54 protein-coding genes (2 of these 54 only partly in view) are annotated in these 57,671 nt (G+C 52.0%); 38 read left to right on the top strand and 16 right to left on the bottom strand.

All coding sequences use genetic code 11. The features are described from left to right. Positions 1–22 carry the 5' end (the start) of an IclR family transcriptional regulator gene (locus CAP48_RS02170; protein WP_100694360.1) on the bottom strand. The gene continues 803 nt to the left of window position 1, outside the view, so only the first 22 of its 825 coding nucleotides appear in the window; the start codon lies at positions 20–22; its stop codon lies beyond the left edge, outside the window. A 111-nt stretch (positions 23–133) separates the two neighbouring features. On the opposite strand from CAP48_RS02170, the gene CAP48_RS02175 reads away from it, so the two are divergent. The 8 genes from CAP48_RS02175 (at position 134) to CAP48_RS02210 (ending at position 8,042) form a co-directional block, all read left to right on the top strand. Next, positions 134–805 (top strand): amino acid ABC transporter permease, encoded by a 672-nt coding sequence (locus tag CAP48_RS02175; RefSeq protein ID WP_100694361.1) that lies wholly within the window; start codon positions 134–136, stop codon positions 803–805. Further along, complete coding sequence (locus CAP48_RS02180) at positions 802–1,452, top strand: amino acid ABC transporter permease (protein WP_100694362.1); 651 nt, start codon at positions 802–804, stop codon at positions 1,450–1,452. The genes CAP48_RS02175 and CAP48_RS02180 overlap by 4 nt, the downstream gene beginning before the upstream one ends. After that, positions 1,439–2,170: an amino acid ABC transporter ATP-binding protein gene (locus CAP48_RS02185; RefSeq protein ID WP_100694363.1), complete on the top strand. Its 732-nt coding sequence runs from the start codon at positions 1,439–1,441 to the stop codon at positions 2,168–2,170. Before CAP48_RS02180 ends, CAP48_RS02185 begins: the two co-directional genes overlap by 14 nt. A 36-nt stretch (positions 2,171–2,206) precedes the next feature. Continuing rightward, positions 2,207–2,995, top strand: coding sequence for a transporter substrate-binding domain-containing protein (locus tag CAP48_RS02190; RefSeq protein WP_100694364.1), 789 nt, complete (start codon positions 2,207–2,209; stop codon positions 2,993–2,995). Between the two features lie 57 nt (positions 2,996–3,052). Further along, a complete protein-coding gene (locus CAP48_RS02195; protein WP_100694365.1) occupies positions 3,053–4,069 on the top strand; it encodes a succinylglutamate desuccinylase/aspartoacylase family protein in 1,017 nt (338 codons plus the stop codon). Continuing rightward, positions 4,066–5,010, top strand: a complete 945-nt coding sequence (locus CAP48_RS02200; RefSeq protein ID WP_100694366.1) for a threonine/serine dehydratase — start codon at positions 4,066–4,068, stop codon at positions 5,008–5,010. Before CAP48_RS02195 ends, CAP48_RS02200 begins: the two co-directional genes overlap by 4 nt. Positions 5,011–5,537: 527 nt before the next feature. Beyond that, on the top strand, positions 5,538–6,563 hold the full coding sequence (locus tag CAP48_RS02205) for a substrate-binding domain-containing protein (RefSeq protein ID WP_100694367.1): 1,026 nt from the start codon (positions 5,538–5,540) through the stop codon (positions 6,561–6,563). A 519-nt stretch (positions 6,564–7,082) separates the two neighbouring features. Next, positions 7,083–8,042: a tripartite tricarboxylate transporter substrate binding protein gene (locus CAP48_RS02210; protein ID WP_242444293.1), complete on the top strand. Its 960-nt coding sequence runs from the start codon at positions 7,083–7,085 to the stop codon at positions 8,040–8,042. Between the two features lie 82 nt (positions 8,043–8,124). Here the strand turns inward: CAP48_RS02210 and CAP48_RS02215 are convergent, their stop codons facing one another. Then, positions 8,125–8,901, bottom strand: coding sequence for an SDR family NAD(P)-dependent oxidoreductase (locus CAP48_RS02215; RefSeq protein ID WP_161495177.1), 777 nt, complete (start codon positions 8,899–8,901; stop codon positions 8,125–8,127). A gap of 29 nt (positions 8,902–8,930) precedes the next feature. Next, a complete protein-coding gene (locus CAP48_RS02220) occupies positions 8,931–9,464 on the bottom strand; it encodes a VOC family protein (protein ID WP_100694370.1) in 534 nt (177 codons plus the stop codon). Between the two features lie 249 nt (positions 9,465–9,713). Between CAP48_RS02220 and CAP48_RS02225 the strand changes: the two genes are divergently transcribed. From CAP48_RS02225 to CAP48_RS02235, 3 genes are all read left to right on the top strand, one after another. Next, positions 9,714–10,178, top strand: coding sequence for an ester cyclase (locus tag CAP48_RS02225; RefSeq protein ID WP_100694371.1), 465 nt, complete (start codon positions 9,714–9,716; stop codon positions 10,176–10,178). Between the two features lie 132 nt (positions 10,179–10,310). After that, positions 10,311–10,814 carry a 2,4'-dihydroxyacetophenone dioxygenase family protein gene (locus tag CAP48_RS02230; RefSeq protein WP_100694372.1) on the top strand — a complete coding sequence of 168 codons (504 nt, stop codon included), beginning with the start codon at positions 10,311–10,313 and terminating at the stop codon, positions 10,812–10,814. Positions 10,815–11,841: 1,027 nt separating this feature from the next. After that, positions 11,842–12,894, top strand: coding sequence for a LacI family DNA-binding transcriptional regulator (locus CAP48_RS02235; protein WP_100694373.1), 1,053 nt, complete (start codon positions 11,842–11,844; stop codon positions 12,892–12,894). Between the two features lie 13 nt (positions 12,895–12,907). Here CAP48_RS02235 and CAP48_RS02240 read toward each other — a convergent pair whose 3' ends face one another. From CAP48_RS02240 to CAP48_RS02250, 3 genes are all read right to left on the bottom strand, one after another. Continuing rightward, positions 12,908–14,071: an iron-containing alcohol dehydrogenase gene (locus tag CAP48_RS02240; protein WP_100694374.1), complete on the bottom strand. Its 1,164-nt coding sequence runs from the start codon at positions 14,069–14,071 to the stop codon at positions 12,908–12,910. A gap of 12 nt (positions 14,072–14,083) precedes the next feature. Continuing rightward, positions 14,084–15,532 carry an aldehyde dehydrogenase family protein gene (locus CAP48_RS02245; protein ID WP_100694702.1) on the bottom strand — a complete coding sequence of 483 codons (1,449 nt, stop codon included), beginning with the start codon at positions 15,530–15,532 and terminating at the stop codon, positions 14,084–14,086. A gap of 322 nt (positions 15,533–15,854) precedes the next feature. Further along, positions 15,855–16,757 (bottom strand): LysR family transcriptional regulator, encoded by a 903-nt coding sequence (locus CAP48_RS02250; RefSeq protein ID WP_100694375.1) that lies wholly within the window; start codon positions 16,755–16,757, stop codon positions 15,855–15,857. A 161-nt stretch (positions 16,758–16,918) separates the two neighbouring features. On the opposite strand from CAP48_RS02250, the gene CAP48_RS02255 reads away from it, so the two are divergent. The 12 genes from CAP48_RS02255 to CAP48_RS02310 all read left to right on the top strand — a co-directional run bounded on the left by CAP48_RS02255 (position 16,919) and on the right by CAP48_RS02310 (position 30,381). Next, the gene (locus CAP48_RS02255; RefSeq protein ID WP_100694376.1) at positions 16,919–17,890 is read left to right on the top strand and encodes a tripartite tricarboxylate transporter substrate binding protein; all 972 of its coding nucleotides are present in this window, start codon (positions 16,919–16,921) and stop codon (positions 17,888–17,890) included. Positions 17,891–17,938: 48 nt separating this feature from the next. Beyond that, a complete protein-coding gene (locus CAP48_RS02260) occupies positions 17,939–18,886 on the top strand; it encodes an NAD(P)-dependent oxidoreductase (RefSeq protein WP_100694377.1) in 948 nt (315 codons plus the stop codon). Then, positions 18,883–19,695, top strand: a complete 813-nt coding sequence (locus CAP48_RS02265) for an SDR family NAD(P)-dependent oxidoreductase (RefSeq protein WP_100694378.1) — start codon at positions 18,883–18,885, stop codon at positions 19,693–19,695. Before CAP48_RS02260 ends, CAP48_RS02265 begins: the two co-directional genes overlap by 4 nt. A gap of 122 nt (positions 19,696–19,817) precedes the next feature. Continuing rightward, positions 19,818–20,240 carry a carboxymuconolactone decarboxylase family protein gene (locus CAP48_RS02270; RefSeq protein WP_100694379.1) on the top strand — a complete coding sequence of 141 codons (423 nt, stop codon included), beginning with the start codon at positions 19,818–19,820 and terminating at the stop codon, positions 20,238–20,240. A 102-nt stretch (positions 20,241–20,342) separates the two neighbouring features. Beyond that, the gene (locus tag CAP48_RS02275; protein ID WP_100694380.1) at positions 20,343–21,341 is read left to right on the top strand and encodes a tripartite tricarboxylate transporter substrate binding protein; all 999 of its coding nucleotides are present in this window, start codon (positions 20,343–20,345) and stop codon (positions 21,339–21,341) included. Between the two features lie 51 nt (positions 21,342–21,392). After that, positions 21,393–22,193: a shikimate dehydrogenase gene (locus tag CAP48_RS02280; RefSeq protein ID WP_100694381.1), complete on the top strand. Its 801-nt coding sequence runs from the start codon at positions 21,393–21,395 to the stop codon at positions 22,191–22,193. Between the two features lie 2 nt (positions 22,194–22,195). Then, on the top strand, positions 22,196–23,869 hold the full coding sequence (locus CAP48_RS02285) for a GMC family oxidoreductase (protein ID WP_100694382.1): 1,674 nt from the start codon (positions 22,196–22,198) through the stop codon (positions 23,867–23,869). A gap of 360 nt (positions 23,870–24,229) precedes the next feature. Next, on the top strand, positions 24,230–25,576 hold the full coding sequence (locus CAP48_RS02290) for an FAD-binding oxidoreductase (RefSeq protein WP_100694383.1): 1,347 nt from the start codon (positions 24,230–24,232) through the stop codon (positions 25,574–25,576). A gap of 648 nt (positions 25,577–26,224) precedes the next feature. Beyond that, positions 26,225–27,211 (top strand): tripartite tricarboxylate transporter substrate binding protein, encoded by a 987-nt coding sequence (locus CAP48_RS02295; protein ID WP_100694384.1) that lies wholly within the window; start codon positions 26,225–26,227, stop codon positions 27,209–27,211. Beyond that, the gene (locus CAP48_RS02300; protein ID WP_161495178.1) at positions 27,208–27,699 is read left to right on the top strand and encodes a tripartite tricarboxylate transporter TctB family protein; all 492 of its coding nucleotides are present in this window, start codon (positions 27,208–27,210) and stop codon (positions 27,697–27,699) included. Before CAP48_RS02295 ends, CAP48_RS02300 begins: the two co-directional genes overlap by 4 nt. Before the next feature lie 9 nt (positions 27,700–27,708). Next, the gene (locus tag CAP48_RS02305) at positions 27,709–29,190 is read left to right on the top strand and encodes a tripartite tricarboxylate transporter permease (protein WP_100694386.1); all 1,482 of its coding nucleotides are present in this window, start codon (positions 27,709–27,711) and stop codon (positions 29,188–29,190) included. A gap of 321 nt (positions 29,191–29,511) precedes the next feature. Beyond that, positions 29,512–30,381, top strand: a complete 870-nt coding sequence (locus CAP48_RS02310) for a TrmB family transcriptional regulator (protein ID WP_100694387.1) — start codon at positions 29,512–29,514, stop codon at positions 30,379–30,381. A 172-nt stretch (positions 30,382–30,553) separates the two neighbouring features. Here CAP48_RS02310 and CAP48_RS02315 read toward each other — a convergent pair whose 3' ends face one another. Then, complete coding sequence (locus tag CAP48_RS02315; protein WP_100694388.1) at positions 30,554–31,429, bottom strand: MaoC family dehydratase N-terminal domain-containing protein; 876 nt, start codon at positions 31,427–31,429, stop codon at positions 30,554–30,556. Positions 31,430–31,567: 138 nt separating this feature from the next. Between CAP48_RS02315 and CAP48_RS02320 the strand changes: the two genes are divergently transcribed. From CAP48_RS02320 to CAP48_RS02330, 3 genes are all read left to right on the top strand, one after another. Next, positions 31,568–31,789 carry an acetyl-CoA carboxylase biotin carboxyl carrier protein subunit gene (locus CAP48_RS02320; RefSeq protein ID WP_100694389.1) on the top strand — a complete coding sequence of 74 codons (222 nt, stop codon included), beginning with the start codon at positions 31,568–31,570 and terminating at the stop codon, positions 31,787–31,789. Positions 31,790–31,799: 10 nt separating this feature from the next. Beyond that, positions 31,800–33,179, top strand: a complete 1,380-nt coding sequence (locus tag CAP48_RS02325) for an acetyl/propionyl/methylcrotonyl-CoA carboxylase subunit alpha (RefSeq protein WP_100694390.1) — start codon at positions 31,800–31,802, stop codon at positions 33,177–33,179. A gap of 155 nt (positions 33,180–33,334) precedes the next feature. After that, complete coding sequence (locus tag CAP48_RS02330) at positions 33,335–34,081, top strand: sulfite exporter TauE/SafE family protein (protein ID WP_100694391.1); 747 nt, start codon at positions 33,335–33,337, stop codon at positions 34,079–34,081. Positions 34,082–34,133: 52 nt separating this feature from the next. Here the strand turns inward: CAP48_RS02330 and CAP48_RS02335 are convergent, their stop codons facing one another. Further along, complete coding sequence (locus CAP48_RS02335) at positions 34,134–34,997, bottom strand: CoA ester lyase (RefSeq protein WP_100694392.1); 864 nt, start codon at positions 34,995–34,997, stop codon at positions 34,134–34,136. A 65-nt stretch (positions 34,998–35,062) separates the two neighbouring features. Between CAP48_RS02335 and CAP48_RS02340 the strand changes: the two genes are divergently transcribed. Genes CAP48_RS02340 through CAP48_RS02350 form a run of 3 tightly spaced genes read left to right on the top strand, consistent with a single transcriptional unit; the run spans position 35,063 to position 39,941 of the window. Then, positions 35,063–36,163 carry an enolase C-terminal domain-like protein gene (locus CAP48_RS02340; protein ID WP_100694393.1) on the top strand — a complete coding sequence of 367 codons (1,101 nt, stop codon included), beginning with the start codon at positions 35,063–35,065 and terminating at the stop codon, positions 36,161–36,163. Between the two features lie 13 nt (positions 36,164–36,176). Further along, positions 36,177–37,709: an acyl-CoA carboxylase subunit beta gene (locus CAP48_RS02345; protein ID WP_100694394.1), complete on the top strand. Its 1,533-nt coding sequence runs from the start codon at positions 36,177–36,179 to the stop codon at positions 37,707–37,709. Positions 37,710–37,745: 36 nt separating this feature from the next. Beyond that, positions 37,746–39,941, top strand: a complete 2,196-nt coding sequence (locus tag CAP48_RS02350; RefSeq protein ID WP_161495179.1) for an acetate--CoA ligase family protein — start codon at positions 37,746–37,748, stop codon at positions 39,939–39,941. Between the two features lie 346 nt (positions 39,942–40,287). Here the strand turns inward: CAP48_RS02350 and CAP48_RS02355 are convergent, their stop codons facing one another. From CAP48_RS02355 to CAP48_RS02370, 4 genes are all read right to left on the bottom strand, one after another. Further along, complete coding sequence (locus tag CAP48_RS02355) at positions 40,288–40,797, bottom strand: MaoC family dehydratase (protein WP_242444294.1); 510 nt, start codon at positions 40,795–40,797, stop codon at positions 40,288–40,290. Positions 40,798–40,915: 118 nt separating this feature from the next. Further along, positions 40,916–41,836 (bottom strand): SDR family NAD(P)-dependent oxidoreductase, encoded by a 921-nt coding sequence (locus CAP48_RS02360; protein ID WP_100694396.1) that lies wholly within the window; start codon positions 41,834–41,836, stop codon positions 40,916–40,918. Positions 41,837–41,861: 25 nt separating this feature from the next. After that, the gene (locus CAP48_RS02365) at positions 41,862–43,118 is read right to left on the bottom strand and encodes a CaiB/BaiF CoA-transferase family protein (protein ID WP_100694397.1); all 1,257 of its coding nucleotides are present in this window, start codon (positions 43,116–43,118) and stop codon (positions 41,862–41,864) included. Between the two features lie 12 nt (positions 43,119–43,130). Then, complete coding sequence (locus CAP48_RS02370; protein WP_100694398.1) at positions 43,131–44,111, bottom strand: tripartite tricarboxylate transporter substrate binding protein; 981 nt, start codon at positions 44,109–44,111, stop codon at positions 43,131–43,133. 122 nt (positions 44,112–44,233) lie between these two features. Between CAP48_RS02370 and CAP48_RS02375 the strand changes: the two genes are divergently transcribed. Next, positions 44,234–45,154 carry a LysR family transcriptional regulator gene (locus tag CAP48_RS02375; RefSeq protein WP_192871263.1) on the top strand — a complete coding sequence of 307 codons (921 nt, stop codon included), beginning with the start codon at positions 44,234–44,236 and terminating at the stop codon, positions 45,152–45,154. Between the two features lie 188 nt (positions 45,155–45,342). Here the strand turns inward: CAP48_RS02375 and CAP48_RS02380 are convergent, their stop codons facing one another. Further along, positions 45,343–46,029, bottom strand: coding sequence for a GntR family transcriptional regulator (locus CAP48_RS02380; RefSeq protein WP_100694400.1), 687 nt, complete (start codon positions 46,027–46,029; stop codon positions 45,343–45,345). A 151-nt stretch (positions 46,030–46,180) separates the two neighbouring features. Between CAP48_RS02380 and CAP48_RS02385 the strand changes: the two genes are divergently transcribed. The 5 genes from CAP48_RS02385 to CAP48_RS02405 are packed head-to-tail and all read left to right on the top strand — an operon-like array spanning position 46,181 to position 51,326. Then, on the top strand, positions 46,181–47,164 hold the full coding sequence (locus tag CAP48_RS02385; protein ID WP_100694401.1) for a tripartite tricarboxylate transporter substrate binding protein: 984 nt from the start codon (positions 46,181–46,183) through the stop codon (positions 47,162–47,164). Continuing rightward, a complete protein-coding gene (locus CAP48_RS02390; protein ID WP_100694402.1) occupies positions 47,161–48,300 on the top strand; it encodes a mandelate racemase/muconate lactonizing enzyme family protein in 1,140 nt (379 codons plus the stop codon). The genes CAP48_RS02385 and CAP48_RS02390 overlap by 4 nt, the downstream gene beginning before the upstream one ends. Before the next feature lie 5 nt (positions 48,301–48,305). Beyond that, entirely contained in the window at positions 48,306–49,211 is a 906-nt protein-coding gene (locus tag CAP48_RS02395) for a fumarylacetoacetate hydrolase family protein (protein WP_242444295.1), read from the top strand. Next, complete coding sequence (locus tag CAP48_RS02400) at positions 49,204–50,163, top strand: D-isomer specific 2-hydroxyacid dehydrogenase family protein (protein ID WP_100694403.1); 960 nt, start codon at positions 49,204–49,206, stop codon at positions 50,161–50,163. The genes CAP48_RS02395 and CAP48_RS02400 overlap by 8 nt, the downstream gene beginning before the upstream one ends. Positions 50,164–50,183: 20 nt before the next feature. After that, complete coding sequence (locus tag CAP48_RS02405) at positions 50,184–51,326, top strand: mandelate racemase/muconate lactonizing enzyme family protein (RefSeq protein WP_100694404.1); 1,143 nt, start codon at positions 50,184–50,186, stop codon at positions 51,324–51,326. On the opposite strand, the gene CAP48_RS02410 is transcribed toward CAP48_RS02405, so the two are convergent. The 3 genes from CAP48_RS02410 to CAP48_RS02420 form a co-directional block, all read right to left on the bottom strand. Continuing rightward, complete coding sequence (locus CAP48_RS02410; RefSeq protein ID WP_100694405.1) at positions 51,317–52,312, bottom strand: aldehyde dehydrogenase family protein; 996 nt, start codon at positions 52,310–52,312, stop codon at positions 51,317–51,319. The genes CAP48_RS02405 and CAP48_RS02410 overlap by 10 nt on opposite strands. A gap of 129 nt (positions 52,313–52,441) precedes the next feature. Next, positions 52,442–53,323 (bottom strand): LysR family transcriptional regulator, encoded by an 882-nt coding sequence (locus tag CAP48_RS02415; RefSeq protein ID WP_100694406.1) that lies wholly within the window; start codon positions 53,321–53,323, stop codon positions 52,442–52,444. A gap of 236 nt (positions 53,324–53,559) precedes the next feature. After that, a complete protein-coding gene (locus CAP48_RS02420; RefSeq protein WP_100694407.1) occupies positions 53,560–54,507 on the bottom strand; it encodes a LysR family transcriptional regulator in 948 nt (315 codons plus the stop codon). A 143-nt stretch (positions 54,508–54,650) separates the two neighbouring features. Here CAP48_RS02420 and CAP48_RS02425 point away from each other — a divergent pair, with 143 nt between their 5' ends. The 3 genes in view from CAP48_RS02425 to CAP48_RS02435 are tightly spaced (at most 43 nt apart) and all read left to right on the top strand, a layout consistent with a single transcriptional unit that may run on beyond the window. Next, entirely contained in the window at positions 54,651–55,811 is a 1,161-nt protein-coding gene (locus CAP48_RS02425; RefSeq protein ID WP_153045645.1) for a mandelate racemase/muconate lactonizing enzyme family protein, read from the top strand. A gap of 43 nt (positions 55,812–55,854) precedes the next feature. Next, the gene (locus tag CAP48_RS02430) at positions 55,855–56,820 is read left to right on the top strand and encodes a tripartite tricarboxylate transporter substrate binding protein (RefSeq protein WP_161495180.1); all 966 of its coding nucleotides are present in this window, start codon (positions 55,855–55,857) and stop codon (positions 56,818–56,820) included. Between the two features lie 8 nt (positions 56,821–56,828). After that, positions 56,829–57,671: the 5' portion of a 2-hydroxyacid dehydrogenase gene (locus CAP48_RS02435; protein WP_100694410.1), read on the top strand. Its footprint extends 159 nt past the window's final position; only the first 843 of its 1,002 coding nucleotides appear in the window; its start codon is at positions 56,829–56,831; its stop codon lies off the right edge, out of view.

Consider the following 57,671-nt stretch of genomic DNA (forward strand, 5'->3'; position numbering starts at 1 on the left):
GGCGAGACGTAACTTCAACCATCAAGGGTTCTCCCTAATTTGTTGTTCATTAGTGATCAATTACATTATATATGAACATCACAGAATACTTAACTCTCAAAATACTGGTAATTTCACCTAGAGGTGTTTACATATGGGAATAAGTTTTATTGACGATCTGTTTCTGCCTTATGCAGACATCATTCTGCAGGGCGTGGGCATGACCATGGTACTGTCTTTCAAAGCCATTGTTGCCGGTTCAATTCTGGCTTTGGTGGTTGCCTGGCTCAGAACTCAGGGCCCCGCTGTCTTACAGTCTCTGGCTCAATCCTATGTGGAGCTGATCCGCAATACGCCGCTGCTGGTGCAACTGCTGATTGTGTTCTTCGGGCTCCCCAGCATAGGTATCCGCCTTTCAGCGCCCGACGCAGCGTTTATCGCGCTAACCGTCAATCTGAGTGGCTATGTCGCGGAAATTCTGCGCGCCGGCATCGAATCAATACACCGCAGCCAGATCGAAGCGGGCCTTGCCCTCGGGATGCGAGAACGCCAAATATTTCGGCACGTGGTTCTTATGCCTGCACTTAAAGCGATTTATCCGGCATTGAGCAGCCAGTTCATTCTGTTGATGCTAATGACCAGCATTGTATCGACCATTGGGGTTGATGAGCTGTTTCATCAGGCGGTTTTCGTAGAGTCCAGGACGTTTCAGTCCTTTGAGGTGTATACCGGAATCACCCTGGCTTATCTCGTGCTGACGATCGCCCTGCGTGCAGTCTTCAGGGCAATTTACTGGCTGGCTTTCGAGCGAAGGAGTTCAACATGATTCGCGAATTCGGAGTCGATGAGGCCTTTTACCTGCTTCTTGCCGCCCGCTGGACCATTGGCCTGGCGCTGGCTGCGACCTTGGCAGGTGCGATATTGGGGCTTTTTGTCGCGATATTGCGAACGGTGCCGCTGCGCCCGCTGAACTGGATAGCGGGTCTTTATATTGGCGTGATACAAGGCACGCCGCTCATTGGTCAGCTCTTTGTCGCCTTTTTCGGGTTATCGGCGCTGGGACTGGAGGTCAATCCATGGATAGCAGCCGTGGTTGCATTATCCGTCTATGCCAGCGCGTTTTTTGGCGAGATCTGGAGAGGCAGTCTTCAATCGGTGCCAAGGGAGCAGTGGGAAGCGTCGGCCGGCGTCGGCATGACCTATCTGCAGCGGTTGCGGCATGTCATCGTGCCGCAGGCAGTACGCATCAGCATACCGCCCACTGTCGGCTTTCTGGTGCAGTTGGTGAAAAATACCTCCCTGGCCTCTGTCATCGGATTCGTTGAACTGACTCGTGCGGGACAAATTATGAGCAACGCCACATTTGAGCCGCTGCTTACTTATTTGGTGGTTGCCGCCATTTACTTTGTCATTTGTTTTTCATTGTCAATTGCCAGTCGCAGACTTGAACGGAGCATGCATGTCACTCGTTAAAATGGAACACGTTCATAAACAGTTTGGTCAGACGAAGGTGCTCAGAGACGTGAGTCTCACCATACAGGAAGGGGAAATCGTATCCCTCATTGGGCGATCCGGCTCTGGCAAGTCAACCCTGTTACGGTGCATCAATGGTCTTGAGCAGGTGCAGTCGGGGCGTATTGTCGTGGACGGCACCTGTCTGACCGATAGCGGCACGGATTTGAACGCGCTTCGCCGCCGGGTTGGCATGGTTTTCCAAAGCTACAACCTGTTTCCTCATCTGAATGTCGAACGCAATGTCATGCTGGCGCTCAAAGTCGTGTGCAAAATGACCGACGCGCAGGCGCGTGACATCGCGCACTCCATGATCGAAAAAGTCGGATTGGCCGAGCGGCTGCACGCCTATCCAGATGAACTATCCGGCGGCCAAAAGCAGCGCGTTGCCATTGCGCGCTCGCTGTCCATGCAACCCAAGATCATGTTGTTCGATGAAATTACCTCTGCCCTGGATCCCGAGCTGGTGGGAGAAGTGCTCAAAGTGCTGGAGTCGCTGGCGGCCGAGGGCATGACTATGGTGTTGGTGACGCACGAGATGAATTTTGCCCGCACCGTAGCCTCCAGGACAATCTTTATGCACGATGGTCGACCGCATGAAGATGGAATTGCAAGTGAAGTGCTTACCAGCCCTGCCACTCCTGAGCTGCAGGGATTTCTCAAAGCAGTGCTCCATTAAACGTTCGGTTCTGCCCTTTTAAACAGGAGACATACGATGTTCAAAAAAATATTCGCCGTGGCCATTTTACTGGCTGCCGGCTTAATGCTAACGACCACTCCGGCGCGAGCTGACCTGAAGGACATTAAACAAGCCGGGACGCTGCGCATTGGCGTACCGGTGGATGTTCCGCCTTTCGGGTTTGTCGACGAGAAAAATCAGCCGGCCGGGCTGGACATTGATGTTGCGCACATGATCGGCAAAGCGCTTGGTGTCAAGGTACAAGTGCAGCAGATTACCAGCGCAAACCGTATTCCGTATCTTAAGACAAAGCGGCTGGACCTGGTGGTCGCAGCGATGGCCGAAACGCCTGAGCGAGCCCGCTCCATCGCCTTCACAGAGCCCTATTCTGTTCTGTCAATCGGCGTTTTTGGTCCGCCTGACGCCAAGGTCTCTGATGCTGCCGGCATTGGCGATTTACGGGTCGGCGTGGCGCGCGGAACTACCCAGGATATGGAGCTGACCAAGCAGGCGCCCGACGCCACAATCATTCGCTTTGACGACGACGCCACAACAGTGGCCGCCTACCTTTCAAGCCAGGTTGATCTGCTTGCCTCAGCAAACGTGATTGCAAAATCGATTCAGGACCGCGGCAAAGGCAGGCCCATTGAGGAGAAATTCATTTTCCGCTACTCGCCCCTGGCGATGGGCTTGAGACAGGAAGACACGCAATTGCGCGAATGGCTCAACGAGTTCGTGTCTACCAATATGGATAACGGCGCTTTTTCCGAGCTATCGGAAAAATGGCTGGGTTCTCCCCTGCCGAAGCAGATCCCGAAGCAATAGCTCACCGTTTGCCATTTCGCGATTGCGACATCCTCTATACATTTTTAGTGTTTTCATATGTCAAAAAAAACGACAGCCTATACCACGATTGATTTTGAAAAAAGCGGCAAACAAATCGGTTTTGTCGATATTCCGCACTCTCCTCATGAAGACGCGTGGGGTCGGACCCGTATTCCGCTTGCCGTTATTGCCAATGGCCGCGGTCCCACCGTTATCCTTCAGGGAGGAAACCATGGTGATGAATATGAAGGTCCCATCGTCCTGGGCGAACTGGTCAGGGAGCTGACGCCCGAGAAAATCCAAGGGCGGCTCATTATCCTGCCGGCGATCAACTCACCCGCGGTCAGTGCCGGGCGCAGAACCTCTCCAGTTGATGGGTTGAATTTGAATCGCACCTTTCCCGGCGACCATAACGGGACAATTACGCAACAAATTTCCGCTTATATAAACGATGTGATCTATCCACAAGCCGACGCGTTTGTTGATCTGCATTCAGGTGGTTCATCCCTGCACATTATGCCAAGTGCCATTATTGAGCCGGCGCCGACGCCCGAAGCGCGGCGGCGCAATATCGAAGCGGTCCTGGCATTCAACGCGCCTCTGACGGTCGTGGTCGATAACAATGGCGAGTCGCGCACGGCCAGCGCGGCGTCCGTACGTGCAGGTCTGGTTACCGTCGGGACTGAGCTGGGTGGCGGCGGCACGGTTTCGCCCGAAGCGGTAGAAATATGCCGCCAGGGCGTGCACAATGTGCTTGCGCATTTCGGTGTATTGCCCCCAAGACCTGTTGCGCCTCGAAACGAAAATAGGCGCATACTGGGCATTCCCGGCCCCGAGGGCTTTGTGATTGCGCCGCAGGCAGGTGTGTTTGAGCCTCTCGTACAAGCCGGTTCGTGGGTTCATGCCGGGCAATTGGCTGGGCGCATTCATTACCTGACAAATCCGGGCCAGCCGCCGACAGATTTGTTTTTTGATGCCGATGGCCTGCTTTACGGGCGCCGCCAGCCAGGGCGTGTAGAGCCGGGCAATTGTTGCCTTGTCGTAGCTAATGAGTATAAAGGGAAATTACAATGATCAATATTGCCGATATACAGGCTGCGGCAGACCGAATTGGTGGCAAGGTCAGATACACCCCCGTGATTGCTGCCGATCAGTTCAAGGCGCCAGCCACAGACGCCCATTTGACGTTCAAGCTGGAATACCTGCAGGTGACGGGCTCCTTCAAAGCCCGAGGCGCAATGAATCGCCTGCTTGCTACTCCAACTGACCAAATGACGCGCGGTGTCGTCGCCGCCTCTGGTGGAAATCATGGACTGGCCGTCGCTCGTGCCGCTTTCCTCGCCCAAGTTCCTGCCACGATCTATGTACCGACGAATGTCTCGGAAAGCAAAATTGATAAACTGCGGCAATGGGAGGCTGAAGTCGTCGTGGTGGGAGATGTCTGGGACGAAACCAATCTTGAGGCGCTGCGGCATGTCGAGCGTACCGGCGCAGCGTACTTTCATCCATTTGCCGATCCGCTTATTGTTGCCGGCCAGGGAACAATAGGCCTGGAAGTGCTGGAGCAGTGCGCGGATATCGATACCGTTGTACTCGCTATTGGCGGGGGTGGATTAATTGCCGGCGTGTCCACGGCGATCAAGGCATTGCGGCCCGATGTCCGTGTGATCGGTGTGGAGGCGACGGGAGCGCCAACACTGCAGCGATCCCTCCAGGCAGGAAAGGTCGTAACACTGGATAAGGTGACAACATCGGTTCCAACACTGGCATGCGCGCGCACCGACGAACGGATATTTGAACTGGTTCGCGATCAGGTTGACCAATTGGTGCTGGTGGACGATGAGGCCTTGCGCAGCGCGGCAAGGTGGCTGTGGTTTGAGATGGGCATTGCGGCTGATTTGAGTGGGGTAGCGGCCCTTGCCGCTTTACATGATAAGCAATTGCAGTTTTCCAGGAATGAGCGGGTTTGCGTGGTGTTGTGCGGTGCCGGTCCGGACCCTATCTTGATGGGCTGAGTTGGAGCTAGCGTTGATGCGTTCGTTATGATTCCGATGTCTACATTGTTCTTTAAAATAATTCATAGAGGGTCTGTAATTCCACCCAATAATGACGATGGATGCTTGAATCAACTTATCCGTCGTTATTTACGTTTCCATTTCTGGTGGATCGAGACGATCAATGCAGAGTTTCGCTTTGACTGCAGATAGTACCGGACTGTTTCGCGCGCGACTCAAGCCGCGCATGTATCGTCAACTCCTGCGCAGGAGCACGCATTACCAGCTTCCCACATCATCAATGCTCGAATAACTTGCAAACATTCGCATTAATAATAGAACTTCGAATACTACAAGTTCACAATTGATGTAAAAAGCCATTAAAATCATGCTAGCCATTTTCGCTTAATATGAAATGCCAGGGTAAGTGTTGGCTTTCACAACTAAAGCGATGGATTGTGTTCCTGGCAATAATGATATTGCGTCATTATGGATGTCCTATTTCAGATTTCTACCACTACACTTGTACTTCAATAAAGGTTGTTTTGATGAAAGCCCGCGTCACTATTCGCGATGTTGCCAAGGAAGCCGACGTTTCGCTGGGTACCGCCTCCAGAGCTATAAATCGAAGCGGACGGGTCAGCGAAAAGGCAATTATTGCGGTAGAAAAAGCGGCACGCAAACTTGGCTATGAACCCGATGTTGTTGCTCGCAGCATGCGTACACGTTCTACTCGTGTCGTAGGTATTCTGGTTTCGGATCTGGCCAATCCGCTATATGCAGCTATGATAACTGCAGCCGAGACAGCTTTTCAGGCAGCGGGTTATTCTCTTTTGGTGGCAAGCACGCATAACGAAACAAAACGGGAAAAAGCACTCATTGATTTGTTTCGGGCGCGTCGCGTAGACGGCCTGATACTGGGTCCGTGCCAGACCGAATCCATGCAGGTCATTAACAGGCTCATGTCTGATATGCCGGTGGTGGCGCTCGACCGGGATTTCGGCGAGTTAGCAACGGGTGTCCATGTCGATCACTATAACGGCGCACTCGAGGCGACGCGTTACCTGTTGGACTTGGGGCATAGAAATATTGCCTTGATGACGCCTGGCAGCCACCTGAGGCCGGGTCGCGAACGTATTGCCGGTTTTTCTAAAGCCTTTAAAGAGCGTGGGCTTGAGCCCGCATCACAACTAATTCGCTCAGCAAAATCATCCATGGAGTTCGCATTCAGTGACGCGCTGTCGCTGCTCTCGGGCAAAGACCGACCGACCGCATTTCTCTGTTTGGGGACGCGAATTCTTGCCGGGGTACTTCAGGCATTACGCCATTGCGGGCACCGGGTTCCTCATGAGACAAGTGTCATCAGCATTGGTGATACAGATTTATCACAATTGTTTACGCCATCCATTACGGCACTGAACTGGGATCTGAATATTGTCGGTACTGTGGCCGCGCAGTTATTGCTCAAGCAACTTGACCGGGAAACCAAAAGCGAGCCTGAACGGATCGTTATCACTTCACGTCTTATGCCGCGTGAATCTTGCGCTCCTGTCCAGGTGTCAGCTCGAGGCTGAAAATGTTGCTTGCCGATTGTGCCTGCACAGCCCCAGGTGCAGGCGTTTCGGAATCTCTGGCCCGTGCACCGGGATGGTGTTTGTATACACGGGCCTTGAGGATTTCAATAATTATTGGACGAATGGTGCCTCAACAAAATACGCTATGGATGATGCGGCTGCGATGCAACCGTTTTTTTAATTAATAAAAGAAACGATTCCATAATAGTGGAAAGTTCTGCTATAGCGAGTGGTGGTTCTAGATTTTCTACTACTTTTTACTTTGTTAGTATGTTCATTTATTTGATATATATCAGCATGTTTGCGTATATCAGTATGAACAAATTGCGTCAGGTGAAGAAAGCATATAAAATGTAAACGTTTCCATTATTAGTTCGCGTAAATGATGAAAACAGAAACAGCCAGCACCAATTATTCAGCCCGTCATCTGTGGAATGCATTCACCTGGCGACGCAACAATATGGATAAAGACATCGGCTGCATAATAATTTTTAAGTGTTGAGATAATAGGAGAGACAAGTGAAACTTTTTCCATATGCATTCTGCTTAGCGGCTTTAACGGCTACTGCATCGGTTCAGGCTGACACATACCCAGACCGCCCCATACGCATGTTATTGCCATTTTCGGCAGGCGGCGGCGGCGACATACTCGGCCGTATCATTGCCGAGCAGTTTGCGGCACAACTTGGGAAACCGGTGGTGGTGGAAAACAAGCCCGGTGCCGGAGGGACGATTGGAATCGCGGATGTTGCCAGAGCAAAGCCTGATGGCTATACCATTACGATCGGCGGAATGACTACTCATGTGCTGTCTCCGCATGTTTACACCAAGATAGCCTATGATCCAATCGACGACTTCACCTCCCTGGGTGTGATCGGTTCGTCTTCAATTGTAATGATTGCGAATAAGGATTTTCCCGCAAGCAATCTTGCGGGTGTTAAGTCATTTAACGATTCCCACAAGGAACCCTTACAGTATGCCAGTTGGGGGCGAGGTTCAACCGGCCATTTCTGCGGTGAAGTGCTGGCCCAGAAAATGGGAATCAAGTTGACGCACGTGCCATACAAGGGCACGGCGCAACTGGTGAACGATATTCTGGGCGGCCACATCTCTGCTGGATTTGTCGATATGGTTACGGCGACGCCCTACGTGCAAGCCGGCAAAGTCAAAGCGCTTGCTGTCTGTACTCAACGCTCCCCCAGCCTGCCGGATGTTGCCAGTTACAAGGAACAGGGAGTGGATTTTGATCGGGAATTGAACTGGGCAATGTATGTGCCAGCCGGTACACCTGCACCAATAGTGGATAAATTGTCTAAAACACTCGAAAAAACACTTGCACAGCCAGCTATCCAGAAGAAACTGCTGGGCCTGGGTATTACCGCCAAATACGTTTCGGGTGCTGATCACACCAAGGCGACGGTTGCTGATGCGAAGGTATGGGAAGATATCGCCAAGCAAGCCGGTATTGAAGCGCAATAGCAAAAATTAAACCGGTCTCGTCAATGTGCTGATGAGACCGGACTACTAATGGCATAACGGTTTTTCTATGTCAGCGTGACCTTTAGCGCAGCAGCTTCCAGCCTCCATCTGCGACAAACTCAGCCCCTGTTATATATCGCGCTTCGTCCGACGCCAGATAATAAATAAGACTGGCCACATCTTCGGGCGCGCCTTTTGCTCCCATGGGCGTACGGTCAGCTGTAGTGGGTATATTCTGTATGTTGTTTTGCGTGGCCCGTGCTGATTTTTGCGTCAGGATATCATCCAGCATTTTCGTTTCGATGCGCCCCGGGTGTACGGAATTGCATCTAATGGGAATGTTACCCATGCTGGCAAACAACGCTACGGACTTGGTCAGTTGCGTGACGGCTCCTTTACTGGCGCCGTAGGCGACGCTTTGCGTTGTTGGATAGTACGCGCCCACCGAGGACAGATTTACAATGGCTCCACTGCCTTGTTTTCGCATCAGCTTGACGGCTTCGCGACAGCCCAGGAAAGTTCCGTCCAGATTGACCGCAAGCACACGATGCCACTCGTCAAGCGTGGTGCTCTCGAGCGAACCGTTCAGCACGTCGCCTACAATTCCGGCTGCGTTGACCAGCACATCCAGAGATGTGAAAGATGCCTCTATTTTCTGAAACAGAGAAAGCCATTGTGATTCCGATGTGACGTCCAGGCAATGGAAATGGATTTGAGTTGACGGGACAAAGTTCTCTGGTTCCTGCCTATCCGCAATAATAACTGTTGCGCCTTCAGATACAAATTTTTCGCACGTCGCAGCGCCAATGCCGTTGCTGCCTCCGGTAATCAATACCACCTTATCTTTTGTCGCTTTCACAATTATCTCTACTTATATAGTTTGAAGGGTTAGTCGATTCGAATAACGGATTCTTCCCCGTCCCAATTTGTATGTGCTTCGGCGATCCTTGCAAAGTATTCACCCTTGCCTCCGGTCATTTCGGACAGTTCAATAACATTACCCGGTATGTCCGGGTGCAGTAGATATGCAAATCTTCCGCGTCCTTCCCCCATTCTTCCAGCGTGGCCTTCTTGATATCCTTGGGTAAGTAATTTGTTTCTGTGTTGATCAAAGTGATCAAAGGTCCAGTACGCCACGTGCTGGATACCTTCGGCTCCGGTGCCGAGAAAATCCAAATACAATGACGGTGCGTTGTTGCGTTGCTGGATCAACTCCAGTTGAATGCCCCCCGAATTTGCCAGGGCTATAGACAATTCCGGGAGGGAAGATGGCTTGCCGTAATAAGAAAATTCAGTTGTATTCACCTTTTTTTTGTAGAACCATGGACCTACGCCGAGTATCTTGCTCCAGTGCGCCATTGCTTTCTCAATATCCCGTACTACCAGCCCGATTTGCCTTACATCACCCAGTACCTTGACCATTCCTTGCACTCCTAATTCATTTCGAATAAAATGGAAACGTTTCCGTTTTGTAAATATAACAAGTACGGCCATATTTTTCAATATAGTGTTTACTTTTATATAAGTGCCGGCAATTTGGGTTTTATAATTATGTGGAAACGTTATTACAAAACTGCAACTTATATCGCAACTTATAACGTAGATAACTACCGTTCGGCTTTAGCCCACAGGCAGCTGAACAGACTTTTTTAAGAAATGGAGAAGTACATAATGTCGGACTCATCAGTTTTGGGCTCTTCAGTATCAAACGCCTTGCAGCAAACCCGTATCAAGACCGTAATAGATCATATGGCCATGGAGTGTTTACATGACTGGGATGCGGTGATCGCTACTTTTGAACATCCGCGCTATGAAATGCATGGCAGTGGCATGATTTACGACGGCGAGGAGGACGTACGCGGCTATTTTGAATCTTCCCGAATTCCCTTCCCTGATCTGACAAATGAAATTATTGCGATCGCTGCAGCAGACGATACTGTGCTTGTAGAGTTTTACCTCAAGGGTACCCATCTGGGTGTGTTGACTATAGATGGCCGTAGCTACGAACCTACAGGTAGAAAAATGCATGTTCGCATGGCTGCAACTTTTGAATTTGCGCCTGGCTCGGACAAGATTATTTGCGAGCGACCTTATACATCTCAGGATGCAAAGTTGCGCTCGCTTGGATTGATTTGACTGAATAGTTAAATGCAGTGTGTTTGCGGATAGATTGCAACGCACCGCGAATCCTGTAAGAAGTTTTCCATCCAGATATGCGGTTGCTACTGGAAACACTCGGCAAATATTTATACACACGAGGAGATTCACATGTCTTTACCAGAAGTCGTCACAAAGCAGGAACGCTTACTTACGCTCAACATCAATGAGGGCGTGGAACTGCCTGGGTCTGCTCCGGGTTCAACCATTATTCCTTTGTTCCTTGATCGTGAAAATGGAGTGTGGGTGTTGTATGGAAAGTTCAATCCAGGTACCCAACTGCCTACCCATTTTCATACCGGCGTGGTTCACTTTTACACAACCAAGGGCGAATGGCATTATCTGGAGTATCCCGATGATCCTCAAAAGGCAGGCAGCTATCTTTATGAACCGGGCGGTTCAGTCCACACTTTCTGTGTACCCAAGGACGCAAAGGAAGCTGCCGAAGGTTTCATGGTTGTTTACGGGGCTAACATAAATTTTATAGATGGCGAATTTATTGGCATTCGCGATGCCGGGGCAATAGAGGAATCTATTCTTGAAACGGCGCGCAAACAGGGGATTCCTATTCCTAAATATATCCGGCCCAAGGGTGGTGCTGAATTTACCAGATAGAATGGTTAATGTGTGGCGCAAGGTGCCACACAAGGTGATGTCTGAAATTTGGCAAGTTGCTGTTTTTTCAATGCAGTGCATTAGGCCCGGCTGGTAGAAATGAACATATCCGCGTTTGCCGTGTTCAATTAGCCAGTTTAATCACGACATTTACCAAATGTTTTCTGATGAGAGTTGATAGGCTTGACTCGGCCCTTTTTCGGTCGCCGATATCGATAGCGATGTCAAAAACCGCTGTCATCGGCCATTTCTAATGTTTTCCGACCATTGCCATAATGGATTCGGTATGGTGGTCTTACATGGTGTGGAGTTTGTAAGCGGTAAATCACCATAGCACAGCAAGCATCAATATCAGGTTCAGAAAAAAGCCGTGTGTTTTCTGAACCGGCCATGGCGACAGCGGCCCAACCAACCCAGGAATTTAATATTTTTCCAAAAATCGCACTTACCGATATTTCGGCTGTGAATGCACTTTGTCGATTATATCGACCCTGGTAAGAATTGCAGGGCTGAGTGTTGTAATAGGTATTACAGGCGTCTAAATTCTTAGACGGTTATTCAAAGTCTTGTAGCTACGGTAATAGAAATTGCTTTTAAACCGACGCCAGACAATGGTCGTGTTGCGGCCGAGCCGCTTTTGAGGAACTGGAGCCGGATTTGGAAGCAGGGCAGAGGCCAGAACGCCCCGTATGCCGGAAGGATCTCCTTCACTGACGAGACGGCTGCTATTTCGCCGGGTATCATTGTTCGACCTGAGAGAGTATATGTGCTTAGACGGCACGTTATAGCGGTCGCGACGGCTCGCGATCAGGTGGTTTTTGCAGGGGATGATACGCATTTCTATGCAAATGGCGAATTGAGCAAACGTTACCCGGTGATTGTCAATGTGCCGAACTATCTCAGCCGAAGTGATTGGGCGCCAAACCTGATCATATAATCTCAGAGCATGACGCCAAGCTGCGATAGCAGTTTACTGCAGGGCGGCAATGAAACTCAGAATAACAAGTGATTTATTTGGAGCCTTAGTATGGCGCGTGTAAAAAAAGAAGTGTCGCAATCGTCTCCTGCGCGGATTACCGTACAAGAAGTGGCAGATGTGGCTGGTGTATCGATTGGGACAGTCTCTCGCGTGATTAACAATGTACCTGGTGTGAAGCCGGCGGTTGCTCGGAAGGTGCAGATCGCGATTGAGCAATTGGGCTGGAGTCCGAATATTGCAGCCCAAAATATTCGAAATCCTTCGCTACGAATGGTTGGATTCATTTTTTCCGATATTCGGAATCCGTTGTATGCAAGCATGACCAAGGGTGCCGAGGAAATGCTCAGTACAAAAGGATATCTGCTAGTGACCGCCAGTACTGACGGTAATCCTGAGCGGGAAGTGGCACTTATGGATTTTTTCAAACGTCGCCGCGCGGACGGCATGATACTGACAGTTCAGGATGAAAATAATCAAGCCGTGCTGGCAGCAATTCGCAATCTCGGTGTTCCGCACGTGATGATGGAGCGGGAAATTACCATGGGTTCAATGTCTATTGGCGCAGACCACTTCCGGGGAACGCGCCAGGCGGTAGAGTATTTGTTGGGCCTGGGCCACCGGCGAATAGCATTGATTACTGGAGCCCCGGGTACGCGCGTAGCCCGGGACCGGATCCGAGCGCTGGAAGAGACACTGAAGTCTGCTGGCATTGAACCTGACTCCAGTCTATTTTGTCTTGATTCTTTTTCCGCTGAGTACGGACTATCCCAGACCCAGCGACTAATGGATATGAAAGAGCCGCCCACTGCTTTGTTGTCCATGGGAGTACGCCTGTTGCCGGGCGTCTTGGAAGCTTTGCAACTGCTTGGTAAAAGAATTCCTGATGATCTTTCCCTAATTAGCAGCAACGATACTGATATCGCCCGCATTATGACGCCGCAAATTACCGCTGTGCGATATGACGCTATGGCGCTTGGCAGGATCGCGGCAGAGAATCTGATTGATCAAATAGAGAACCGCGCCAGTGAGGGCCAGCCCGGCAGGATAGAGATTCCAACCGAGCTGGTGCTAAGAGGTTCCTGCCGGGCGATTTCATCATAGTCCCAATATTTGACTAGAAAGCTTCGTGAAACAACCTTTGGAAATCGTGCAAAGAAGTGTCTCTGGGGTTCCAGCGGTTGTAGTTGGCACGAACACAAAGCTCGGCCATTTCGTCCAGCTTGTCTTCCTGTACGCCGGCCTCGCGCAATCGCGACGGGATGTCCAGATCCGTGCATAGCGAGCGGATTGATTCCAGCGCCTTGTGAGCCGCAAGACGTTCCGGCATGCCCTGTACGTGCTCCCCCATAGCCTGCGCGACCTTTGCGTACTTGGCAGAGTTGGCTGGCAGGTTGAATGCCGCGACATGAGGCAGGCAAAGGGCATTGGACAAGCCGTGAGACAAATGAAAATAGGAGCCGACGAATCGCGCCATGCAGTGCACGTTCCCCAGGCCGGTTTGTCCGAAGGCCATGCCGGCCAACGCGGATCCGCACAACATATCGAGGCTCGCAGTCAGGTTGTTCCGGTTAGCTGTAAATGGACGAATACTACCCGAAATCAATGTGAGTGCATGTAGGTTGATCGCGTCCGTGAACGGATTGGCCTGGCGTGAGATATATGACTCAAAAGCGTGAACGAAGGCATCCAACCCCGAATGGGCGGCAACATGCTGCGGCACGGTGCGTAAGGCCAGGGGGTCGAGAATCGCCACATCCGCGGGGTTTAAGGAGGCATGACGTATCGACATTTTCAGATTTCTCTCTGTGTCGGTGATTACGCAAGAGCCCGAAACTTCCGACCCGGTACCGGCAGTGGTTGGAATGGCAATGAGCGGCAAGGGGGGCGTGCTGAATTTTTCGATACCTTCGTAATCATGAATTTTCCCACCGTTGGTGGCCAGAATGCCGACCGCCTTGGCTACGTCGATTGTGCTGCCGCCGCCGATCGCCAATAGAACGGTGGCGCCGCTGTCGCGGCATACCTGGTAGGCTTTCTCCACAGTGTGGGCGCTAGGATCCGGTTCGATATCTGTGTAGATTTCGTAATGCTCAACTTCTTCCTTCAGCAGATTTTCGATGTCGGCATAGAAACTGCTCTTGAGCAGGGCTGCATCCAGCAACACCATTAAATGGCTAACTTTCCAGCGGCGTAGACTATCTGTTACTTTTCGGTAGCTGCCCACGCCGATGTGAATAGAGGTTGGGCAGAAAAAATGACTAAGTTCTGTTGGTGACATAATGGTTTCGGATTAGGGATTGATGACGATGAGGCGCTCTTCTGTCATTTCACGCATGGCGTGCCATGGGCCTTCCTTGCCGAATCCGCTGTCTTTCACGCCTCCGAAGGGCATGATATCGGATCTGGCGCTGGACGTTTCATTGATCTGAACGGTTCCAAAGCGGAGCGTGCGGGCGGCTTTCATGCAGCGATTAATATCCCGACTGAATACGCCTGCCGATAGGCCATAGGGAGTGGCGTTGGCGCTTTCCAGTGCTTCCTCAAAGGTATCGAAAGGGCGCAAGGCGACAAGCGGCGCGAAAGCCTCCTGGCACCAGGCATTGCTTTCATCCGGTACATTTATAAGTACAGTAGGTTGAATGACCGAACGCTGCCGTTCCCCGCCACACAGTACTTTCGCACCCAATTGGCGTGCCTGCGCTAGCCGGCTCTCGGTGCTTATGGCGGCCTCCTCGGTGATTAATGGCCCGACCCGTACAGCGGGGTTACGAGGATCGCCGGCGGGTAGTGTGGCAGCCGCTCTCACCAATCGTTCAGCGACGTCGTCCACAATGCTGCGTTCGACATAAAGGCGTTGTACCGAGGTACAGACCTGACCAGCCTTGCGGAAGGTCGCGTTGGCAATTTTTGGAATGGCGCTTTCAAGATCCGCATCGGCGCAAAGCACGGTGCTTGCAATGCTGCCTAGTTCCATCTGTGTGCGGCGCAATCCTGCTGCTGCCTGAATGATGTGGCCAACTCGAGTGCTGCCGGTGAAAGTATAGAAGGCGATCGCTTCTTCTTTCAGTAGCCAGGAGCCGACCGTATCGCCTTCTCCTTGCAAAACAGACAGAAATTCAGGCGGCATGCCGGCTTCCAGCAGGATGTCGGCCAGTAATGCAGAGGTGAGCGGCGTGTAGGCGGAAGGCTTGAGCACAATGGCATTGCCGGCACCCCAGGCAGGGGCCACTTTATGCAGTACCGTATTCAACGGTGAGTTGAACGGCGTGATGGCGCACACTACGCCTACCGGATAACGAACGGTAAAGCCGACGCGGTTGTGCGCGCCTGGACTGGCCGCAAAGGGCACCATGCCGCCAATCAGCCGTGTGGTTTCTTCCGCGGACAGGTTTAGCGTAATAATAGCGCGATCAATTTCCCCATGCGCGTCGCTGGTGACAAAGCCGGCTTCGGCCACCATGACGTTCGCGATCCGATCTCGGTGGGCTTCCAGTCCAAAAGCGGCGCGGCGCAGTACTTGCGCGCGTTCGTGCGGAGCGGGCGCACCAGCACCAACCGCCAGACGCAAGCTACGTATTGCTGTTGCGACCAGATCTTGATCTGCTGCATACACCTGAGCAATGGTGGCGCCGCTGAATTTATCGAGTACGGAGAACTGCTGGGCGGTTTCCACCCATTTCCCATTTACCAGGCAGCCTTCGGGTACCTTCCATTCGTTTGTGCTTACTGTATTGGACATTTTCTTGCTCTCCACGCGTTCAATATTTATTCGCAATAATTCATTGTATATGAAACGTTTCATAAATTAGCGCTAATTTTAAATTTTGGAAAAACGAGAAAACTAGTTAAGATAGAGGGTAGAAATGCTGTGTAAATTAACTTACAGTTGTTAATTTCTATTTAAACAGAGTTTATGTTATAAATAATGAAGCGTTTTAATCAAGAAGACATAAATTCAGGCGATAGCGAGCTGCGTTTAACCGTTGTGTTCGTAAACGGAAAGGAATCGCTATGGTTAGATTGTTATTGAAAGAAAAGGAACCTGACTCGCGCCGGAACGTTCAGCGAAGCCAGGGCGGCCGGCCGCTGAATTTTTCTTCCAGAAATTCGATCCATATTTTCAATCGGGAGCTCAGATTATGACGGGACCGATAGAGCAGATAGATAGGTTCTTCGGTTGGATCGGCATAGTCTTCAAGAATCTGGACCAAGCGACCGTCTGCCAGGTGCCCATGTATGTGATAGTGGGCCAGTCGTGTGATTCCCATACCAGCCAATGCAAGAGACAGCAGCATCTCCCCTTGGTCGGAGACCATAGAGGGTTTTGTATTTACGCTATTTTGGGATGTATTACGAAAACTCCACGTATTCCACCACGTATCAAAGGCAAAGCTCAGGCATGTATGTTCAGCAAGGTCCTGAGGAACAACGGGTGTGCCTCGGCTGGCTAAATAGGCAGGCGAGGCGACAAGCATCCAGCGCGTAGTCGTTAATCGACGTGCTACGAGGGACGAGTCAGGTTGATGTCCGCTATATAGCGCGACATCAATTCCTTGTTCAAGAGGATCCGAAGGGCGGGCTCCCAGCATGAACTCTACGCGTAATTTCGGGTGGCGGGCGTGGAACTCTGGCATGAGCGGTGCCAGTTGATACGTTGCGAACGAAGGCAAAAGGTTGACGCGTAGCACGCCTGACTCCAGCCCATTATTTGATACGCTCGCTTCTGCCGCATCAAGCAGCTTCAATGCTTCAACGCAGTGCTGGTAGAAGACGTCTCCTTCGTCAGTTGGGCGGACATTACGCGAATTTCTATAGAACAGTTGGGTTCCCAAACGATTTTCGAGACGCTGGAGAATACGACTGACCGCAGAGGGCGCTCGACCACTGACTGCGCCGGCGGCCGATAAACTTTTGCTGTCGTAAATTTGGATAAACACTTCTATTTCTTCTGCTCGACCACTCATCTGGAAATCTCTATCAATGAAAATTCGACAAAGCTACTATGCATTTCTGATCATACACACTTTGATTGCCCCCCTCTATAATTTGTTTTCTTATTTCAATCGGAATATTTCGATTAGACAAAAAAAGGTGTCATAAGAGCGCCGCAAAATTTGGAGGATACATGTTTAGAACAAGATCAATCGCTTCAGCGGCCTTCTGCTGTGCGCTTTCAATGACTGCTTTTGTCACTGTGGCACACGCGTTTCCTGACAAACCTGTTCGCCTAGTCGTTCCATTCAGCCCCGGTGGTGGTACAGATATTCTTGCTCGTCAGTTGGCTGATGAATTAAACAAAGGTGAGCGCTGGAATGTAGTCGTCGAAAATCGTCCAGGAGGGAATGGAGCAATTGCGCTAAGTGCGGTGGCACGCGGCAAGCCGGACGGACACGAAATTATTCTGGCGTTGCGTGAAAACATTGCCATCATGCCGCTTTTGCAGCCCAAAACGAGTTTCAACGCTCTGGACGATTTTACTTCCATTGCGCATGTTGCCGATTCTCCAATGATTTTAGTGTCTGGCGCCAATTCCAAATATCAGAATATTGGTCAGTTGCTGGATACTGCTAAAAACCAACCGGGTACCGTCACTTTTGGTACGTCGGGAAAGGGCAGTATGTCGCACTTATTGCTTGCAATGCTGAAAAAATCGGCTGGCGCCCAAATGAATCATGTGCCCTATAAAGGCTCGAATCCGGCATTGACCGATCTAGTGGGTGATCATGTCGACGTGGTTGGAGGATCGATTGGTTCGGCAAAGTCGTTTCTTGATGGAAAACGCGTGATTCCGCTGGCTGTGTCCTCCAAGGAGCGAGTGCATGCCTACCCTGACGTTCCTACAATCGCAGAACAAGGATATGCCGATTTCAATGTCGTTACCTGGTATGGCATTTTTGGTCCGAAGGGAATGTCAAAAGATACAGTTGATACGATCAATGCTGCAATCAATAAAGCACTCGAAAATCCAACCTTCCGGGACACATTGGAACAGCAGGGAATGGTTCCGCAGAAGGGCACGCCAGCCGATTTCGATAAGCTCTTTCGCAATGACTATCAGGCATTGGAGTCACAACTTAAAGATCTGGATATGCAATAAACATTGCGATGACTTTGAGGGTCGGTCGTCATCACTGAGAATTGAATAATGGAAAAGAAAACTAGTACAGAACTCGTTACCGGTTTTATAGGGTTGGGTGCAATGGGATCGGCTATTGCACGGCGTCTGGTGGCTAGCGGTATATCATTGCAGGTTTACGATCCCGATTTCGCCAGAGTGAAATCGCTAGTCGAACTGGGCGCGATCGCCCATGATTCGCCCCGGTCGGTAGCTGACACGGCGGAAATAGTGTACGCGTGCCTGCCTGATGCAACGATTAGTCGGACAGTTGCGTATGGCCAAGACGGCGTATGCGGCGGGCGTGCCATCCGCGGCTACATTGAAATGTCGACGATTGGCCGTTCGGCAGTCATGGATATCGCTCAGCGGTTGAAGGAGCATGGTGTGACTGTGCTGGATGCACCAGTGAGCGGTGGTCCTAAAGGCGCTGACGCGGGAACGCTATCAATCATGGTTGCGGGCGATCCGCGGTTTTGCGACAGCATTCAATGTCAATTAAATATCCTCGCAGGCAACGTGTTCCGAATCGGTGATATGCCGGGTTTAGGCCAGATGATGAAGTTGGTCAACAACCTAATTTCTGCTGCCAATATGACATCGGCGTATGAGGCACTGGTTTTGGGTGCGAAAGCAGGCCTTGATGGTGAGACGATGGTCAACGTTATTAACGCCAGTACTGGACGTAACAGTGCCACGACCGACAAAATTCCAAAATCCATTCTGCCACGAACATTTGATTATGGCGCCACGATTCGTACGATTCACAAAGACGTGGCTTTGGGGCTGGCCGAAGCCGAGCAACTGGGTGTACCGCTGTGGGTGGGACGTAATACCCATCAGATGTGGGAGTATGCGATCACTCAGGGTGGTGCCGACCTGGATTTTACCGCGCTCATTCTGTATATGGAGCAGTGGGCAAATGTACAGATACGAGGCCGAACCGCTTTGGATGACGAAAAAAAGGAATCGACTTGAAAAGACTTGAAAAAAAGGTAGCAGTCATCATCGGTGCCGGCCAAAGCCCGGGTGTTGGATTGGGCAATGGCCGAGCAACAGTGCTTCGCTTTGCGCAGGAAGGCGCACGCATTCTGGCCGTGGACCGATCATTGGACGCAGCTGAGGAAACCTGCAATATTGCGCGAGAAAAATATAATGCGCTGGAAATTGAGCCCTTTTGCGCGGATGTCCGTAAGGAATCCGATTTGATGGACGCCATTGCTGCGGCCGAGCGAAAGTGGGGTCGCATTGATGTTTTGCACTACAACGTGGGAGTGAGTGTCGCAGGTAAGGATGCTAACGCAACCGACATTACCGAAGATGCGTTCGACTTTATCACGCAGGTAAATCTGCGTGGATGTGTGATGGCCTGCAAGCACGTGCTACCCGTTATGCGCAAGCAACAAAGTGGCGTAATTTTGACTGTCTCTTCTGTTTCCGCTTGGCAACGGTACCCTTGGGTAACCTACAAGGCTACTAAAGCGGCGATGATTGCTTATACAAAGCAGCTCGCTATCGAGAACGCACAATATGGTATCAGAGCCAATACGATACTGCCCGGCCTGATTGATACGCCGATGGCAGTGGATACGCGGGCCGTGTCGTTTGGAAAACCACGAGAAGAAGTGGTCAGCGAACGCAATGCAAGAGTTCCACTTCGTTCCCGCATGGGTACGGCGTGGGATGTTGCCAATGCAGCCGTCTTTTTGGCCTCGGATGAGGCCGGATTTGTCACTGGCGTGGAACTGCCGGTGGATGGTGGTGCGCTGGTAAATATCGTTCGTTAATAGCCAGAAATAAGGGCCGATGCCAGCGTGGCTCACGAAAGAATCATTTCAAGGTATGTCGAGGGCGATATACGCTCACTCTACTCAAGCAGAAACAGAACACTTAACGAGAGGAATATTTTATGTCTGATATAAAAAAATTTAACCCGGTAACCAATGATGTCGTGGAGCTTGGCCATCGGAACCGCCGCCAGACATTAGGGGACGATTATGTGGACGCAAGCATAAAACGTGCTGAAGAAGATGACTTCATGCAGCCACTGCAGGACGCTGTAACGGGTCTGGCCTGGGGGGCGGTGTGGGGCAGGCCCGGCTTAAGTCTCAAGCATCGCAGCATGGTGACAATGAGTGTTCTGATCGCACTGGGACGCCCCAACGAGCTTGCCTTACATATCAATGGCGCATTGAATAATGGCTGGACGAAAGAAGAGTTGCAGGAAATATTGCTTCAGGCCGCCTGCTACTGCGGTATGCCGGCTGCAGTGGATGGTTTCCGTGTGGCTAAAGAAGTGCTGGATCAGCGAGCCAGAAAAGAAGGTCAATAGCAACAAACGCCAACCGGAAAATGATGCGGCGTGTACGGCACAAGTTGAACAAAAATAGTAAGCCTGCAGCCACGGCATCCTACTCAAATAAAGGAGACCAGAATGAATAAGAAATTACTAAAATTTTTACTCTGTGTGATATCTGCAAGCGCGGCATTCATCCCGTTGACTTTGCACGCCGAAACTTTTCCGTCTCGCCCAATAACAATCATCGTACCGTTTACGGCAGGAGGCGCGACAGATGTTCTGACCCGTTCGATTGCAGAAGGTATGACTAAAGAACTCGGTCAGTCGGTCATCGTAACCAACCTGCCTGGTGCGGGCGGCTCAATTGGGCAAGCCAGGGCAGCCCGCTCCTCTGCTGACGGTTACACGATGCTGCTCGGAAATGTGGGCACCCTTGCTGCAAATGCGTCGTTATATACTCAACTTCCGTACGATATTCTTGAAGATTTTACACCAGTGGCGTCTGTGGGCGACGCCCCCCAGGTATTGACGGTTCGTGGAGATTTACCCGTTAGCAATTTCGAGGATTTCATAAAGTATGCTAAAGCACATGGCAAAGAAATGAATTCGGGTACAGCCGGGGTGGGCTCTGGTTCATTTCTGGGCGACATTGTATTGAAGACGGAGCTCGGCTTGAAAATTGAACCGGTACATTATAGGGGAGCATCGCAAGCGATCACTGATGTCATGGGTGGAATTATCGATTACACCATCGAAAGCAGTAGCACCGCAGTTGGTACGTCCTCTTCGGGGAAGGCAAAGCCCTTGGTCATCATGAGTAGCGAGCGTGTCTCTGTGCTTCCGGAAGTTCCGTCGGCAGCGGAAAGCAGCCATCCGAATCTCAGATATAGCATCTGGAACATGATGCTCGTGCCTAAAGGTGTTCCACAACATGTGCTTGATAAATTGAATGCCGCGGTCAACCATGTTCTCCAACGGCCTGATGTCAGGAAAAGATATGCCGAGATGGGTCTCTCGGTCCCGAGCGAGGAGTCTCGTTCCTTAGAAGGGGCCAGTACACTCTTGAAATCGGAAGTTGCTAAATGGAACGAATTGCTTAAGAAGGCCGGCGTTCCACCACAATCCAGTCGCTGAGTTACAGCACAACATGAATTTATTAGGTCGTCAGGCAAGGAAGATAAGGTGATGATTACAGGTCATACGCAATTGTTCGGCATTATAGCTAATCCGGTAGCTCAGGTGAGAACCCCCCAAGTACTCAACACCATATTCGAGCAACGAGGGCTAGATGCCATTTTGGTACCCATGCAGGTAGACACAGAAGCGTTGCCTAAAGCATTTGAAGCATTTCGAGGATTCAATAACATGGGCGGGTTTATTGTGACGGTCCCTCACAAGACTATAGCGTTGCATTTATGCGATGAGGTCAGTGTTGCAGCTCAAAATATTGGCGCTGTCAACACAATTCGGCGAGAAGAGAATGGTCGACTTGTAGGAGATATGTTCGATGGACGAGGTTTCGTGCGAGGGTTGGCGGCCGAAGGCTGGGGCCCTGGCGGGCGGCACGTTTTGTTGGTGGGCGCTGGTGGCGCAGCTGCTGCCATTGGATATGCTTTAGCAGAAGCAGGAGTCAGGAGTCTGACGATTGCCAATCGGACGAGAGCAAAAGCTGAAAATTTAGCCGCGCGGATTGGCGAGTTTTTCCCGGCCGTCAGGGTTGTCGCAGGAGACACAAATCCACAGGGATTTGACATGATCATCAATTCAACATCCTTGGGGATGAGGGCAGGTGATGAGCTGCCATTTCCGGCCGATTTGCTGAAGTCGGGCCAACTCGTTGCCGAAATTATAATGAAGCCCGAAAGAACGAAGATAATGGATATTGCAGCGGAGCGTGGCTGTCATGTGCATGAAGGCTTTCATATGTTGACACATCAGGCTGAGCTAATGGTCAATTACATGTTGGGCCAGGAGTACGGTGTTTAGTGATGGAAGAGACCCACGAATTCGATTATGTCATTGTCGGAGCAGGCGCTGCTGGTTGCATTCTTGCCAATCGGCTTTCTGCGAACGGCCGTTACAGCGTATTGTTGCTGGAGGCAGGGACAGAAGCGCGTAACTTTTGGATTCCCATCCCTGCCGGGTTTTCAAAATTGATGACTAACCAGGCATTCAATTGGGGCTTTCATACTGAGCCTGAAGCCAACACGTTGAGTCGTACTATAGCAGTGCCACGTGGTAAAGGACTCGGAGGTTCAACATTAATAAATGGAATGATTTATGTACGAGGCACGCGTGAAGATTATGATGGTTGGGTAAATAAAGGTGCAGTTGGATGGTCGTATGATCAGGTAGTGCCTTATTTCGAAAAAATCGAGAATTACAACCCGGTGCCCTATGGAAATGGGACCCAGGCAATGGGTCGCCAGATGAAAGAGCGTGATGGACCAGCTGTTGAATATGCGAAACGGGGCAATGCTGGTCCTATGCATATCAGTGAAGTTGGTGAGAGATTTCCTCTTTCCACGGCTTTTTTGCAAGCCGCTCAAGAGCATGGACTCCCTCTAAACTGTGATTACAATGTCGCGGATCAGGAAGGGGTTGGATACTATCAAGTTTTGCAGAAAAAAGGGCGCCGCTGGAGTGTGGCTGATGGCTATCTTACCCCGGCACGACGTCGTCGCAACTTACATATTCGTACTAATGCACATGTGTTGCGTGTCAACTTGCAGGGCAAACGTTGCGTTGGTCTAACCTACAGAAATCGAAGTGGAGCAACGCAGGATGTCACTGCCAGAATTGAAACTATTCTTGCCGCAGGTGCAATACAGAGCCCCCATCTGCTTGAACTGTCAGGAATAGGAAGGCCAGATTGCCTGGATAAAGCGGGGATCCAGGTCAACCACGTCTTACAGGGAGTAGGGTCAAATTACGTAGACCATTTTTGTACACGGATGAACTGGCGGGTCAAAAATACACGAACGCTCAATGAGTTAAGTCGAGGGCCGAATTTGGTTGCTGCGGTTGCAAAATACTTCTTACAGCGGCGCGGAATCCTATCGCTGGGAACCGGTTTGGCTTACGGTTTCATCAAGAGCCGCTCTGATATACCGCTTGCCGATGTTCAACTTTTTTTTGTGCATGCAAGTTACGCCAATGCGGCGGACCGAAAGCTGGACCGTGAACCCGGAATGACAATCGGCGTATCTCAGTTGCGTCCAAAATCAAAAGGCACGATCCATGTAAAAAATGCTAATCCCTTATGCCCTCCTGCCATCAAACCGAACTTTTTGGACGAACAGGAAGATAAGGATAGCTTGATTGGGGGAATGCAAGCGGTCAGACGCATCGTGCAGCAGCAGGCATTGCAGAAATTTATTGACCATGAAATTAATCCTGGCGACCAGGTGCAACGATATGATGAGTGGTTGGATTTTGCTCGTCGCAACGGACAAACGATATACCATCCCGTCGGTACATGCCGGATGGGCCAGGACGTGGACGCGGTGGTCGACCACAAATTGAGGGTGCGCGGATTGACTGGCTTACGCATTGTAGATGCGTCGATCATGCCGACGATTGTTTCTGGCAATACACAGGCTGCTGTCATGATGATTGCTGAAAAAGGAGCTGATCTGGTCCTTTCAGATGCACCGAAGTGACCCGGTGACGAATATCATCTTTCAAAAAAAGCAAATTCAGGTTGATAGTTAACTGCCTCTTTGTCAATTTGGTAGCCCGTCCGATTTGATATGGTGGGTCTTGCCGGCTCCCCAATGAGGGCATCGATCATTTTGCAAATAAACCTCAACAAAGTGTCCGTATCATTAGATTCGACGATAGACCCGGGCAGTTCCCTACGATGTCAGATTAAAGACGCGGGCCGCTAGAGCCACTTCATATTTAATCGTGCAAAAGATTGCTTGGCCGCCAACGCGTCGCTTGATTAGAAGTTAAACTAACCAGACTTCTCGTCGCAGCGTGCTAATCCAGCCAATCTCATTCATTTTGAAACTCGATACGTGAACGCCTTCCCTTTCTCAGATACAGACCGAATCGTCTACACAGGCCCGCCACCGAAATCTGCGGAGGTCGTGATCATCGGCGGCGGCATTATCGGTATTACAACCGCAATTTATCTGGCACAGCAGAACGTATCGGTAGTGGTTTTGGAAAAAGGCCGCGTCGCCGCCGAGCAGTCGTCGCGCAACTGGGGTTGGATTCGAAAGCAGGGCAGGGATGAGGACGAGCTGCCGATCATGATCGAGGCAGCCCGCTTGTGGCAACAACTGGTGCAGGAATGTGGAGAAGATATCGGGCTTCGCCAGACCGGCGTGACCTATCTGGCCAGCTCCGACAAGGAAATGGCGCAGTTTGACGCGTTCACCAAGCTGGCCGCAGCGCACGGCATGGATACCCGGATGCTTGATGCAGGCGAAGTCCCACTGCTGATCAGCACTATATCTGGTGCATTCAAGGGCGCGATGATAACGCCTTCGGATATGCGGGCCGAGCCCTCGCTGGCTGTTCCGGCCCTGGCCAGGCTGGCCAGGGACAAGGGAGTGGCCATTGTCGAAAATTGCGCTGCCAGAACGCTTGAGATGGCTGCGGGCAGCATCGCCGGGGTTTGGAGCGAGCAAGGATATATTGCAACGTCGTCCGTCGTGCTGGCCGGGGGCGCCTGGTCATCGCTTTTTCTGAGAAAACACGGGATTACCATTCCCCAGCTTTCGGTCAAGGCCACGGTGGTGGCCACGCAGCCAATGCCCGAGTTTCACGCCGGCGCTGCTGCGGAAAAGCACCTGGCTTTTCGACGCAGGCTGGATGGTGGCTATACGCTTGCCCCGGCCGGCAGCCACCGGCTTTACCTTGGACCGGATGCGTTCAGGCATGCCGCAAAATATGTTCCGGCTATCAAGGACGATCCGCTGGGCACCCGCTATGCGCTCTGGGCGCCGGCAGGGTATCCCGACAGCTGGGGCACGCCCCGCGACTGGACGCCCGATATACCCAGCCCTTTCGAGAGCATGCGCGTGCTCAATCCTGAGCCCGATGCAGCGGACCTGCGCACCATCGAACGACGGTTCAAACAGCTCTTTCCTCAATTGGAAGATGTTCATTTTCAAAAAAGCTGGGCCGGGATGATTGATCTGATGCCCGATGCGGTTCCGATTGTTGATTGGGTGCCTACTCATCCCGGTCTTGTTGTTGCGACAGGGATGAGCGGTCATGGTTTCGGCATCGGCCCGGGCATGGGCCGGGTTATTTCAGATATGATCCAGGGCAACGAGACCGGACATAACCTGCATCGCTTTCGGTTTTCCCGGTTTACCGATGGGAGCCCGATTCGGTTGGGTACGTCACTTTAGTAACTGCACGAGAAATAAAAGTCGTTCGTGGCTTATCGCATTTTGGAACGGAGCCCTTGCTCCTTGTCTTGCCGCCCATATTGAGATGGACAATCACCACCGTGATAGTTGTGCGGCAGCTGTCTGAAAAGGATTCGAATGATTGCAGCTGACAACGGAAATAGCGTCAAGCAAGATTCCGGGGTGGAATTGCCGACGGTTATTCTAGCGTGCGGGACCATATAAAATCCGGTCATGCCGTGAGGATGCACTGTCGCCGACTTGCCCAGAAATAATACCTAATAGGGGCGCAGGGAACACAGGCCCTCGGTGGCATTTTGCCAACTTAATCGTCGGCCTTCGAGCCCGCTTCCATGCAGCGTCGGAAGCTTTTTGGACATGTTCAATTCACCGATCTTTCGCTGAAGAAAAAAATCATTGCGGGTTATTACCTATTTTATAGTGGTTGTAAATGCAGCAACTCTTGTGTATTCTGAACTTTGCTCTACTCCGGTCGGGCGTCGTAGTTGGCTCTCATGGCGCTATAAAGCGATAGGAGCCCCAATTAATATTCCAGCGGCTTCACGCCATTCAATCGGTTGCTGTTTTCCAAAAGTGGGTAGCACACCGAGATTGCGAAAAGGTCGTATAAAAGGAGACATCTTCCATATGAAGAGCTTAAATATCGAGTTGCAGCGAGCCTGCGCATTCGCATTGTTTGCAACCAGCCTACTGCTATCGCCCTTTATAGCGCACGCCGATGACTTTCCAGCCAAACCCATCACCATTGTGGCTCATACCGCTGCAGGTTCGTCTACAGATCTATTTGCGCGTGAGCTTGCCCAGGCGGCAACGCCCGTTTTCGGCAAACCCGTCGTTGTTGTTAACCGGCCGGGCGGAAGCGGTGCTACCCAGATGGCGCTCATCAACTCGGCAGAACCCGACGGCTATACCAGTGGGGTGAACACCAGTTCACACATTACGGCGATGCTGACGACCCTGAAGGACACCTACACGCCGGCGGATTTTTCATGGATCGCACTCAATCAGGTTGATCCCTATATTTTGGCCGTGCACGCCGATAGTCCGTATAAATCCCTTAAAGATCTGGTAGAGGCCGCCAAAGCAGGGGAACGAGTCAAGATAGGCGGATATGGGGCGGAAGGTGCTGCTCATAACATCGCCGTACACATTCTTGCCGACAAAGCCGACATGCCGGTTACCTGGGTCAGCTATCCCGGTTCGGGAGATGCTGCGACAGCGGTGCTGGGCAAACATATCGATGCTGTCAGCATCAACCCGGGCGGTACACTCGCCTTTGTTTCTGCCGGACGTATAAGAATTCTGGCGGTAATGAGCGAGAGCAGAGTCAGCAGCATGCCGGATGTTCCGACTTACGCAGAGGCGGGTTATGACGTTGATACTTCATGGAAACAGATACGTGGCTTGTATGGCCCGAAGGATATCCCTGAGGATATTCAGAAAAAACTGGCTGAAGGTTTCTTTAAGGCCATGGAATCGCCGCGATTCAAAGAGTATATGAAGCGTTCCGCCCTGGAGGCCGGCGACCTCGGCCCCGGCCAGTACGGTAGCTTTATCGACGAATCCGCGAAAAAGACACAAGAATGGTTATCCAAACTGGGAATAACCCAATGAGTGCGCACTTAAACAATCCCACGGATAGAGCGCCCACCGTGCTGGTATTTAGCGCCAGGGTCGCGCTGGTGCTGGCGGCACTGCTTAGTTTGTGCTGCTTTGCCTGGATGGCCTGGCAGAGTATGGCTTTTCCTGCAGCATATAACACCGCCGAAGTTGGGCCGGCCCGTGTGCCGCTTATCGCCTGCACCGGTGGGATTCTGGCCAGCATCGGCCTGATCATACACGCGTTCTTGAGAAAATCCGACAGCATGCCGGCTATTGCGATACGAAAGCCCTTAGGCGTTCTGGCTACGCTAGCGCTAACATTTCTATGGGTTTGGGGAATGCCTCACATAGGGTTTTATCTTGCTTCGGTCATCGTAGTACCACTCATCATGCTCGCGGGCGGCGAACGACGACCACTCATGTTGGGGCTAACAGCAGTTGGCTTTGTCGTATTCGTGCATGTGTGCTTCTCTTTTCTGCTGGACATCGAGTTTCCTTAGGAGTTTGCTTTGATAGAGAGTCTTATCACAGGGTTCGGGCTAGTGCTCCACCCTTATGTTCTGCTTGCTCTGCTTGGCGGAACCATAATCGGATATATAATAGGAGCGATGCCGGGTCTGGGGCCTAGCCTGGGGGTTGCGCTTCTCGTTCCGTTCACCTATGGCGTTGATCCGGTTGTAGCGATGGTGGGTTTGGTGGGCCTCTATATGGCGGCTGAATATGCCGGGGCGGTGACTGCGGTGTTATTGAATACCCCCGGCACCGCAGCGGCGGTGGCAACATCCTGGGACGGTTACCCGATGGCAAAAAGGGGCGAGGCAGCCTGGGCCTTGCACGTCTCCATCATTAGTTCAGGTATTGGCGCTTTATTGAGTGCGATTCTTTTGATTGGTACTGCGGTGCCGCTTTCCGAGTTTGCCTTAAGATTTGGTCCGCCGGAATATTTTGCGCTTGCGCTCTTTGGCCTGAGCTTGGTGACAAGCCTTGGTGGCAGCTCGGTTCTTCGGGGCTTGCTCGCTTTATTCCTTGGGATTGCAATAGCAGTGATCGGCATGGATCCCATAACTGGGGTCCCTCGATTTGCCATTACATCCGATTTCTTCGAAGGCATTCCCTTGGTGCCAATGCTGCTGGGCTTATACGCGGTGTCAGAAGCGCTGTACATGCTGGAGGGATCTACCACGAAAACACTGAAGGTGACCATAGGAAACGTTTGGTCCCTGCACGTGTCCCGATATCGCCCATTGATCGGAACAATTTTGCGAAGCTCGGGCATCGGTTACTTTGTAGGCGTTATCCCCGGCGCGGGAGCGTCAATCGCTTCCTTGATCTCGTACGGCAGCGCCAAGCGACGTAACGGGACCAAAGAACCGGCATTCGGGGAAGGGAATCCCGCGGGTGTCGCCGCATCGGAGGCGGCCAACAACGCTGCGGTTTCGGGCGCATTGGCTCCCTTGCTGGCCTTGGGCGTTCCTGGCTCTGCTACTGCAGCGGTCTTGATCGGGGCATTAATGATCCAGGGTATCCAGCCCGGCCCCATGTTATTTGTGAGTAACCCCGAGATTCCATATTCTATCTTTGCCTCTATTCTTATCGGTACCCCGCTTATGGTTATCGTGGGCCTGCTCGGCGCCCGACTTTGGGTCAAGGTCACGGCAGTACCTCAGTCTCTTTTGGCAGCGCTCGTCATTGGTGTGTCGATTGTTGGTGCCTTTGCCTCTACAAACTCGATGTTTCCGGTGTATGTCACGTTGGTTTTCGGTATCATCGGTTATGTTCTTCGCAAGCTGGATATCCCGACTGCTCCGATTGTTTTGGCGCTTGTGCTCGTTCCCATGGCAGAGTCCAATTACCGCAGGGCGCTTGTCGTCGCAGACGGCAGTCACACCGTTTTCTTCCTGAGTCCGATCAGTCTTATTCTGTTGCTTGCGGCCGCCTCCTCGTTCCTGGTGCCCTTGATCAGAAAATACCGAGAATCCGGAAAAAATTGACAGTTGGTGTTGTATGCAGAAATATCCCGAACGAAAGCGACCACCCGTGTAGTACTGGTTCGTAACTGCTCTCCCCAGGCGATAAGAGCAGATACGGGTGTCGTCTTTTAACGGGAACTGCCCGGCTGAAAGGTAGACGGTCGCGGGGCGGGTTTTCGTCGACAGCAGGCAAAATTGCTTCCGGCAATGTACAATTATTCAATTAAACAAACGGCCTTTACCATTTACGTGTCCACGAGACATTAACGTATTGCTCAAAAGGGGCACAATTTGCATCGATCGCAAGACTCAACTAGTCCGTTGCTGGCAGGTGATAACAGTATGATTGCTGATCTCAAGTCCTTGGGCTTCACAGAATATGAAGCGAAAATCTATCTTGAGACGTTGATGGCTGCGGGCGTGCCCAAAACAGCCTATGAAATCTCAAAGGCTTCAGGGGTTCCGCGTTCTAATACCTATAGCGCGCTGGAAGCGCTTGCGCGCAAAGGCGCTGTACTGCCAGTGACAGAAAGTCCGACATGCTATGTGGCCGCAAATCCCAGGAGTATGCTCGAATCGCTAGCTACTCAGACGGCCACTACCTGTAATCGTGCCGCGACGAACCTGGAACGGCTGGCGCCAAAGGTAGAGAATCAATATGTTTGGATTCTGCGCGGCGAGGAGAGTACATCGGCTGAAATAGACAAGCTGCTTGCCTCGGCCACAACGTCCATTTGGATCAAAGCATCAGACAGCGTATTGCGCAACCACGCGGCCGCGCTGAAAAAAGCCGCACGTAAGAAGGGGATGCGTGTGATGATCGTACTGTTTGGAAAAGATAAATCTGAATTCGAATATAGTCCGAACTGCCGTGTGTATATTCACGAAAATGACGGTACGCGAATGGGGAAGGCAGATAACCTTTTCACGATTGTCATTGACTTTAACGAAATGATTACGGTAAACGCATCCGACCAGTATGTTGGTGCCCGTACCAGAAGTCCTGCTATTGTCACCATGGCATCATCCCTGATTCGGCATGATTATTATATGGCCGAGATTTTCCAAAAATTCGGTGACCAGATCACAGATGAGTTCGGCCGCTATCTCGCCAAGTTACGGCTGGATGCTTACACGCCCGAACAGGCGGCCTCATTTTACGAAAATACAGGCATGCAGCGCACAACGAAGGGCAACAGATCTGCGGGGTAGTGAACTTCTCGGATCAGGCTAGCGTTCCAAATCAGCTTTTGTCCTGCCTGTATCGAGGCTTATGGCACTCGCGTTGTGGAGCAGCGTTGTCCCGGGTTTTCGCCCAACGCTGCTTACCAGCATGCAGTGGTCTGGCGCTAGCCAAAATAAGAATTGTTCCGTTATATGCTGTCTACAAAATAATTTCAGCCAGCATATTGACCCTCCCATCTTCTTCCCGCGCCCAAGCCTCTATTTTGTCATCGCCAATCCGCAGGCCTTCGATCAGAAACAGGCGGTCTAGGAAAAGCGGCTTGACTGCCTTAAAGGTAAACTGTCTGCAGCGGGTAACGCCGGCCGCCGCCAGGGCATGGTTTAACACCAGTGTCGCAATGAGCTGGCCCTGTACGATGATCGCCGGGTACTTTTCCACATTTCGCGTATAGTCCGCATCGTAATGAATACGATGGCTGTTGAAAGTGACAGCAGAGTAGCGAAACAATTCTGCAGCATTGAGTTGTTCCGGAACCGACCAGTCGGCGTTAGGCTTGGCCTTGAGCGTGAATATATCGTCATCATAATCCTGGTGGTCTCTGTAGACCACAGTTTGGTCTTCCTCACGTAGCAGGCGGCCTTCCTGCACGTACTTATTATTAATTCCGAGAAATACCAGCTCCCCTGATTTGCCCGTTTTGGTCTCAATGCTGGATATTATCGCGGTTTTATCGACTTGGGCGCCCACCTGCAGGTCGTGATGAAAGGTGATGACGCTCTTTGCCCACATCCGCCTTGATTGTGGCAAGGGCGGAATAAAGCTGCCTCGTTTCGGGTGTCCGTCGAGATCTATCTCTTGTTGGGGAACCGCCGGGACGAAGTAAAGCCAGTGGCCGCAGGGGTGCACCGCGCCCTGCGCGCCAACAGCCGGTATGTCCGAACGACCGTCGATAAGGCTGGCAAGGCCATTGAGCGGCCACGTCTCTATTATTTCCTGTGCGATATGTTGCCGACCCTTCCAGTCTTCAATATTTGCGAGGGTCGTGTGACTGTCTAGATTTTGTGCATGGGTCATGGGTAGTCTCCTAATTTCGTTGTTGTGATTGCAACTACTATAAAATTTCGATATGATGTTGTCAAGCACGCTGGCAGGAGCACTACTGGTATTTCTCCCAGGGACGTGTACACATAAACGACAAAATGGACGGAGAATATGGCAATAGTAGATATCAAGACCGAGATAACGGGCAACGTATGGAAAATTGTTCAACAAGTTGGATCACACGTTGAGGAAGACGAGCCGATCATGATTTTGGAATCCATGAAAATGGAGATTCCTGTCATCGCTGTGGAAAGTGGCACCGTAACAGAGATTCTTATTCAAGAAGGGGAGACGGTTACGGAAGGGACGGTCGTGGCCCGCATCGAAGCGTAAGGAGAGCGAAATGCTTAAAAAGGTTCTGATTGCTAATAGAGGAGAAATAGCCTGCCGTGTTATACGTGCCTGTCGAAAGCTGGGTATCGCATCTGTGGCTGTGTATTCCGACGCCGACGCCAACTCGCCGCATGTTCGTATGGCAGACCAGAGTGTCCATGTCGGCCCTGCACGAAGTGCGTCAAGTTATCTGGATAGCGCAAAAATTCTGGATGCGGCCCGCGAGACTGGAGCAGACGCGGTGCATCCTGGCTACGGTTTTCTTGCCGAAAATAGTGAGTTTGCCACGGCGGTTATTGCGCAAGGCTTAACGTGGATCGGTCCTCGCCCTGACTCTATCAGAGCGATGGGGAATAAGCAGAATGCTCGTGAACTTGCGATTAAGGCCGGCGTGCCGGTCGTTCCAGGGACTGGACGGCTGGACGCCGCCACCCCAGAGGCGTTACTGGAGCAAGCAGAAGCCGTAGGATTTCCTTTGCTGGTGAAAGCGGCCGCCGGAGGTGGGGGTATTGGCATGCGGCAGGTTTTTGATCCTTCAAAACTCACCACATCGGCAGCGGCAACGCAATCGCAGGCCAAAGCAGCCTTCGGAAGCGAAGAGATTTTTCTGGAGCGATTCATCCCATGCGCGCGTCATGTGGAAGTGCAGATTTTTGGTTTTGACACCACCGCGGTGCATATGTATGAGCGCGATTGCTCCTTGCAGCGTCGTTTTCAGAAGGTCATCGAAGAGGCACCTGCACCGGACATTCCACTGACCGTCCGGAAAAAAATGCAGAAAGCTGCGATTGACCTGGCGGTATCCGTTGGATATCAAGGTGCCGGAACGGTCGAATTCATTTTTGATGTCAATACGCAGGAATTTTTCTTCCTGGAAATGAATACCAGGATTCAGGTTGAGCATCCTGTGACGGAAATGATTACCGGCCTGGATTTGGTTGCCATGCAGCTTCAATACGCAGGGAAGGCGTTAAAGGCAATGCAGCAGGACGAGATATCGTCAAATGGCCACGCGATTGAATGCCGGCTGTATGCTGAGAACCCCGAGAAAAATTTCATGCCTTCTCCTGGCAAATTGAATGTGTTTGACGTGCCGGCAGTCGATTCAGAACAGATCAGAATCGAAACAGGCTACGAGCAGGGCGGCGAGATCACGCCGTTCTATGATCCTATGGTTGCAAAAATCATCGCCTATGGTGTGGACCGCACGCAGGCCATTGAGATAATGCTTCGTGCACTGGAAGGTGTAAAGGTAGAAGGTATAAAAACCAACCTCGACTTTCTTGTCGCATGCATGAAGCATGCGGCTTTCCGCGATGGAAAGGTCAGTACAGGCTTTATCGAAGAGTACAAGGATTCCTTGTTGCCAACGCGCGCGAAAGCGGCATAACAGCCAAGAAAGAATGCGCTTAATGAGAAGAACCGCATGATGCAGCATCTTGACAAGCTGGCCAGAACGTTTAGGGCTCGCCCCCCCGGATTCTGTCCGAACCGGATCGGGCCTGTCCGACATTGTTCTGTGCGCCGCTTCTGTATTGGCTTAATATGGATTTGCTGATCGCCGCTTTCATTGGCATGTCCGTTCTCGCCACCGGCTTCATATCAGGGGCGTTTGGCATGGCAGGCGGGATGATTCTAATGGGTGCGTTGCTGCTGGTGTTGCCTGTGCCGACGGCAATGGTGTTGCATGGTGTGACACAAATGAGCTCCAATGGGTGGCGCGCTGTTGTCTGGCGACGCTACGCGGATTTTCGGGTGTTCGTGCGTTTCACCGGCGGTTTGCTGGCGGCCTGTGCCCTGTTTTTTTTCGTGAGCTACGTGCCTGACCGCGCCACTGTCTTGATTTGCCTAGGTTGCGTGCCCTTTCTTGTCATGCTGGTACCGTCCCGACTGATTCCCCAGGCCGACCGTCCGTTTGGAGCTGAGATTTGCGGTTTCCTCAATGCCTTACTTCAGTTTGTGGCCGGCGTGTCAGGTCCGGTGCTGGATGCCTTTTTCATTCGTTCAGAATTCGACCGGCGTACCGTTGTCGCTACGAAAGCGGTCTGTCAGACCGGGGCGCACCTGGCGAAGTTGGTCTATTTTCTCCACGCCGGCAATACGCTTGGCGGTGAAGGCATTGATGCGTGGATCTTTGGACTGTGCATCCTTATGGCTGTCGCGGGAACCACGCTGAGCCGCAGTATTCTGGAAAAACTGTCCGATGCCCAGTTCCGACGATGGACCAAGTTCATACTTATCGTGATCGGCGCGGTTTATTTGGCGCAGGGAGTTTATCTTTTGTCTATATAAACAGCGGGTGACGCTTGCGGTTTACCGTCATGTCCGCTGCTTTGTAGTTCACTTATACATCGGGACTGTAATCACGCAGTCGCCTTTCGGCAATTTCCAGATGGAGCCGCTCGACCATAACCCCATCCAGATTGATGACGCCTTTGGCGGCGTTTTCAGGTTGTGCATAAGCCTGAACAATACGTCTCCAGTGTTCCAGTTCCGCGGCAGTGGGGCTGAAGCATTTATTAACAGTTTCCACCTGTAGCGGGTGAATAATGGTTTTGCCGCTCATGCCCATCGCTTTGGCGACTTCGGATTCCGCCTTCAAGGCGTCAAGATCGTGAATGTTATTCAGCACGCCATCGATAACCGGGATATCGAATGACTTGGCAACGAGTGTTACATGTGCCAGCCACGGTATGAGATTAACACGCCCTGGGCCGGGGTCAATATCGCTGTCCTTGATCAGGTCATTGGTACCGAGTACCAGGCATTCAACACCATCGGCCAAGCCTTTTTCGACGATGCTCTCAAGCTTCAAAATGCCCGTCGGGTTCTCTACCATACACCAGATTCCGGTTGATTCGGCTCCGTCATTACCAAGCGTTTCGCGGGCGAGCTTAGGGATATCCGAATGAACGACTTTGGGCAGGAGTACTGCATCGGGCCGTACGGTCTTGACCATATTCAAATCTGCATCCCAGAATTCGGTATCGCGACCATTGATTCGGACCACGACATACTTGCCGTGCAGCTCATCTCGATGATTTTTCAGGAACCGTGAGAGGGTGTCTCTTGCCTGCGCCTTGCCTTCGTAAAGAACGCTGTCTTCAAGATCAAAAACCACAGCGTCTACTGCCAGAGTGGCCGCTTTACGCATGGCTTTCTCATTGATTCCTGGGACATACAACACACTTCGCAATTTTCGTTTCATGCATTTCCTCTCTTTTTCACGCTCTTGTATTTAACCATATGTTAGTTTAAACTTTAGTGGTAATAATGACAACCACTAAAGGAATTGCATTGGGCGAAATAACAAAAGCAACCCTGCGATGGCTTCGGCTGCCGCTATATCAGCCTTACCGGCTTTCATATCGCACTTTTACAGAATTTGAGCCGTTTTTTCTGGAACTTGAGCATGCGGATGGTCGGCGGTCTTTTTCCGATACTCACGTATCGCCGGGCTCCAGTGCCGAAACCCGAGACGGAGCATGGGCATATTGCCAACAACGCCTTGCCCAATTGCGAGACCAGGGCATAGATCAGTTCAGAAGCGATGTCGTGGCGAACCTGGATCAGCACAAGGTCGCCACAACGCTGCTTATGACAGCCCTTGAGTCTCTAGAGACAAGTCATTGGTTAAGTATTGAGCGCAACACAGAACTTGAGCTCATCGTTCCGATCAATGCGATAGATGAGGCCGGGATAGAGCGCGAGGTGAATCAATTGCTTGGGCAGGGATTCACCACCTTCAAGGTAAAGGTAGGCAAAGATGTGGAGACTGACATTGAGCGTGCCAATACGACGCTTCGGTTGCTTGCTGGCCGCGCAACCATTCGCCTGGACGCAAACCGAGGCTATTGCAGACGAGATGCAATTCGGTTTGCCCAAGGACTCAGGTACGCCGGCGCGGAGCTTTTTGAACAACCCTGCGACGCAGATAGCTGGGAAGATAATGCGGCGGTAGCACGAGAGAGCCCGGTTCCTTTGATGCTTGATGAACCCATATGCAGTATTGCTGATATTGAGCGGGCCGCCGCTATTGAGAACGTGCGTTTTTGCAAAGTCAAACTAAAACGGTTTGGCAGTTTGCAGGCCTTGGCCGATGGCATCCGGAGTGTCCATGATCATGGCATGCTGGCGGTCCTGGGCGACGGATTAGGCAGCGAAATTAATAACTGGATGGAAGCGGCAGTCGCTGCACGCCTTATCAGGACCAAGGGAGAGTTCAATGGATTTCTGAAGCACAAGGACAAGTTGTTTCAAAACCCTCTGCCATTTAGCCAGGGAAAAATCCGTTTGCAGGCCGGCTATACGCCAACACTTGATCAAGAGGCGATCGAACGTCTCACGATCGAAAAACATATTATCGAATATTAAGGGACTAAAACAAATGAAGCATAGTGAGTTGATGGACGAATTGGATAAAAGACGCAATGCCGCCGCTGGAATGGGAGGCGAGCGAAAGCTTGAGAAACGCCGCGAATCAGGAGATTTGAACGCACAGGAACGTTTGGATAAACTGGTTGATCCGGGAAGCTTTTTTGAGGTTGGCCTGCTGGGCGCCTCAGCATTCGAGCTGGATAAAGATGTGACGCCCCGCGATGGCAAGATCGTCGGGTTCGGAAAGATCGATGGACAGCATGCCGGCGTCGTGATCAATGATTTCACCACCAAGGGTGCGTCTACCAGTACGACAAATTCAAAAAAAATGGGATACATTCGTAAAACCTGCAATGAGCGAGGAATCCCGTTTGTTCATATTGGAGAGTCCACAGGAGCTCGGCTGCCGGACGCGATGGGATCAAAAGGCATGGGACAGATGCTAGGGAATGATACGACGCAATTTCGACGCATTCGTGACGTCCCTTGGGCGTCCGCAGCGCTCAATACGTCTTTTGGTTCGTCTGCATGGCTTTGTTGCTGTTCCGATTTTTCGGTGATGAAGAAAGGCTCCATCATGTCGGTGTCCAGCCCGCGCCTGGTGTCAATGGCGATCGGCGAGAAAGTCGATTTGGAAGAGTTGGGCGGGTGGCGCCTACATGCCGAGCAAACAGGCCTCATTGATTACTTCGTCGATAGTGATGAAGAAGCGATGATGGCGATTCGAAAATTTCTGTCCTATATGCCCGCCAACGCGAAAGCGCTCTCGCCACGGACAGCGGTTGCCGAAGACGCTGTCTCTGACCAAGAATCCATTCTGGATATTATGCCTGAGAGTCGGACTCAGGTATACAACATGAAAAAGATCCTGGAGATCGTTTTCGACAAAGGCAGCATCATGGAGTTGAAGGCGCGGTTTGGCAAGTCGCTGGTGACCAGCCTTGCCAGATTGGACGGTCGCGTGGTCGGTGTAATCGCCAATAACCCGCTTACGGGGGGGGGCGCGCTGTCTGCAGAGGCGTGTCGTAAGGCGATTGATTTCACCGTATTGTGTGACAGTTTCAATATACCTCTGATCCGTTTTGTAGACACGCCGGGGTTCGTGGTAGGTACGGAAGCGGAACGCAAAGGTGCACCGGGCCAGATTATGAACTTCATGAATGCGACCTGCCTTACTACGGTGCCGCAAATCACGGTGTTATGCCGAAAGGCGTATGGACGAGCCTACGTGGCCATGGGCGGGGGGGCGCATAACGATACGATGGTCGCCTGGCCCATGGCAGAAGTCAGCTTCATGGATCCCGTTTTCGCCACCAATATTGTTCATAACCGGACCGCTAAAGACGAGGGCTTTGAAGAGGCGCTGGCGCATATCCAAAAAGATCTTGAAATTTGGGACATGGCACGGATTTTCTCGGCTCACGATGTCATAAAACCGCAGGAGACGCGGTCATTCATGATCAAGATGCTTGAGGTGCAAGAGCGCCGGCTGTCCGGCGGCATCGGAGAAAGAATGATGCGCAGTTGGCCGACCAGCTTTTAAATGTCCGCTGCTATTAACAAACTAAGGAGCGCGCTAGTGAATCCAGTAAGTTTAAATGAGAAGGCCGGCAAGGAGCTTCTCGCGCAGTTTGGCGTTGATACGCCGCAATCGTTCGTTGCAGACAGTGCCCAGGATGCCCGCAAGCGCGTCAGTACCCTTCGGGCCCCTTATGTGGTCAAAGTGGTGTCGCGCGACATATTACATAAATCCGATGCGGGAGGCGTTACGCTGGGCCTGCAGACCGCGGAACAGGTGGCAGAAGCGATTGATCGCATGAGCCGCTTGCCCGCCATCGTTGAGGCGCAGATCGAAGGCTGGCTGGTCGAGGAAATGGTGCCGTCGGGCCTGGAGATCGCGATTGGTGGCTTCTACGATCCTCAATTTGGACCAATCATCATGCTCGGTGCCGGCGGAATATACATTGAGCTTCTGAAGGACGTCACGTTTCGTGTATGTCCGGTATCGGAGGATGACGCCCGCAATATGGTAGATGAGCTGCAAAGCGCCAGGCTTTTTGATGGTTTCCGTGGCGGAGCCGCCTACGATAGGGAGATGCTGGTCCAGGCCCTGATAAAAATCGGCGGTGATGCCGGTTTGTTCATGACGCACCAGGAAGATATCGAAGAAATTGATATTAATCCCCTGATTCACACAGGTGACAGGCTGGTGGCGGTAGACGCCAGGTTCATTTGCCGAAAAGCCGACCGCGCGACACTACCACACGCTGAGCAGCGCAGCGATCAGGAAATACTGGAAGATTTCAGGCCGCTATTTTTTCCTAAGACAGTGGCCGTTCTGGGGGCATCGACAAAGGACGTCACAATCGCCAACACCTTTATTCGCCGCCTGCGCGAGTTCGGATTTGACGGGGATATTTACCCGATACATCCCAAAGCGCAAGAGATCGAGGGAGTCAAGGCGTATTCCAGCCTTGCAGATGCGCCCACAGACGTCGATTACACTTATGTAGCCATCGGTGCCGAGCGTATCTGTTCATCAATTGACGTTGCGCCGGGCAAATGCCGTTACGTCCAGATCATCAGTTCCGGTTTTGAAGACACTGATCAGGGAAAACGGGGACAAGCTCAATTGCTCGAAACGGCTCGCAAGGCTGGGATTCGTTTGCTAGGTCCAAACTGCCTGGGAACTTATTCTCCGGCAGGCCGACTGACCTTTCCAAAGGATGCGCCCACCGAGGCCGGATCCATCGGCGTCGTCTCCCAGTCGGGCGGCCTTTCCACCGACATTATCAAACGTGGTCAGTGGCGCGGCCTGCGCTTTAGCGGGTTGGCAACGATTGGCAATAGCGTCGATGTCAAACCGGTTGAGCTTCTTCATTACTATCTTGCCGATCCCACGACCAAGGCAATAGGGATGTATATCGAAGACGTCAAGAACGGTCGCGAGCTGTTTGAAGTGCTTCGCACCACGACCAACCCGAAACCCGTGGTAATTCTTCGTGGAGGCGCCACACAGCAGGGCCAGCTTGCTGCCCAATCTCATACGGGCGCTTTGGCATCGGGTCAGCAGGCATGGGAGGCGCTTGCGAAACAGACGATGGTCGAACTTGTCGATACTGTAGACGAATTCATTAACCTGCTGTTAGCGTTGCAGTTCCTTGCATTGCGAAAAACGACTCCTACGACGGATGTAGCGCTGTTCGGTAACGGAGGAGGGTCCAGCGTCCTTGGTGCAGACGCCTTTGCTCGTTCCAGGCTGAATGTCGCACCCTTTGCGCCGAACGTAGTCGAGGATTTGGACGCACTGGGATTTCCTCCCGGCACAAGCGTCCTGAATCCGATTGATACGCCCGTCAGGAGTCTGCAAGAGAAGGACGGATTCATCGCAAAAGAGATTCTGGATATTGTCTATGAAAAGGCACAACCGCATGCGATCGCGATGCATCTGAATCTGGCGGCTTTTGTTGGTCGCGGGACCAGTAACCCCCTGGCCAATCTCATTTCGGTGATTACAAAAGTGCGGTCGGAACGCGGCGACGATATTCATTTTCTGCTTGCTCTCAGAAGTGACCGGTCTGAAGCACTGGACGCCATGCGTAGCGAGTATATTGAGATTGCGCGACAAGCCGGCATTGCGGTCTATGATGAAGTCATCGACATGGCACGAGTGCTGAGAGCGGTGAGCAATCTGGAGGAACGACTCATCGCTCGCGAACAGATGCGAGCGGGTCGTTCGTTCGAAGAGAACCGGGCAGCTGCGATAGTCGAGTAGGCGTGCCAACGAGGGCAATAGGTATGGCGATATTTTGAATAGCTCGTCTGTCTACATCAACGCCGTTGGCACACCCGACTATGAAATCTATCGTCAATATGGCAAGTTAGCGCTATATAGGGTTTGGGTTAAGAAAGTGTATTTTTTAATAAATACCTTTGTTAAAAATTTTTCACTGACAACGAGTTCTATGTTGTTGGTGAAAAATTTAAGGACCCAATAATCGGAAAATTATTGTTGTCATACCGAATTCATTACATGATAGACGTAGAATTCGCATTGGTATTGACGAAAATGGGCAAGCGACTCTTTCCGTATTGGCGGACATACTAATGGCAGGTTTCGATCACCCCGCCTGCCCATCTTCATACTGAACCAGAATATGCCACTCGGCATACACCGATGGTCGCGACGCATTGTCGGCGGTTACCGTGACCTCCCAGGTGCAGCGGGCATGCGCGGGTTTTGTTTCAGTCACCTGTTTCAGCGCAAACCTGGCCGATACCCTGGATCCGGCCATTACCGCTGCGGTAAAGCGGATCTTGTCAAAACCGTAGTTCAAGGCCATGACCGCGCCGGGAAAGGCGATGCAGCTTCTCTGCCAGTAGGTCAGCAGCGAGAGCACGAGAAAACCATGGGCAATGGTGTGCTGGTATGGCGATTGCGTCATCGCCCGTGCCGGGTCTGTGTGAATCCACTGGTTGTCGTGCGTCACCTGCGCAAATCGATTAATCATCTCTTGGTCAATAAGTAGCGGCGCCGATGCAATGGCCGGCTGTCCGATAAATCGGGTAAGCGCGGCAACACAATCAAATTGTTGTATGGGGCCAGCACGGGAGGGAGTGGTTGTCATCATACGAATAAAGTGAGTAGGGCGCCATGGTTGGCCCGCGGGTGATGGCGTGGGCGACAGTCAGGCTTTCCGCAGGCTGGACCAATGGCTAGTTTTTTCTGTCAGGCAGGCGCGAGCCTGGCTACGCAGTGGGTGTAGTCGGCTCCTGCGTCTGATGATAGGCCTGCGCCTTGGCAGTTTCGTGGCGTAGCTGGTCAAATCCCGTGGCGGGCACCGTTTCGTTCTGACGATCGGCAATGTCTTCCAGCCGATCCAGCAATACCTGGGCTGAGCGTTCGTTATCATTCAGATATATGCCATGTGTCATAGTAATGTTTGCCTGTTCAACGCTGCCTGCACCCGCCATCAGAATGGTGCGGTTGGGGGCGTTTTCTGCGACAAGGGCAACCAGCGCGGGGCTAACCGATTCCGGCGACAGCATGTCCAGGGTTTGCTGCTCCAGCAAACCTTCGGTCATGGCTGTGGCCGCAGTGGGCGCAAGGCAATTGACACGTATATCATGCCGCTGGCCTTCCTGCGCCAGTGTTTGCATCAGGCCTACCAGTGCCATTTTGGCCGCGCCATAGTTGGCCTGCCCGAAATTACCGTAAAGCCCCGAAGAGGAAGTCGTCATGACGATACGGCCATAGTTCTGATCGCGCATCCTGTTCCACACAGCGTGAGTGCAGTGCACCGATCCCATCAGATGCACCTCCAGCACCAGCCGGAAATCTTCCAGGGTCATTTTGGCAAAGCTTTTGTCACGCAGGATACCGGCATTATTCACCAGAATATCGACACGACCCCACTGTGCAATCGCGTGTTCCACCATCGCGTGGACCTGCTGCGGGTCAGTGACATCGGCGCCATGGGCGGTGGCTTGGCCGCCGGCCGCGGCAATGGCCTGGACAACGGCCTGCGCGTCAGATCCCGGCTGCTCGGCCCCCATATCATTGACCAGAACCCGGGCGCCGTGGCGGGCAAGCTCAAGCGCATGGGAACGACCAAGACCGCGGCCTGCACCGGTGACAATAGCGATGCGGTTGTGTAGAAGTGATGTCATGGGGTCTCCGTGTTATGTAAATAGGTCAGGGTGTCATGGATGCCGCCGCTTCGGCGTCAGTCCGGATGATCCCGGCGCGCTCAAGCTGGGCGATGGTCTCGTCGCTCAGTCCCGCCTGCGCCAGTATCGAATAGGTATTCTGGCCCAGGCCAGGGGCACCGTCAACCGTGGGTTGTCCATCCTGATCGAAAGCAAAGCCGATGCCCCGAGTGCGCACCTGGGTGTTGCCCTGATGGAAGCGATGGTCTGGGAGATCGACGCAGTCGGTGGTATCTGCCTCGTGTAGAAATTCTTCGAGCTTTCTGACTTTGGCAGCAGGAACACCTGCCTCGCTTAGCAGTGCTTCCAGCTGCATGGCGCTGCGCGTGGCGAAAGCCGCTTGCAGACGGGCCGTCACATATTGCGCGTCATTGGGAACGACAAATCCGTTGGGGGCATTGAAGGCGGCCAGATCAAGCGCGCGTGCATCCTGGCACAGATCCTCAACACCGATTACGGCAGTGAGTTTGCAAAACTGAGCCGGGGTATTGGCGGCAACCGCCAGCCAGCCGTCCGAACATCGATATGTATCGGCTGCGGGGCTGCCGGTATACCCGCGGTTGCCCACACGTCGCGTGGGTGTGCCGTCGCTCAGATAGGCGCAGCTGTTAGGATACATGAGCATTAGCGAGGCCTGGACCATGGATGCGTCGATGTACTGGCCCAGGCCTTCGCGCGTTCGGCGGTGCAGCGATGAGACAATAGACAGGGCTGCCAGTACACCCACGGCCACATCAATAACCGGAAAGCCAACCTTGATGGGCGGAGCATCATCTCCTTCACCGGACATCATCATCATGCCGGTCAGGGCCTGAACGACGTGGTCATAAGCACCACGCTGCGACCAGGCACCCTGTTGCCCGAAACCCGAGATGGAGCAGTAGACAATGTCCGGTCTGATTTGCCGGATGCTGGCATAATCCAGGCCATACCGGGCGACAACGCCGGGACGGAAATTTTCAATGAAGACGTCTGCCGATGCTGCCAGTGTGCGCAGCAGTTCGGCGCCCTGTTGTGTCCGGATGTCCAGCGCCAGCGATTGCTTGCCGGCGTTGATAGCGGCAAACCCGGTGGGCGTGTCGGTGTCCGTCGCATCCTTCATTGAGCGCAGTACTTCACCGGCCAGCGGTGGTTCCACCTTGATGACTTCTGCGCCCAGCTGCGCCAGATAAAACGAAGCAAGGGGGCCGGCAATGACGTGCGACAGATCCAGCACACGGACGCCTTCTAGCGGTTTGGACATGGTTGACTCCGGTCAGCCGACGGTAACGCCGGCAAGTTTGATGATGTTGACCCATTTCTGATATTCGCTGCGCACAAATGCGGCATCGGCTTGCGGGCTGGCGCTTTGGACCACGTTAATCCCGCCTGCTGCAAACTGGCGCCTGACGGACTCATCGGCCAGCGCCTTCGTAGTCGCTCTGTAAAGCGTATCGACAACTTGCCCCGGCGCGTTTTTGGGCAGCCAGAAATCAAACCAGAATTCCTGAATGGCCAACTCACTATGTAAGACATCATGCAGTGTGGGAACCCCGGGGAGCTCGGCCAGCGGCTCGCGACTGGTTACAGCCAGCGCACGCAGCTTGCCACCCTGGGTCTGCGGAATGGCTGTTCCTGCGATGGTGAATGCAAATTCCGTATCGCCGCGCAGCAGCGACAGCGGAATTTCCACTGATCCTTTGAATGGCACGTGCGTCGCCTTCGCCTTGAGCAAAGACACGAAAGTGGCGCCGCCAAGATGGGCTGCAGAACCCACGCCGCCGGAACCATAATTCATTTTCCCCGGATTGGCCGTTAACGCCGTAATCAGGTCCTGCACGGTACGGTAGGCCGAGTCGGCAGCCACAACCAGCACGCTGGGAGACGTGCCAATAATCGTGACCGGGTTGAAATCATTAACGGGATCGAAGTTCAGTTTGGGCTGCAATATCTTCTGAATCAGGTGTGAATTGGAGCCCATCAGCACCGTGTAGCCATCCGGGGGCGCATGAGCCACATACTGGGCGGCCAGTACACCGCCGGCCCCCACCTTATTTTCCACGACGACGGGTTGTCCCAGCGTGTTGCTTAAGACCGGTCCGAACTGCCGCATCATGATGTCCGGCCCGCCACCGGCCGCATACGGGACTACGACACGTACTGCTCTTGAAGGATAGGTTGGCGCTGCCTGCGATGTTCCGGTCTTCACCAACACACCCGCGCCCAGGGCGCCAAGGCAAAATTTTCGGCGATGCATGATTGTCTCTCCTTATAATGCATCAAGAGTAGACGATCGCAGTGAATAGAAAAAGTGATATATTTTCATATAGCGATAACTTTATGTTTTATGCTTTTAGATGATATCTTTGGATAATAAACGTGATCGAACCTGACCATTTGGTTGCCAAGCTGCGCTTTCGGCACCTTCGTCTGCTTACAGAAGTACAAAACCGGGGCAGTCTGCGCGCCGCAGCGCAGGCGCTGAGTCTGACGCAACCGGCCTTGAGCAAGGCGTTAACGGAAATCGAGAGCGCCTTTGGCTTTGCCCTGTTCTGCCGCAGCGCACGGGGATTGACGCCAACAGCGCAGGGCGAAGTGGTGCTGCGTGGCGCAACGATGTTTTTGCATGAGCTCTCTCATCTTCGTACAGAGGCCATCTCGGCCGATCACTTTGCAACCAAAATTCGCATCGGCGCGCCGCCCTTCGTGGCGCAGACGTATCTGCCCAACGTGATTGCAAAGCTGGTGCAAGGGGAAGCGCCCGTGCGGGTGCAATTGCTTGAAGAAAGAGTGCCGGCCTTGATCGGCGCACTTCGGCAAGGGGAATTGGATGCGCTCATCACCACCTTCCCGCAGCAAATGCTGGCCAGCGAAGCAGGTGCATTCGAATACATTAAACTGTTCGAGGTGCAGTTCGCCGTGGTGGCATCCGTGGGACATCCACTGGTCCGTTCGCGACGCGTGGGCTGGGACCGTTTGGCAAAGGAACAATGGGTGATGCCTGCTGAAGGCTCAATGGGACGTAAGCTGATCGAAGATTGTTTTACCCACGCCGGCGTACCTGCGCCTTTGCCGGTGATCGAATCGACCAGCCCGACCACCAGTCTGCAATTTGTCGCTGCGGGCTTGGGCATTGGTATCGTGCCCGATGTTGCGCTTCTTCATGGCACCCTGCAGGCAGGCCCTGTCAGGCAGCTGCGCGTGGTGCCCGAACCGCATTCGAGCGCCGTGGCACTGATCTGTCGCTCAGGCTCGGCAAACCCCCGGGTGGCTTTGTTGAAAGCGGCGCTGGCTTTGTAGTTAAGCCGTGAAAACGCAATAAATATTCAGGCCTATTGCCCACACAGTCAGCAGTGGGTTCACCGCTCCAGATCGATTCAATGTTCAGGACACCAATGTGGTCAACAGGCCGGCTTGGCCAGCATCGAATAATAAAGAAGAAAGGTCTTCAATGAGTGTGGCTCACGAGCACCGGCGAGGTTACCGTGTTATTTTTTTGCGATTTTTGCAGTGTGCTGCTGATATATATAGTTACCCGCTTCAGTAATATCCATTCTAATGCTTTGGGAAACGTGTTCGGCATCGCGTTTCTTCAGAAAACCGAGAGCAGCCCGGTGATGGTCCTGCTGTTTCAGATTAGGAACGTAATCGGGCAACACGGCATTGAGTGCTGGACCGCAGCGCAACCAAAGGATTTCGGTTATGTCCTGCACTACGTCCATCTGGGCATGCTCGTACAGCGAAAAGTGAAAACTCCGATGCAATTCGAGATATTTGCTTTTACTGTCGCTATCAATGCATTTGCCCATTTGGTTCACAATACCTTCAAGCCTTCCAATATCGCTGTCCTTGATATGAGCAACGGCGGCATAGGCCAGCTTTGACTCGAGCTCCGCACGCAAAAACATAAGCTGCCTAATTTGATCACTGTTGAGCTGAGGGACGGAAGCTCCTCCCTTTTGTCCTCCGGGGCCGCGATCAAGGACGCGTTCGGCTATCAGGTGATTTACCGCATCTCTCACAGGCGTAAGACTGATTCCCAGCTTGCCTGCCACATCTCTCAGAATAAGCCGCTCTCCAGGCTTGAACGCACCAGAAAGCAATGCATTTTTCATAGCGAGATAAGCAAGATCGGATAAATTATTTTTCTCAAGCGGCAAGAGCGGAGCAAACATAGTAACGAGACGTGATTAAAAGGTTGCTGCAATGTTAACCGATTTAAGAACAAAAACATTTAATTTATTTGTTGTTTGTTATAACAAACTTCGATAGAATTCAGAAATGTGGAAATGAATCACAACAATCCACTCTTTCTGGAGACAACTTATGAAACGAATAAATTTTGCGGCTTGGATGTTGTTGGCCGTTGCCGCGATGCCTATCCCTTCTGTTGCAGCCGAAGGCTTCCCCGAGAAAGATATACAGTTCGTCATTCCGTGGAATGCGGGCGGATCAAATGATATTGCTGCGAGACAATTGCAAAAAATCGTTGCCGATCAGTCCGGGGTGAACTTGATTGTGGAAAACGTACCCGGCGCGACCGGGTCCATCGGAATGAGCAAAGTTGCCCGGGCGGCACCCGACGGCTATATGGTTGGCATGGGCACAAGCTCGACGCTTGCCCAGATATCGCAGAAACTGACGACGCTGACCAATGATCAGTTTGTTCCCATTGCAAGAGTCTCGGTGGATCCCTTGATGCTTCTGGTACCGACCGACAGCGGGCCGCAAGATTTGAAGGCCTTTCTGGCCCACGTAAAGAAGAACCCGGGGCAAGTGTCTATCGGGACCCCCGGCTCTCATAATTTGAATCATATATTTGCACAAATGACAGCGCGGGCGGCCGGGGCGCCGTACATCAATGTGCCTTACACCGGTGGCGCCAAGGTCATTGCAGATCTGGCCGGTAAACAGATCTCGGCAGCGGTGCTGAAACCATCAGAGAGCAAGCCGCAGATTGACGCCGGAAAAGTCAAGCCGATTGCCGTATTTGCCAATGAGCGGCTGGGTATCATGCCCGACGTACCTACCTTCAAGGAACTGGGATATGACGTCTTTCCTTACGGGCCGTTAGTGCAAATGGCATATATCGTTGCCCCGGCCAAAACCCCGGAGCCAGTTCGTACACGACTCATTGAATTATTCTCCAAGGCAATAGAAAGCGACCAGTTCAAGTCTTTTGCCGATCAGAATGGCGTCATCATCAGCCCGCTCAAGGGCGATGACCTCACCCGGGAAATCAATGCAGTCCAGAAGACGTTGGATAGCGTCAGCGAAAAAGTGTTTAACAAAGCGGAAGACAAGAAATGAGTGTAATCAAAAAAGTAACTTGCCATGTTGTCAGTGCGCCGATCGAACGGCCTTTTACATCGTCGCGCGGCTGGCTTTATAAAACGCGCGGCTCGTGCATTGTCGAGATAGAAACGCAGGACGGCACGGTCGGTTGGGGTGAATGCTATGGACCCTCGCAGGTCGCGCGCAGTTTTATTGATACGCAATTTGCGCCGCGTATTATCGGCCGCGATGCATTTGACGTCGAAGTGATATGGGAAGACCTCTATAACCGAATCAAAGACTATGGCGCCAAAGGGATGGCAATTGCGGCGATGAGCGGTATCGATATTGCGCTGTGGGACATTATCGGTAAAACCTGCGGCAAGCCGGTACATAAACTGATCGGCGGCGCGTTCCGCGACACGGTGACGGCTTATGCCACCGGACTGTATTTTATCGATATGGACCGACTGATTGAAGAGGCGGTTGAGGAAGCCCTGGAGTATAAGCATGGTGGATTTTCTGCTATCAAGATGAAAATCGGCCTTGGCTCGCCCAAGCTTGATCTGGCGCGAGTTGAAGCGGTACGTAAGGCGATTGGCGACGACATTCGGTTAATGGTTGATGCCAACCACTGTTTCACTGTACCCGCTGCGATCAGGCTGGGACGGGAGCTGGAGAAACTGGACGTGGAATGGTTTGAAGAACCCATTTCTCCCGAAGACCTTGACGGCTATGTCCAGGTGACCCAGGCGCTGGATATGGCCGTGGCCGGTGGCGAGAATGAGTACACGCGCTGGGGATTCCGGGATATCGTCAGTCGCAAGGCAATGGATATCATCCAGCCCGACATATGCGCCGCCGGGGGTTTCAGCGAGTGCAGGAAAATCGCCGCTCTGGCCACCGCCCATGGCGTAGAGTGCGTGCCCCATGCATGGGGGTCGGTCATCGGCGTTGCGGCAACGCTGCACTTTATAGCGGCACTGCCCGATCAGCCTCCCAGCTTCAGGCCAATGCCTCCGCTTTTCGAATTCGAGCAATGCGAGAACCCGTTCAGGGACCAACTCGCTAAGGAACCCATCGTCTTGCTTAACGGCTCGGTGCCTGTCCCGACCAAACCCGGTCTTGGCATAGAGATTGACCGTAGCATTCTTAAAAAATATGCGGTCTGAACAGCATGCGGTTTATCACATTTGAGCACGCGGGTTTTAGCCGCGCTGGTGTCGTCACAACACGGGGGCAGGATGAAGACGCAGTTGACTACGTTGTGGATGGGGCGCATCCACTCAGGCCTGCCGTATTGCAGGGACTGCAACCGACTATGTTTGACTGGGTCGGCTATGGTCTGCAGGCGCTGGCGTGCGGGCTATCTTCCCAGGCGATCGACGATCAGTGTCTGATACCTCTGTCAGTGGTGACGATCCTGGCCCCGCTACCCAATCCTGGAAAGATTGTGGGGGCTGCGTTCAACTATCGTGACGGTTTGCTGCAAACCAAGCGTACACCGCCGACGGCGCCGGTCATCTTTATCAAGTCGGCCAGCACGATTATCGGGCCGGAAGGTAGGATCCGGATCAACCCGTCCAACCAGGTGACCTATGAAGCAGAGCTGGCTGTGGTTATTGGCAAACAGGCATTGAAAATAAAGCGCAGCGAAGTCGCAGATTATATCAGCGGCTATACCATTTTTAACGATGTTAGTGTGACCAATTATGTGAAGCATGATGGTGGGTTCGTGCGAGGCAAGAACCAGAAGACATCCGGGCCGATGGGGCCGTGGATACTTTCGGCCGAAGCCATTGTCGATCCGCATGATCTGGCAATCACGCTTGATGCCGATGGCGTGCGCCTGCAGGATTCAAGTACCAGCCAGATGCTGTTTCGCATTGATGCGCTTATTGAGTATATTTCAGCGCAAATGCCTTTGGAGCCTGGCGATATCATCGCTACGGGCACGCCAGCAGGGGTAGCTGCCAATCATGAACCGCCCGCATGGCTGGTTCCGGGCATGTCCTTGTCCATCGGCATTGAAAAGTTGGGCGTGTTGCACAACAAAGTAGAAAGAGAACATAACCATGTCTGAGAATAAATACACTGTGTTATTGACAAACGACATTCTGGCCGAGGAAGCGCAGCGGCTGCAGCAGCACGCCAACGTCATTGTTGCCCCACAAACGGATCCAGATACCCTGCGTCGCCTTGTTGTAGACGCAGACGCACTGATTGTGCGCGCCAAGCTTCCCGATGATATTTTTGATCATCAGACCAGGCTGAAAGGGGTCGTCAGGCATGGCGTGGGCCTGGACATGATTCCGATGGAAAGTGCGAGCGCTAATAAAATACCCGTGGCCAATATTCCCGGATGCAACACCAGCTCCGTCGTTGAGTATTGCATTGCCGCCATGTTGCTGGTCCGGCGTCAGGTCGACATACAACGTATCGATAGCAGCGGGTCCGACTGGCATTCCAGGCGGGCATTGGGGGACCAGATGGGCGAACTGGGCGGGCTTACGCTGGGAATTGTGGGCGTTGGCGCAATCGGAGGGGCGCTGGCCAAGGTAGCGGCAGCGCTTGGAATGAAAGTGATCGGCCTGTCCAGACGCCGGGAGAGCTTGCCTGAGGGGGTTGAGTATGCTGACAAAAAGGCACTTTTTTCGCAGGCCGATATTGTCGTTCTATCGTGTCCCCTGAATGCGGACACGATCGGGCTGGCCGATACGGCAGCGTTCAACAGCATGAAAACGTCCGCCATAATAATTAATGTGTCCCGTGGGCCGGTCATTAATACGACAGCGTTAATCGATGCATTACGCGAGGGGAGAATCGCCGCCGCTGTGCTGGATGTGCACGATGTGCAACCCGTTAAGCCTGGTATGTACCCCGCCGAACAGAAGAATTTGTATCTAACCCCTCATATCGCCGGCATGACAACAGCCAGCATGAAAAGAATGAGCCAGGGGTCGGTTGACGAAGTCCTGCGCTTGTTGCAAGGGCATCGGTTTACCAATCTGGTTAATCCAGAAATCTACGAGTAATCCATTGACAAAGGTTCGAGATGAAAATTTCCAGTATTCAAGCCCATCCTATTTCCTTTCCGGTTCCTGAAGACAAGTCTGTGCGCTTAGGTATCGGCAAAAGTGTAAAACGCGATGCCGTGCTGCTGCGCGTACAAACAGACGAAGGACTAACAGGATGGGGCGAAGCGCATCATGGTCGATGCCCCGGCGCCATCGCCCGACTCATTGACACCACGCTGGCCGAGCTGGTGGTGGATATGGATCCGATGGATGTTTCGGGGATATGGTCAAAAGTGTATAAAATGCAAATATCCAGCCACGGCATGGGGGCCGCTGCAGCGCTGGCGCTGAGCGGTCTTGATCTGGCGCTATGGGATATTCGCTGTCAGGTTGCAGGATTACCTCTGCATACACTTATCGGCGGTAAACGAAAACCCATCAAGGCGTACGCGGGGGGCATATCGCTGGGCTGGCAAGCTCCCGAGGCGCTGGCGGATGAGGCCGCGGGCTATGTCAGCCAGGGTTACCGGGCATTGAAGCTTCGCGTAGGAGACAACATTGAACGCGATATTGCCCGCGTGACTGCAGTGCGCAAGGGCGTTGGTGATCAAATTGATATATTGGTGGACGCCAATACCAATTACACCCTGGACGACGTACGACGCATCTTGCCTTTCTATGACGACCTTAAGGTAGGCTGGCTTGAAGAGCCGTTCCCGGCTCACGATCTTGGGTTATACCGCCGCGCGTCGCGACTTGGACGGACTCCGCTGGCCGCTGGTGAAAATCACTACACCCGTTATGAGTTTGAACCAATACTTGAGGCTCAGGCGCTGGGGTTTGTGCAACCGGATCTGTCCAAAGCCGGCGGGATCACCGAATCATTAAAAATAGCCGCGATGGCCAGTTGTCACCGGCTAAGCGTGAATCCCCATACCTCCGCGACGGCCATCAACATGGCCACTTCAATCAGCTATTTGTGCGCGATCGACAATCCTGGCTATTTTGAAGCGGATCTTACTGCCTATAACCCTTTCCGGGATCAATTAACGGACAACCTCCCCTATGTACTTGATGCCGACGGCTGTGTGACTGTCGGCGATGGCGTAGGCATTGGACTGACTATAGACGAAAAGTTTGTTGCAGCCCATCCACTGATCGACGGGCCGTGTTATGTGTAGATCGCGTGAATGCCGGGACTTGACGAAAGCAAGAGAATAGGCCCAATACCGACTTCGGGGTTTAACCCGTCACCGACAATGATATTTCGGCCGTATTCGATAAAGCGTTCAAGAAATTGGTTCCTGATTTTTTCGTGAATATACAGGCGCTTTATGGCTACGCAAAATTGCGCGTTGTTGGCGAAAGCACCCCAGAATATGCCGGGTATATGTTTTTCCAGATCAGCGTCATCCATGACGATGGCCGGGTCATTGCCACCCAGCTCCAGTGTGATACGCTTGATCGACTGGGCTGCTGTGGTCATGATCGCTTTACCGGTTTGTGTTGAGCCGGTAAACGCGATTTTATTAATGAGCGGGTGCGCCGTCAGTGCCCGGGCAAGCTTGTCACCGCCCGTAATGATGTTAATGACACCCGCGGGTACGATATCTTTTATGATTTCCCCTAGGCGCAGCGAAGTCAATGGCGTGAAGGGCGAAGGTTTCCAGATGACGGTGTTGCCCATGAGGATGGCGGGGGCAACCTTCCAGATTGCAAGTGACATGGGAAAATTCCAGGGCACGATGGCAGCCACGACGCCAAGCGGCACTTTAATGGCGATCGCATGGTCATTGATCTTGCGTTCCATCAGCCCGTGCAGCTTCGGTATTTCGGAGAAGTAGGAGAGCCAGTCGGCGCAACGCTGAATCTCTCCCTGTGCACTGGTCAGCGGCTTTCCCTGTTCGGAGGTAAGCAAGGTCGTCAGTTCCTTTTTATTTTCCATAATGGCTTTGGACAGCCGGCCCAGCAAAGTCTGCCTGTGTTTCAGGGCTGTTTCGCTCCAGCTTGTAAAGGCCGTTGTGGCAGCGACCACAGTTTGGTCAAGCTGAGCTGGAGACAAATCAGGAACATGGGCAATTGTTTTCCTGTCTGCCGGACTGATAACCTGTATGGTTGCGTCAGCGGTTTCAAGCCCGCCGCCGATCAAATTTCTATACTGAATCATATACGAACCCTATCGCTTGTTTACCGGAGAAGCCCGGAAGGTGAAACGATGATAGGGCAGACTATGATTGCTGCATAATATTAAATTTTTCTGCACCCATATATTAAATATATGGTGCAAGCCTTCCTCTCACTTGAAAGAGAACAGCTCATCCAGCAAAGTTGAATGATGATTCTTTCTCTTGGCCATATAGATTTCCGTATTGAACTGGTGAGAGAAGGAGTCAAGATTGATAAACTCAACAGCGCCTTTTATGCCGGGAACTGTGGTCTTGGGTACCAGCGCGACCCCCAGCCCACATCCGACCATGACCGCCACAGTTTGTATCTGGATTGCTTCCTGGGCAACAGCCGGCTCAAACAGATTGTCCTTGCAAAACATTAATGCGGAGTTTCGTAAAGGGCTATTGGTGGAGTACATAATGAAATTTTCGGCGCTTAACAACGTTGGAGTGATTTGCAGGCAATCAAGAAGGTGGTGATTACTCGCCACCATTAATACGAACTCATCACGAGCCAGTTTGATAATTTCTATATCAGCCGGTAAATCCAGCGGACCACGCAACAGCCCCACATCAATCTGGGCATCAACAAGCATGCAGATGATGTCGTTGGACGTGCTTTCCATCAGATTGAGCTTGATATTTGGATACTTCTTCAACAGGATAGGCAGCTTCTGGGGGAGGATGGTGTGGGCTGTCGACGACACAAATCCAATATCCAGCGTTCCCACATTGCCGCTACTGATAGATCGGGCGCTCCATACCGCTCGCTCAACATGGTTAAGGCAGATCTTGCAGTGTTTGACAAAGTCCTTACCGGCGGCCGTGATTTCAAATGAGTTAGCTTTACGCTCAATAAGCGGGACACCCACCGCCCCTTCCAACTTTTTGATGGCGATTGATAACGCCGGTTGCGCAATATGGAGTTTTTCTGCCGCTTTGGTAAAGCTGTTTTGCTCTACAATCGTGAGAAACTGCTGCATTTTTCGCAGACCCACATTTGGTACCATTTCCTTGTCCTCACTTTAGTATGGATTTTCTGTGTTGTGGCTGGATCGATCTTTCCATAAGCTGGCATCTCATTGTTAACGATAGGCCTTTACCGTCAAGTGTTGATTCCATGTACAACCTCGCGAATTTTATTCGCTGCATATTCAATGCCCTGACATCTCTGAGAAACTCGTGATACAGACTCTATTGTTGTCCTCATTGTTTTTATGTCTCATATGTAGCGCGACATGCTGAACTACATTTCAACCAGCGCATCTCGTGCGGCGGCATGCACCAATGTGCGGAATGGCTGGCACACTGCGTCGTCGATAATAGCCTGGTTGAAAACGAGCATTACAGTGCTTGGAGGCAATGCTGGGTAGACGTCAATTATTTTGATCAGATTCAGGCTTCCATAATGCCTTGCAATTGACTCGGGAACAATCGAAATAAAGGATGTTTTGGCGACCAATGCAAGGTTGGATTCGAAGGTCCGCGTTTCAATGACAGATTTGATTGGTGGTAACTCGTTTTCGCGCCAGAAACGGTCCAGGACAGCGCGTGAAGTGGTTCCAAGAGAAGGTAAAATCCATTCCCTTTTTGTTAATTGTTCCAGTGTATAGGTCTTGTCTGTAAACGTGGTGTTAGTTGCACTGCAAATGATCAGCGGACGTTCGTCGTAAAGGCGTTCGGTAACATAATCCGTTCCTATGCCAGCGGCGCCAGCGACATGCCGCATGATGGCAAAATCCAATTTTTCGCTTTCCAAGTCGGTCAGTAGCTGGGTGGAACTATCTTCAATAACCATTAGCTTCCATTTAATGGACGTATCGTGTGCTGTTTGATCGGAGTGTACGCGGTTTAGCAAATGGGGCATGACTGAATGCATTGCTCGTGGAATACAGCCCAGTCTGATGGTAGAGCCAAGTGTATCCACGATATTGTCCAGGCGTCCCAGACTGCTTAGTAAAAATCTAGCCTGATTAATGATTGCTCTTCCTCGCATAGTGGCGATGCTGCCTCGAACGGATCGTTCAAATATACGAGTACCCAGCGTCGACTCGGCCTCTGCCAACAGTCGAGATAGGGCGGGCTGTGAGGTTCCCAGATGCGTGGCCGACCGATGAACGGAACCGTGGTCTGCAATTGAGGCAATTGCCTCAATATGCCGTCGTTGTAATTGCTTTTTTTTGGAAATTGTCATGTGAATTCAATACAAAATAAACGATGTCATATTTAGCATAACACTATCAATTATATATATCATTTACAGTATGAAATATTTCCGATAAATTGAGATCAATCGCCCTGCTGTCATGCGAATCTCAATTTATAAGGAAATCTATAGTGAAAATAAAAAAAGTCGAATGCTTGGCAGTCCATCCGGGCTGGAGGAAGAATCTGATTTTTGTCCGTGTCGAAACCGACGATGGCATTGTCGGCTGGGGCGAAGCATACAGTCAGTATGATCGAGATCGGGCGATCGTTGCGCAGGTCGAGGCTTTAGGTCAATATCTCGTTGGTCGTCAGGCGCGAAATATACGTCACTTTCTACAGATTGCTTTCGATGACTATGCACAGCGTAGATCTTCATTGGAATATTGGTGTGCACTATCCGGAATCGAACAGGCGTTATGGGATATTGCCGGAAAAGCAGTGGAGCAGCCTGTCTACAATTTGCTGGGAGGGACGTGTCGGGAGAAGATTCGCGTATACGCCAATGGCTGGAGCTACAAAATGCAACAACCCGCCGATTTTGCCCGCGCTGCAGAACAGGTGGTGCGTAGCGGATTTACTGCTATCAAGTTCGATCCGCTTCCAAGACCGTGGCGAACCTATATTCCGAAAGAACACATTCGCCACGCTGTGAAGGTGGTGAGTGCGGTGCGTAGCGCCGTGGGCGACGATGTCGATTTATTACTTGATATCCACCGGCGCCTCGCTCCAGCGCACGCGATTACCCTGAGCAATGCGTTGGCAGAATTCGATCCTTACTGGTTTGAAGAACCTTGCCAGGTAGAGAATTTGGATGCGCTGGCCGAGGTTCGGGCGGCCAGTCCAATCCCGGTTGTCAGCGGAGAGGCCATGTATGGAAGAGCAGATTTTCGGCGTCTATTTCGCGAACGCGCCGTCGATATCATTAACCCGGATATTTCAAATTGTGGCGGCATCTTGGAGATGCTATTTATTGCTGCAGCAGCCGAATCCGAAATGGTTGCTGTTTCTCCGCATAACTATAATTCGACAACGTTGTCTTTGTCGGCCACAGTGCACGCTGCCGCCTGCATGCCAAATTTCATCATAACGGAGTACTTTTTACCTTACGAAGAGTTTGGATCCGTGGTGACGAATAACCCGTTACTGCCGGTTAATGGTTATATCGACCTACCAAAAGGACCTGGCTTGGGACTGGACGTAAATGAAAAGGTGGTGCGTTCCAGGCCATCCAAAAGGTATCCTGCCCGTACGTTTCGTATGAGCGAAGATGATCAGCCACTACCACTTTAATGCTCAGCTAAGCAGTCAGGAAGCGGGTGATAAGGAGACAACAATGAAAAACATGATTATAAGATTTCTGTTAATCGCGGCTGTACTGTGCACATGGAGTGCATCCAGTCTGGCCGCTTACCCCGATAAGCCGATACGCTTTATCTGCACGTCGGCAGCAGGCTCTCCGTTAGATTTGATGATGAGAACGCTTGCCCAGTACTTGGGTAAGGAACTAAACCAGACCATCGTGGTAGAGAACAGGCCGGGCGGGACTGGGGCCGTGGGCATGGCAAATGCAATGAATTCTCCGGCCGATGGCTATACGGTCGTCTCGGCAACAGGGTCCACTTCGTTCCTTATTGCAGACGGTAAGTCGGCTTATACACTGGATGATTTTATTTTCATCCGTGGTTTGCAAGCGGAGCCATCTGCCATTGCAGTGCGCAAAGACAGCCCCTTTCAATCGTTACCGCAACTAGTAGATACGCTAAAAAAAACGCCTGCCCAAGTGAGCATCGGAGGCTATGCGACGGCGGGCTTTCATCAGTTTTCTTATTATCGCCTACAACAAGCAGCAGGATTTAGAGGCGTTTGGGTCCCCTTCCAGGGTGGTAATCAGGCAGTTCTTGCCTTGATAGGAGACCATATTCAGGCAGCAGCAATCACGCCAAGCTCAGCTTTACCACAATTGAAGAGTGGGGAGCTTCGGATGCTTGCGATCAGTACACCAACGCGAGATGCGTATTTCCCTAACGTTCCGACATTCAAGGAACAGGGCTACGATGTGGTTGAAACTTTATGGAGAGGTGTCATGGTAAAAAAAGGGACGCCACCTGAAGTGATAAAAGTGTTGTCGGAAGGGATGGACAGGGTGGAAGCTAATCCAGAATGGAAGCGATTCATGACTGAAAATGTGCAAGCTCCACAGAACATGACAGTTGAGCAAATGCAAAAGCACGTTCGAGATGAAGTGAAAACACGACGCGCATTTCTTCACGATCTCAGAGCCCAGCAAGCGGAACATTAAGCATAAATATGAACAAAAAATTACGCCCAATAGAGCGAACTGTGGCATGCTTGGACGTTCATGACGATGTGGTCAAGAAAGTGATACTCCGCTGCGCTCCTGAAGGTTGGAATATTATGCTGGCGGACTCATACGATGATACCCACCAGAAGACTTTGATAGCGTGTGCCGAGATGATATTGACTGGCTGGGCTGCGGTACCTGCTTGGATGTTTGATGCGCCGAACTTACGGCTTGTACAGAAATTTGGCGCAGGATACGACAAAATTGACATTAATGCGGCTCGTAAAAAAGGGATTTGCGTGGCCGTTGCGAGTGGCATGAATGCTGATCCAGTGTCCGAATTAGTGGTTTTCTTGGTCCTGGGTCTCTATAGAAAATTCAGATACCTGGACGAAACAATTCGTTCGGGAAAGTGGGTTAAGTCCGAAATGAGAGCCAAAGCCCACTCATTGCGTGAAAAAAAATTTGCTATTCTTGGGCTTGGTGCTATTGGGAAAGCAGTGGCCAAACGCGTACAGGCGTTTGGAGCCAAGGTGATTTATCATAATCCAACACCTCTTGGAGCTAACGAGGAAGCGGCACTGAACGTGCAATACTGTACCTTTGATGAGTTGATTGCAACAGCAGATATTCTGTCATTGCATTTGCCATTAACACCTGACACACGAGGAATCATAGATGCCGTCCAGCTATCGCGAATGAAATTAAGCGCGATACTGATTAACACGGCTCGTGGGGAGTTGATTGTGGAAAGCGATTTAATTGAAGCTTTACGATATGGGCGTTTGCTGGGTGCTGGGTTGGATGTTTTTCAAAATGAGCCGCTGTCGAATGACAATGCGTTACTG

It is taken from the genome of Advenella sp. S44, from assembly GCF_002810445.1.
In the GTDB taxonomy this organism is placed as follows: domain Bacteria; phylum Pseudomonadota; class Gammaproteobacteria; order Burkholderiales; family Burkholderiaceae_B; genus Advenella.

What these genes read in the sequence shown, in the direction of transcription:
- CAP48_RS02335 (WP_100694392.1), bottom strand. Translation starts at nt 34,997, where the DNA reads ATGAAACGAAAATTGCGAAGTGTGTTGTATGTCCCAGGAATCAATGAG.
- CAP48_RS02310 (WP_100694387.1), top strand. Translation starts at nt 29,512, where the DNA reads ATGATTGCTGATCTCAAGTCCTTGGGCTTCACAGAATATGAAGCGAAA.
- CAP48_RS02370 (WP_100694398.1), bottom strand. Translation starts at nt 44,111, where the DNA reads ATGCATCGCCGAAAATTTTGCCTTGGCGCCCTGGGCGCGGGTGTGTTG.
- CAP48_RS02420 (WP_100694407.1), bottom strand. Translation starts at nt 54,507, where the DNA reads ATGACAATTTCCAAAAAAAAGCAATTACAACGACGGCATATTGAGGCA.
- CAP48_RS02430 (WP_161495180.1), top strand. Translation starts at nt 55,855, where the DNA reads ATGAAAAACATGATTATAAGATTTCTGTTAATCGCGGCTGTACTGTGC.
- CAP48_RS02295 (WP_100694384.1), top strand. Translation starts at nt 26,225, where the DNA reads ATGAAGAGCTTAAATATCGAGTTGCAGCGAGCCTGCGCATTCGCATTG.
- CAP48_RS02360 (WP_100694396.1), bottom strand. Translation starts at nt 41,836, where the DNA reads ATGACATCACTTCTACACAACCGCATCGCTATTGTCACCGGTGCAGGC.
- CAP48_RS02390 (WP_100694402.1), top strand. Translation starts at nt 47,161, where the DNA reads ATGAGTGTAATCAAAAAAGTAACTTGCCATGTTGTCAGTGCGCCGATC.
- CAP48_RS02190 (WP_100694364.1), top strand. Translation starts at nt 2,207, where the DNA reads ATGTTCAAAAAAATATTCGCCGTGGCCATTTTACTGGCTGCCGGCTTA.
- CAP48_RS02355 (WP_242444294.1), bottom strand. Translation starts at nt 40,797, where the DNA reads ATGATGACAACCACTCCCTCCCGTGCTGGCCCCATACAACAATTTGAT.
- CAP48_RS02205 (WP_100694367.1), top strand. Translation starts at nt 5,538, where the DNA reads ATGAAAGCCCGCGTCACTATTCGCGATGTTGCCAAGGAAGCCGACGTT.
- CAP48_RS02300 (WP_161495178.1), top strand. Translation starts at nt 27,208, where the DNA reads ATGAGTGCGCACTTAAACAATCCCACGGATAGAGCGCCCACCGTGCTG.
- CAP48_RS02330 (WP_100694391.1), top strand. Translation starts at nt 33,335, where the DNA reads ATGGATTTGCTGATCGCCGCTTTCATTGGCATGTCCGTTCTCGCCACC.
- CAP48_RS02255 (WP_100694376.1), top strand. Translation starts at nt 16,919, where the DNA reads ATGTTTAGAACAAGATCAATCGCTTCAGCGGCCTTCTGCTGTGCGCTT.
- CAP48_RS02245 (WP_100694702.1), bottom strand. Translation starts at nt 15,532, where the DNA reads ATGTCCAATACAGTAAGCACAAACGAATGGAAGGTACCCGAAGGCTGC.
- CAP48_RS02200 (WP_100694366.1), top strand. Translation starts at nt 4,066, where the DNA reads ATGATCAATATTGCCGATATACAGGCTGCGGCAGACCGAATTGGTGGC.
- CAP48_RS02195 (WP_100694365.1), top strand. Translation starts at nt 3,053, where the DNA reads ATGTCAAAAAAAACGACAGCCTATACCACGATTGATTTTGAAAAAAGC.
- CAP48_RS02260 (WP_100694377.1), top strand. Translation starts at nt 17,939, where the DNA reads ATGGAAAAGAAAACTAGTACAGAACTCGTTACCGGTTTTATAGGGTTG.
- CAP48_RS02220 (WP_100694370.1), bottom strand. Translation starts at nt 9,464, where the DNA reads ATGGTCAAGGTACTGGGTGATGTAAGGCAAATCGGGCTGGTAGTACGG.
- CAP48_RS02320 (WP_100694389.1), top strand. Translation starts at nt 31,568, where the DNA reads ATGGCAATAGTAGATATCAAGACCGAGATAACGGGCAACGTATGGAAA.
- CAP48_RS02185 (WP_100694363.1), top strand. Translation starts at nt 1,439, where the DNA reads ATGTCACTCGTTAAAATGGAACACGTTCATAAACAGTTTGGTCAGACG.
- CAP48_RS02270 (WP_100694379.1), top strand. Translation starts at nt 19,818, where the DNA reads ATGTCTGATATAAAAAAATTTAACCCGGTAACCAATGATGTCGTGGAG.
- CAP48_RS02250 (WP_100694375.1), bottom strand. Translation starts at nt 16,757, where the DNA reads ATGAGTGGTCGAGCAGAAGAAATAGAAGTGTTTATCCAAATTTACGAC.
- CAP48_RS02395 (WP_242444295.1), top strand. Translation starts at nt 48,306, where the DNA reads ATGCGGTTTATCACATTTGAGCACGCGGGTTTTAGCCGCGCTGGTGTC.
- CAP48_RS02380 (WP_100694400.1), bottom strand. Translation starts at nt 46,029, where the DNA reads ATGTTTGCTCCGCTCTTGCCGCTTGAGAAAAATAATTTATCCGATCTT.
- CAP48_RS02345 (WP_100694394.1), top strand. Translation starts at nt 36,177, where the DNA reads ATGAAGCATAGTGAGTTGATGGACGAATTGGATAAAAGACGCAATGCC.
- CAP48_RS02400 (WP_100694403.1), top strand. Translation starts at nt 49,204, where the DNA reads ATGTCTGAGAATAAATACACTGTGTTATTGACAAACGACATTCTGGCC.
- CAP48_RS02240 (WP_100694374.1), bottom strand. Translation starts at nt 14,071, where the DNA reads ATGTCACCAACAGAACTTAGTCATTTTTTCTGCCCAACCTCTATTCAC.
- CAP48_RS02230 (WP_100694372.1), top strand. Translation starts at nt 10,311, where the DNA reads ATGTCTTTACCAGAAGTCGTCACAAAGCAGGAACGCTTACTTACGCTC.
- CAP48_RS02225 (WP_100694371.1), top strand. Translation starts at nt 9,714, where the DNA reads ATGTCGGACTCATCAGTTTTGGGCTCTTCAGTATCAAACGCCTTGCAG.
- CAP48_RS02275 (WP_100694380.1), top strand. Translation starts at nt 20,343, where the DNA reads ATGAATAAGAAATTACTAAAATTTTTACTCTGTGTGATATCTGCAAGC.
- CAP48_RS02385 (WP_100694401.1), top strand. Translation starts at nt 46,181, where the DNA reads ATGAAACGAATAAATTTTGCGGCTTGGATGTTGTTGGCCGTTGCCGCG.
- CAP48_RS02175 (WP_100694361.1), top strand. Translation starts at nt 134, where the DNA reads ATGGGAATAAGTTTTATTGACGATCTGTTTCTGCCTTATGCAGACATC.
- CAP48_RS02235 (WP_100694373.1), top strand. Translation starts at nt 11,842, where the DNA reads ATGGCGCGTGTAAAAAAAGAAGTGTCGCAATCGTCTCCTGCGCGGATT.
- CAP48_RS02180 (WP_100694362.1), top strand. Translation starts at nt 802, where the DNA reads ATGATTCGCGAATTCGGAGTCGATGAGGCCTTTTACCTGCTTCTTGCC.
- CAP48_RS02415 (WP_100694406.1), bottom strand. Translation starts at nt 53,323, where the DNA reads ATGGTACCAAATGTGGGTCTGCGAAAAATGCAGCAGTTTCTCACGATT.
- CAP48_RS02315 (WP_100694388.1), bottom strand. Translation starts at nt 31,429, where the DNA reads ATGACCCATGCACAAAATCTAGACAGTCACACGACCCTCGCAAATATT.
- CAP48_RS02410 (WP_100694405.1), bottom strand. Translation starts at nt 52,312, where the DNA reads ATGATTCAGTATAGAAATTTGATCGGCGGCGGGCTTGAAACCGCTGAC.
- CAP48_RS02365 (WP_100694397.1), bottom strand. Translation starts at nt 43,118, where the DNA reads ATGTCCAAACCGCTAGAAGGCGTCCGTGTGCTGGATCTGTCGCACGTC.
- CAP48_RS02405 (WP_100694404.1), top strand. Translation starts at nt 50,184, where the DNA reads ATGAAAATTTCCAGTATTCAAGCCCATCCTATTTCCTTTCCGGTTCCT.
- CAP48_RS02280 (WP_100694381.1), top strand. Translation starts at nt 21,393, where the DNA reads ATGATTACAGGTCATACGCAATTGTTCGGCATTATAGCTAATCCGGTA.
- CAP48_RS02325 (WP_100694390.1), top strand. Translation starts at nt 31,800, where the DNA reads ATGCTTAAAAAGGTTCTGATTGCTAATAGAGGAGAAATAGCCTGCCGT.
- CAP48_RS02285 (WP_100694382.1), top strand. Translation starts at nt 22,196, where the DNA reads ATGGAAGAGACCCACGAATTCGATTATGTCATTGTCGGAGCAGGCGCT.
- CAP48_RS02340 (WP_100694393.1), top strand. Translation starts at nt 35,063, where the DNA reads ATGACAACCACTAAAGGAATTGCATTGGGCGAAATAACAAAAGCAACC.